This window comes from Streptomyces sp. NPDC057543, from assembly GCF_042801895.1.
Taxonomy (GTDB): Bacteria; Actinomycetota; Actinomycetes; order Streptomycetales; family Streptomycetaceae; genus Streptomyces.
Map to the genome: position 1 here is coordinate 1 of NZ_JBHVFF010000026.1, position 45,299 is coordinate 45,299.

At 69.4% G+C, this 45,299-nt stretch carries 36 protein-coding genes and 1 pseudogene; 13 read left to right on the forward strand and 24 right to left on the reverse strand.

Going from position 1 to position 45,299, the window contains the following annotated elements:
* From topA to ACFU8Q_RS07305, 7 genes are all read right to left on the reverse strand, one after another.
* Window positions 1–2,823, reverse strand: a 2,823-nt coding sequence (gene topA, locus ACFU8Q_RS07275) for a type I DNA topoisomerase (protein ID WP_384449056.1), incomplete at its 3' end; no start/stop codon positions are given.
* A gap of 340 nt (window positions 2,824–3,163) precedes the next feature.
* Window positions 3,164–3,361, reverse strand: a complete 198-nt coding sequence (locus ACFU8Q_RS07280; protein WP_266747018.1) for a hypothetical protein — start codon at window positions 3,359–3,361, stop codon at window positions 3,164–3,166.
* A 372-nt stretch (window positions 3,362–3,733) separates the two neighbouring features.
* The gene (locus ACFU8Q_RS07285; protein ID WP_384449059.1) at window positions 3,734–5,248 is read right to left on the reverse strand and encodes a methyltransferase; all 1,515 of its coding nucleotides are present in this window, start codon (window positions 5,246–5,248) and stop codon (window positions 3,734–3,736) included.
* A 155-nt stretch (window positions 5,249–5,403) separates the two neighbouring features.
* Window positions 5,404–6,027, reverse strand: a complete 624-nt coding sequence (locus ACFU8Q_RS07290; RefSeq protein WP_384449061.1) for a small secreted protein — start codon at window positions 6,025–6,027, stop codon at window positions 5,404–5,406.
* 369 nt (window positions 6,028–6,396) lie between these two features.
* Window positions 6,397–8,847: a sodium-translocating pyrophosphatase gene (locus ACFU8Q_RS07295; RefSeq protein ID WP_384449064.1), complete on the reverse strand. Its 2,451-nt coding sequence runs from the start codon at window positions 8,845–8,847 to the stop codon at window positions 6,397–6,399.
* A gap of 306 nt (window positions 8,848–9,153) precedes the next feature.
* Window positions 9,154–9,636 carry an ATP-binding protein gene (locus tag ACFU8Q_RS07300; RefSeq protein ID WP_384449067.1) on the reverse strand — a complete coding sequence of 161 codons (483 nt, stop codon included), beginning with the start codon at window positions 9,634–9,636 and terminating at the stop codon, window positions 9,154–9,156.
* A gap of 515 nt (window positions 9,637–10,151) precedes the next feature.
* Window positions 10,152–10,505 carry an STAS domain-containing protein gene (locus ACFU8Q_RS07305; RefSeq protein ID WP_003967428.1) on the reverse strand — a complete coding sequence of 118 codons (354 nt, stop codon included), beginning with the start codon at window positions 10,503–10,505 and terminating at the stop codon, window positions 10,152–10,154.
* Window positions 10,506–10,583: 78 nt separating this feature from the next.
* Between ACFU8Q_RS07305 and ACFU8Q_RS07310 the strand changes: the two genes are divergently transcribed.
* Window positions 10,584–13,121 carry a DEAD/DEAH box helicase gene (locus ACFU8Q_RS07310; protein ID WP_384449070.1) on the forward strand — a complete coding sequence of 846 codons (2,538 nt, stop codon included), beginning with the start codon at window positions 10,584–10,586 and terminating at the stop codon, window positions 13,119–13,121.
* Here the strand turns inward: ACFU8Q_RS07310 and ACFU8Q_RS07315 are convergent.
* Genes ACFU8Q_RS07315 through ssd form a run of 7 tightly spaced genes read right to left on the reverse strand, consistent with a single transcriptional unit; the run spans window position 13,003 to window position 18,073 of the window.
* On the reverse strand, window positions 13,003–13,542 hold the full coding sequence (locus tag ACFU8Q_RS07315) for an Rv3654c family TadE-like protein (protein WP_384449073.1): 540 nt from the start codon (window positions 13,540–13,542) through the stop codon (window positions 13,003–13,005). The genes ACFU8Q_RS07310 and ACFU8Q_RS07315 overlap by 119 nt on opposite strands.
* A complete protein-coding gene (locus ACFU8Q_RS07320; RefSeq protein ID WP_384449076.1) occupies window positions 13,539–13,949 on the reverse strand; it encodes a TadE family type IV pilus minor pilin in 411 nt (136 codons plus the stop codon). Before ACFU8Q_RS07320 ends, ACFU8Q_RS07315 begins: the two co-directional genes overlap by 4 nt.
* Entirely contained in the window at window positions 13,936–14,136 is a 201-nt protein-coding gene (locus ACFU8Q_RS07325; RefSeq protein WP_384449079.1) for a DUF4244 domain-containing protein, read from the reverse strand. Before ACFU8Q_RS07325 ends, ACFU8Q_RS07320 begins: the two co-directional genes overlap by 14 nt.
* 58 nt (window positions 14,137–14,194) lie before the next feature.
* On the reverse strand, window positions 14,195–14,992 hold the full coding sequence (locus tag ACFU8Q_RS07330; RefSeq protein ID WP_384449081.1) for a type II secretion system F family protein: 798 nt from the start codon (window positions 14,990–14,992) through the stop codon (window positions 14,195–14,197).
* Window positions 14,989–15,870, reverse strand: coding sequence for a type II secretion system F family protein (locus ACFU8Q_RS07335; RefSeq protein WP_384449084.1), 882 nt, complete (start codon window positions 15,868–15,870; stop codon window positions 14,989–14,991). The genes ACFU8Q_RS07330 and ACFU8Q_RS07335 overlap by 4 nt, the downstream gene beginning before the upstream one ends.
* Entirely contained in the window at window positions 15,867–17,015 is a 1,149-nt protein-coding gene (locus tag ACFU8Q_RS07340; protein WP_384449085.1) for a TadA family conjugal transfer-associated ATPase, read from the reverse strand. The genes ACFU8Q_RS07335 and ACFU8Q_RS07340 overlap by 4 nt, the downstream gene beginning before the upstream one ends.
* Window positions 17,012–18,073, reverse strand: coding sequence for a septum site-determining protein Ssd (gene ssd, locus ACFU8Q_RS07345; protein WP_384449088.1), 1,062 nt, complete (start codon window positions 18,071–18,073; stop codon window positions 17,012–17,014). Before ssd ends, ACFU8Q_RS07340 begins: the two co-directional genes overlap by 4 nt.
* Window positions 18,074–18,636: 563 nt before the next feature.
* Between ssd and ACFU8Q_RS07350 the strand changes: the two genes are divergently transcribed.
* Window positions 18,637–19,476 (forward strand): HAD family hydrolase, encoded by an 840-nt coding sequence (locus ACFU8Q_RS07350; RefSeq protein ID WP_384449091.1) that lies wholly within the window; start codon window positions 18,637–18,639, stop codon window positions 19,474–19,476.
* A 577-nt stretch (window positions 19,477–20,053) separates the two neighbouring features.
* On the opposite strand, the gene ACFU8Q_RS07355 is transcribed toward ACFU8Q_RS07350, so the two are convergent.
* Entirely contained in the window at window positions 20,054–20,878 is an 825-nt protein-coding gene (locus ACFU8Q_RS07355; RefSeq protein ID WP_384449093.1) for an oxidoreductase, read from the reverse strand.
* A 101-nt stretch (window positions 20,879–20,979) separates the two neighbouring features.
* Here ACFU8Q_RS07355 and ACFU8Q_RS07360 point away from each other — a divergent pair, with 101 nt between their 5' ends.
* Window positions 20,980–21,975: an ATP-binding protein gene (locus tag ACFU8Q_RS07360; protein WP_384449096.1), complete on the forward strand. Its 996-nt coding sequence runs from the start codon at window positions 20,980–20,982 to the stop codon at window positions 21,973–21,975.
* 206 nt (window positions 21,976–22,181) lie between these two features.
* On the opposite strand, the pseudogene ACFU8Q_RS07365 reads toward ACFU8Q_RS07360, so the two are convergent.
* Window positions 22,182–23,345 (reverse strand): annotated as a pseudogene (locus tag ACFU8Q_RS07365) (hypothetical protein).
* A gap of 464 nt (window positions 23,346–23,809) precedes the next feature.
* Here ACFU8Q_RS07365 and ACFU8Q_RS07370 point away from each other — a divergent pair.
* From ACFU8Q_RS07370 to ACFU8Q_RS07395, 6 genes are all read left to right on the forward strand, one after another.
* The gene (locus ACFU8Q_RS07370) at window positions 23,810–26,650 is read left to right on the forward strand and encodes a bifunctional SulP family inorganic anion transporter/carbonic anhydrase (protein WP_384449099.1); all 2,841 of its coding nucleotides are present in this window, start codon (window positions 23,810–23,812) and stop codon (window positions 26,648–26,650) included.
* Window positions 26,651–26,879: 229 nt separating this feature from the next.
* Window positions 26,880–28,874, forward strand: coding sequence for an acetate--CoA ligase (acs, locus tag ACFU8Q_RS07375; RefSeq protein WP_384449102.1), 1,995 nt, complete (start codon window positions 26,880–26,882; stop codon window positions 28,872–28,874).
* A 310-nt stretch (window positions 28,875–29,184) separates the two neighbouring features.
* Window positions 29,185–30,597: a Na+/H+ antiporter NhaA gene (gene nhaA / locus ACFU8Q_RS07380; RefSeq protein ID WP_384449104.1), complete on the forward strand. Its 1,413-nt coding sequence runs from the start codon at window positions 29,185–29,187 to the stop codon at window positions 30,595–30,597.
* A 47-nt stretch (window positions 30,598–30,644) separates the two neighbouring features.
* On the forward strand, window positions 30,645–31,178 hold the full coding sequence (locus tag ACFU8Q_RS07385) for a phage holin family protein (protein ID WP_384449107.1): 534 nt from the start codon (window positions 30,645–30,647) through the stop codon (window positions 31,176–31,178).
* Window positions 31,175–32,317 carry an alpha/beta fold hydrolase gene (locus ACFU8Q_RS07390; protein ID WP_384449110.1) on the forward strand — a complete coding sequence of 381 codons (1,143 nt, stop codon included), beginning with the start codon at window positions 31,175–31,177 and terminating at the stop codon, window positions 32,315–32,317. The genes ACFU8Q_RS07385 and ACFU8Q_RS07390 overlap by 4 nt, the downstream gene beginning before the upstream one ends.
* A gap of 105 nt (window positions 32,318–32,422) precedes the next feature.
* A complete protein-coding gene (locus ACFU8Q_RS07395; RefSeq protein WP_384449113.1) occupies window positions 32,423–32,626 on the forward strand; it encodes a hypothetical protein in 204 nt (67 codons plus the stop codon).
* A 193-nt stretch (window positions 32,627–32,819) separates the two neighbouring features.
* Here ACFU8Q_RS07395 and ACFU8Q_RS07400 read toward each other — a convergent pair whose 3' ends face one another.
* The 3 genes from ACFU8Q_RS07400 to nth form a co-directional block, all read right to left on the reverse strand.
* Window positions 32,820–34,025, reverse strand: coding sequence for a MarP family serine protease (locus ACFU8Q_RS07400; RefSeq protein WP_384449116.1), 1,206 nt, complete (start codon window positions 34,023–34,025; stop codon window positions 32,820–32,822).
* Window positions 34,026–34,114: 89 nt separating this feature from the next.
* Window positions 34,115–34,741, reverse strand: coding sequence for an NUDIX hydrolase (locus ACFU8Q_RS07405; RefSeq protein ID WP_384449138.1), 627 nt, complete (start codon window positions 34,739–34,741; stop codon window positions 34,115–34,117).
* Window positions 34,742–35,107: 366 nt separating this feature from the next.
* On the reverse strand, window positions 35,108–35,929 hold the full coding sequence (nth, locus tag ACFU8Q_RS07410) for an endonuclease III (protein ID WP_384449118.1): 822 nt from the start codon (window positions 35,927–35,929) through the stop codon (window positions 35,108–35,110).
* Window positions 35,930–36,293: 364 nt separating this feature from the next.
* On the opposite strand from nth, the gene ACFU8Q_RS07415 reads away from it, so the two are divergent.
* Complete coding sequence (locus tag ACFU8Q_RS07415) at window positions 36,294–36,968, forward strand: Crp/Fnr family transcriptional regulator (protein ID WP_123460131.1); 675 nt, start codon at window positions 36,294–36,296, stop codon at window positions 36,966–36,968.
* A 130-nt stretch (window positions 36,969–37,098) separates the two neighbouring features.
* On the opposite strand, the gene ACFU8Q_RS07420 is transcribed toward ACFU8Q_RS07415, so the two are convergent.
* From ACFU8Q_RS07420 to ACFU8Q_RS07435, 4 genes are all read right to left on the reverse strand, one after another.
* A complete protein-coding gene (locus tag ACFU8Q_RS07420; protein ID WP_384449121.1) occupies window positions 37,099–37,929 on the reverse strand; it encodes an MBL fold metallo-hydrolase in 831 nt (276 codons plus the stop codon).
* Window positions 37,926–38,870, reverse strand: coding sequence for an NUDIX hydrolase (locus ACFU8Q_RS07425; protein ID WP_384449124.1), 945 nt, complete (start codon window positions 38,868–38,870; stop codon window positions 37,926–37,928). The genes ACFU8Q_RS07420 and ACFU8Q_RS07425 overlap by 4 nt, the downstream gene beginning before the upstream one ends.
* A gap of 226 nt (window positions 38,871–39,096) precedes the next feature.
* Window positions 39,097–39,567: a RidA family protein gene (locus ACFU8Q_RS07430; protein ID WP_384449127.1), complete on the reverse strand. Its 471-nt coding sequence runs from the start codon at window positions 39,565–39,567 to the stop codon at window positions 39,097–39,099.
* The gene (locus tag ACFU8Q_RS07435) at window positions 39,567–39,725 is read right to left on the reverse strand and encodes a DUF4177 domain-containing protein (protein WP_003967454.1); all 159 of its coding nucleotides are present in this window, start codon (window positions 39,723–39,725) and stop codon (window positions 39,567–39,569) included. The genes ACFU8Q_RS07430 and ACFU8Q_RS07435 overlap by 1 nt, the downstream gene beginning before the upstream one ends.
* 71 nt (window positions 39,726–39,796) lie before the next feature.
* On the opposite strand from ACFU8Q_RS07435, the gene ACFU8Q_RS07440 reads away from it, so the two are divergent.
* Window positions 39,797–40,789 carry an ArsA family ATPase gene (locus tag ACFU8Q_RS07440; RefSeq protein ID WP_384449130.1) on the forward strand — a complete coding sequence of 331 codons (993 nt, stop codon included), beginning with the start codon at window positions 39,797–39,799 and terminating at the stop codon, window positions 40,787–40,789.
* Entirely contained in the window at window positions 40,786–42,255 is a 1,470-nt protein-coding gene (locus tag ACFU8Q_RS07445) for an ArsA family ATPase (RefSeq protein ID WP_384449132.1), read from the forward strand. Before ACFU8Q_RS07440 ends, ACFU8Q_RS07445 begins: the two co-directional genes overlap by 4 nt.
* 14 nt (window positions 42,256–42,269) lie before the next feature.
* Here the strand turns inward: ACFU8Q_RS07445 and ACFU8Q_RS07450 are convergent, their stop codons facing one another.
* Window positions 42,270–42,620, reverse strand: a complete 351-nt coding sequence (locus ACFU8Q_RS07450; protein WP_187438703.1) for a WhiB family transcriptional regulator — start codon at window positions 42,618–42,620, stop codon at window positions 42,270–42,272.
* A gap of 386 nt (window positions 42,621–43,006) precedes the next feature.
* On the opposite strand from ACFU8Q_RS07450, the gene ACFU8Q_RS07455 reads away from it, so the two are divergent.
* Complete coding sequence (locus ACFU8Q_RS07455) at window positions 43,007–45,247, forward strand: transglycosylase domain-containing protein (RefSeq protein WP_384449135.1); 2,241 nt, start codon at window positions 43,007–43,009, stop codon at window positions 45,245–45,247.
* Window positions 45,248–45,299 lie beyond the last annotated feature (52 nt).

Consider the following 45,299-nt stretch of genomic DNA (forward strand, 5'->3'; position numbering starts at 1 on the left):
CTTCTTGGCCGCCGTCGTCTTCTTCGCGGTGGTCGTCTTCTTCGCGGCGGTCTTCTTGGCCGCCGTCGTCTTCTTCGCCGCCGTCGTCTTCGTCGCCGTCTTCTTCGCGGTCGCCTTCTTGGCCGGGGCCTTCTTCGCCGTCTTCTTGGCGGGCCCCTTGGCGCGCTTCTCGGCGAGCAGCTCGTAGCCGCGCTCCGGCGTGATGGTCTCGACACTGTCGCCGGTCCGCAGCGTCGCGTTGGTCTCGCCGTCGGTCACGTACGCACCGAAACGCCCGTCCTTGACCACGACCGGCGCCCCGCTCACCGGGTCCGTGCCCAGTTCCTTCAGCGGCGGCTTCGCGGCGGCCCGGCCGCGCTGCTTGGGCTGGGCATAGATCGCGAGGGCTTCTTCAAGGGTGATGTCGAAAAGCTGATCCTCGGAAGTCAGCGAACGCGAGTCCGTGCCCTTCTTCAGGTAGGGACCGTAGCGGCCGTTCTGTGCGGTGATCTCGACGCCCTCGGCGTCCTCGCCGACGACCCGTGGCAGCGACATCAGCTTCAGCGCGTCGGCCAGCGTCACCGTGTCCAGCGACATCGACTTGAACAGCGAGGCCGTCCGCGGCTTCACCGCGTTCTTGCCGGTCTTCGGGGTGCCCTCGGGCAGCACCTCGGTGACGTACGGGCCGTACCGCCCGTCCTTGGCGATGATCTGGTGCCCGGTGATCGGGTCCGCACCGAGCTCGAAGTCGCCGCTCGGCTTGGCCAGCAGCTCCTCCGCGTACTCGACGGACAGCTCGTCGGGCGCCAGGTCCTCCGGCACGTCCGCGCGCTGGTGGCCCTCGGAGTCCTTCTCGCCGCGCTCGATGTACGGGCCGTAGCGACCGACGCGGAGCTTGATGTCGTTGCCGACGGGGAACGAGGAGATCTCCCGCGCGTCGATCGCGCCGAGGTCGGTGACGAGCTCCTTCAGCCCGCCGAGGTGGTCGCCGTCGCCGTTGCCCGCGTCGGAGGCCGCGCCTGCACCGGCCGTGTCGTCGTCGCGCGCGCCGAAGTAGAAGCGCTTCAGCCACGGCACGGCCTGGGCCTCGCCCCGCGCGATGCGGTCGAGATCGTCCTCCATCTTCGCGGTGAAGTCGTAGTCGACGAGCCGGCCGAAGTGCTTCTCCAGCAGGTTGACCACGGCGAAGGAGAGGAAGGACGGCACCAGGGCCGTGCCCTTCTTGAAGACGTAGCCACGGTCCAGGATCGTGCCGATGATCGAGGCGTACGTCGACGGGCGGCCGATCTCGCGCTCTTCGAGCTCCTTGACCAGCGAAGCCTCGGTGTAGCGGGCCGGCGGCTTGGTGGCGTGCCCGTCGGCCGAGATCTCCTCGGCGGACAGCGCGTCGCCCTCGGCGACCTGCGGGAGGCGTCGCTCGCGGTCGTCGAGCTCGGCGTTCGGGTCGTCGGCGCCCTCGACGTACGCCTTCATGAAGCCGTGGAAGGTGATCGTCTTGCCGGACGCGGAGAACTCGGCGTCCCGGCCGTCGCTCGCCCGGCCGCCGATCTTGACGGTGACGGAGTCACCGACCGCGTCCTTCATCTGAGAGGCGACGGTCCGCTTCCAGATCAGCTCGTAGAGCCTGAACTGGTCGCCGGTGAGGCCGGTCTCGGCAGGGGTGCGGAAGCGGTCGCCGGAGGGGCGGATCGCCTCGTGCGCCTCCTGCGCGTTCTTGACCTTCCCGGCGTACGTGCGCGGCTTGTCCGGCAGGTAGTCGGCGCCGTACAGCTGCGTGACCTGTGCCCGGGCCGCGGAGATCGCGGTGTCCGAGAGGGTCGTGGAGTCGGTACGCATATAGGTGATGAAGCCGTTCTCGTACAGCTTCTGCGCGACCTGCATGGTGGCCTTGGCCCCGAAGCCCAGCTTCCGGCTCGCCTCCTGCTGGAGGGTCGTCGTCCGGAACGGGGCGTACGGGGAGCGGCGGTACGGCTTCGACTCGACGGACCGTACGGCGAACGTGGCGTCGGCGAGAGCGGCGGCCAGGGCTCGGGCGTTCGTCTCGTCCAGGTGCAGCGTCTGGCCGGAGCCGGACTTCAGCTGCCCGTCCGGACCGAAGTCACGACCCTGGGCGATCCGGCGGCCGTCGACCGCGCTGAGACGGGCGGCGAGGGCCGACGGGTCGGAGGCGTCACCGGTGCGGCCGGTGGCGAAGGTGCCGGTCAGGTCCCAGTACTCGGCGGAACGGAAGGCGATGCGCTCGCGCTCCCGCTCGACGACGAGACGGGTCGCCACGGACTGGACCCGGCCGGCCGACAGGCGCGGCATGACCTTCTTCCACAGGACCGGCGAGACCTCGTAGCCGTAGAGGCGGTCGAGGATGCGGCGGGTCTCCTGGGCGTCGACCATGCGCTGGTTGAGTTCGCGCGGGTTGGCGACGGCGGCCCGGATCGCGTCCTTGGTGATCTCGTGGAAGACCATCCGGTGGACCGGGACCTTGGGCTTCAGAACTTCCTGCAGGTGCCACGCGATGGCTTCGCCCTCGCGGTCCTCATCGGTGGCGAGGAAGAGTTCATCGGACTCGGCCAGCAGCTGCTTGAGCTTCCTGACCTGTGCTTTCTTGTCCGCGTTGACGACATAGACGGGCTGGAAGTCATGCTCGACGTCGACGCCGAGCCGACGGACCTCGCCGGTGTACTCATCGGGGACCTCTGCGGCGCCGTTCGGCAGGTCGCGGATGTGCCCGACGCTCGCCTCGACGACGTATCCGGGGCCGAGGTAGCCCTTGATCGTCTTCGCCTTGGCAGGCGACTCGACGATGACGAGTCGGCGGCCGCCCTGTGCGGTCTCGCTGGTCGGGGACAACTTCGCTCTTCTCTCCGGTCGACACTCAGTGGGCATCCGGGCAGCGCGCTGACGCTGCCGACGGTGCTGTCGCTGCGGAGTGTGACGGTACAACCCGCCCCCGTGTCAAACGGCAAAAGCCCGCAACGGCCACTCGAACGGTAACCCGACTTCCGCCATTCCTGCCGCCCGGACCGCCCGCTCCCCTGTGGGCACGGTCGCCGCCTGCGGGTTTCCGAGTGCTGCGGCGGCACTGCGGAGCGGGGCTCCCGGCGCCGTGCAGCCGGGCGCCCCGGGCGTGTTCTCCGCCTCCCCACCCTGGCTGCCGAGACCCTGGGGGCCGGATCCGGCGGGAAGTGGATCAGATGCGGGTGAAGCACCACACACCGAGAACGAGAAAGAGTACGCCGAACACAGTGGCGAGAGCGGCGGAAGCGATGGGGCTCACTCCGTGCGCCACCGGCGCACGGTGCAGCACACGCGCCCCCGTCCACAGCAGCAGCGCGGCGCCGAACAGCGCGAACGCCGTTCCGGCGAAGACCGCAGGTCCGCTCTCCATGTCCGTACGCCTCCCTTTCCCGCCCGGCCGAGGCCCATGCCGGTCCGGTCCCGGGGAGGCTGCCACCCCAGGGCGTCGTGGATGCGAACCCCGGGTGAATGGCCGGATTCACGCACCCCGCAAGCTCGGAGCCCGGGCCGGTGGGCGACACCGGCCCGGTGGGCCAACCGGAATCCGCAGCGTCCGCGACGGACCGTCGACGGTGAACGCGAAGCCGCTGATGGCGAGCCCGTTCATTACGCACGGCGGTACGCGCCCGAACCGGAGCGGAGCCCGCTGACGGAGTCCGCCCAAGGCTGCGGCAGCAGGGAGGCAGCCGCCCGGCCCGGGATCACGGCAACGTGATCGGCTCGATCAACTCGAACGATGCGATCAACGCGTCGGCAGCACCGGCTCCAGGAAACCCTCCTCCACCAGGAGCCTGATCGCCTGCGGAGTGCGGTCGCGCAGCAGCACCGGGTCCTCGTTCATCAACTGGGCGATCGCGTCCAGGATCCGGCCCGCGGGCAGCGACCCGTCGCACACGCCCGCGAAGCCGGCGCCGACGGCGTCGACCTTCGTCGCACGCCGCATGCCACGGTTCTGACGGAGCACCACATGCTCGGGGTCCTCCGCGCCCGGGAGCCCGACCTGTTCCTGCACGACCTCGGCAGCGAGGGTGAAATGCCCGGCCAGGAGCGCCGCGTCATCCTGTTCGCGGAGGTAGTCCTGACGGACGAAGTGGGCCTGGACGGCGGGTCCGAGCGGCTGCTCCACCGCGTGCGGCCACTCCTCGATCACGACGGACGGATTACCGGCGGCAGCCGCGGCGGACTTCCGCAGGGTGATCCAGCCGAAGCCCACGCCCTTGGTCTTGCGGGCCTCGAACTCGTCCAGCCAGGCGTCGTAGCGCGCGGCGTAGTCGGCGGGGTCCGTGCGGTGGTCGCCGCTGTCGCGCAGCCACAGCTCCGCGTACTGGGTGACGTCCTGGACCTCACGCTGCACGATCCAGGCATCGCAGCCGTGCGGCACCCAGGAACTCAGCCGGGTCTGCCACTCCTCGCCCTCGATGTGCTGCCAGTTGGCGAGAAAGTGGGCGTATCCGCCTTCGTTCAACCGGTCACCCGCCTGCTGCACCAGGGTCCGGCACAGGTCGTCGCCGCCCATGCCGCCGTCGCGGTAGGTGAGGCGGGCACCGGGCGAGATGACGAACGGCGGGTTGGAGACGATCAGATCGTACGTCTCCGTGCCCACGGGCTCGTACAGGGAGCCCTGACGCAGATCGGCCGCGGCGACGCCGGAGAGGGCGAGCGTCAGACGGGTGAACTCCAGCGCTCGCGGGTTGAGGTCGGTGGCGGTGACCCGGGTGGCGTGCTGCGAGGCGTGCAACGCCTGGATGCCGGAGCCCGTACCGACATCGAGCGCGGAGGCGACAGGTGTACGGACGGTGATGCCCGCGAGCGTGGTGGACGCCCCGCCGACGCCGAGGACCACGCCCTCCTCGCGTGAACCGATGCCGCCCGCGCCGCCGACCGCGCATCCCAGGTCGGAGACGATGTACCAGTCCTGCCCTTCGGGCCCGCCGTACGGCCGCACGTCGACCGTGGCCCGTACTTCGCCGGCGGCGTGGGCCACCCAGCCGTCCTCGACGCACTCGGCCAGGGGGAGCGCGGCGCGGGCGCGCTCGTACGGGACCGGGTGCTGGAGCAGGAAGAGCCGCACCAGTGTGTCGAGCGGGGAGTCGCCCCGGGTGGCCCGCAGAGCCGGGACCGTCTCGCTGCGGGCGAGCGCGGCGTAGGCGGGGGCACCGAGCAGGTCGAGGAGCCCGTCGGCGGTGAAGGCGGCGGCAAGCAGGGCTTCACGGAGCCGGGGCGAACGGTCGGGCAGGGGGAGACTGGTCGTACTCACCCCCTCATTGTGGCCGCTCCCACTGACAACGGCAGCGGCCCGGCGCCCGCCGGGGCCGCCGGGCCGTACGCACAACGGCCGCAATCGCTACAACCGCGACACCTACTCCACCTGCCGCACCTACCGCACCTACTACGACTGCCGCGGCCGTTCGGTTACGACTTCTTGCTGGGCGAGGCGGACGGCGACGGGGCGCCCGGCTTCGGGGAGGCGGTGTTCGGCGCCACCGAGGCCGTCGGCTTCTGGCAGCCCTTCTGCTTCGCCATCGCGGTGCCGACCTCGCCGGACTGGAGCTTCCTCAGGGCCTCGTCACCACCGGTACTGATCTTGTTAAGCTCGTCCGCGATGCCCTTGAGGCCGTCGGCGAACTTCGCTTGGTCCTTCGTGTCGAGGGCGTCGACCTTCTTCTCCAGGTTCGCGTACGCCGCGGAGGAGGCGTTCAGCTCCTTCACGGCCTCCTTCTGCGTGGTCTCGCCACCGTCGACCGGCGGTGCGCCCGCCGAATCGACAGCCGCGCCCAGAGCCTTGTACGCCTGCGAGATCTGCTGGAAGGCGGCCGAGTCGGTCTTCTGGACGTCGGCGGGCTTGCTGTTGTCCGCGGTCTGCTGCTGGATGGCGGCGTTGGCGTTCGCGATCTTCTGGAGCTGGGGCTGGACCTTGTCGCAGACGTTCTTGGCCCAGGCGTTCACCTTGTCGCTGTTGTCGTCGCTGCTGCAGCCCGACAGCGTAAGTACCAGTACCGCACCGCCGGACAGCGCGGCCGCAAGCTTCTTGTTCACCGGATCGGTCCCTTCCAAGGCTCTCGGCCCCGGAACTTACACGCCGGGCGCCCTCCATCCGGGTGCCGGGCGTCCGATGAGAGACCTTTTGTAGCCATTTGCACCAAGGGAAATGAGGGAGATACCACTCACCCACGCGGCTCTCCACCCCCTCCGGACGGGTGAACACCTGCACGAGCGAGCGCCCCGGACGGGACCGTCGACGGGCCACCGACCGGCGTCCTCCGGCCTGCGTCCCTGCCGGGGTCCCGCCGCCGGGCAGCCGAAGGGACCGCGGGCGGACGACACATCAGAGTGCGTCGCCCGCCCAGTCATTGGCCGAGGGCGGCTACGCATCACCGCCCCCACCGCCCTCCTCCCGTCACCGCTTCACGAAACCGCCGCCTCTCCGGGCGACTCGGCGGGCCTGCCTCCGCCACCGGCCCCGTCACCGGGGCCCTCCTCGTCCCCTACGGCGACGCCGCGCCGTTTGGAGACGTAGACGGCGCCGATGATGACGACGATGGCCAGCACCGCGACCGCCGCCCGCACACCGGCGCTCGCGTCCTGCCCGTAACTGAACTGCACCACCGCCGGGGCAATGAGCAGCGCGACCAGGTTCATCACCTTGAGCAGGGGGTTGATCGCCGGTCCTGCCGTGTCCTTGAACGGGTCGCCGACCGTGTCACCGATGACGGTCGCGGCATGGGCCTCACTGCCCTTGCCGCCGTGATGGCCGTCCTCGACGAGCTTCTTGGCGTTGTCCCAGGCACCACCGGAGTTGGCGAGGAAGACCGCCATCAGCGTGCCGGTGCCGATGGCGCCCGCGAGATACGAACCGAGCGCCCCGACACCGAGCGTGAACCCGACGGCGATCGGCGCCAGGACCGCGAGCAGGCCGGGCGTGGCGAGCTCGCGCAGGGCGTCCTTGGTGCAGATGTCGACGACGCGTCCGTACTCCGGCTTCTCGCTGTAGTCCATGATCCCGGGGTGCTCGCTGAACTGCCGTCGCACCTCGTAGACGACGGATCCGGCGGACCGGGACACCGCGTTGATCGCCAGCCCGGAGAAGAGGAAGACGACCGCGGCGCCGAGGATCAGGCCCACCAGGTTGTTGGGCTGCGAGATGTCCAGGCTGAGGGTCATCTCCCCGGCCCTGGCCCCCACGTCGTCGACGGCGGTGGCGATCGCGTCGCGGTACGAGCCGAAGAGCGCCGAGGCCGCCAGTACGGCCGTGGCGATGGCGATGCCCTTGGTGATGGCCTTGGTGGTGTTGCCGACGGCGTCCAGGTCGGTGAGGACCTGCGCGCCGGCGCCGGTGACGTCGCCGGACATCTCCGCGATGCCCTGCGCGTTGTCGGAGACCGGGCCGAAGGTGTCCATGGCAACGATGACACCGACGGTGGTGAGCAGCCCGGTCCCTGCCAGGGCCACCGCGAAGAGCGCCAGCATGATCGACGTACCGCCGAGCAGGAATGCCCCGTAGACGCCCAGGCCGATCAGCAGCGCCGTGTAGACGGCGGACTCCAGACCGATGGAGATACCGGCGAGTACGACGGTGGCCGGACCGGTCAGCGACGACTTGCCGATGTCCTTGACGGGGCGCCGGCCGGTCTCGGTGAAGTAACCGGTCAACTGCTGGATCAGGGCGGCCAGCACGATGCCGATGGCGACGGCGACCAGGGCGAATACCCGCGGGTCACCACCGTGCGAGGTGATGGCGCTGTCGGTGACACCGTGCAGATCCGCGTACGAGGACGGCAGATAGACGAAGACGCCCACGCCGACCAGGACGAGCGAGATCACCGCGGAGATGAAGAATCCGCGGTTGATGGCGGTCATTCCGCTGCGGTCGGCGCGCCGCGGGGCGACCGCGAAGATCCCGATCATCGCGGTGACCACGCCGATCGCCGGAACGATCAGCGGAAAGGCCAGTCCGGCATCGCCGAAGGCGGCCTTGCCGAGGATGAGCGCGGCAACGAGCGTCACGGCGTACGACTCGAAGAGGTCGGCGGCCATACCCGCGCAGTCGCCGACGTTGTCGCCCACGTTGTCGGCGATGGTGGCGGCGTTGCGCGGGTCGTCCTCCGGGATGCCCTGCTCCACCTTTCCGACGAGGTCGGCGCCGACATCCGCCGCCTTGGTGAAGATGCCGCCGCCGACCCTCATGAACATGGCGATCAGCGCGGCACCGAGACCGAAGCCCTCCAGCACCTTCGGAGCGTCGGCGGCATAGGCGAGGACGACACAGGAAGCCCCGAGCAGACCGAGGCCCACGGTGATCATGCCGACCACGCCACCCGTGCGAAAAGCGATCTTCATCGCCTTGTGCGAAACGGCGGTGAGATCTTTCTCGGGTTCACCCTCCGCAGGAGTCGCCTCCCGCGCGGCAGCGGCCACACGGACATTGCTGCGTACGGCGAGCCGCATCCCGATGTATCCGGTGGTCGCCGAGAAAAGCGCACCCACCAGGAAGAACAACGAACGGCCCGCGCGCTGCGACCAGTTGTCGGCCGGAAGCAGTAGAAGCAGGAAGAAGACCACGACGGCAAAGATGCCGACGGTGCGCAGCTGCCGGGCCAGATAGGCATTCGCGCCTTCCTGGACGGCTGCCGCGATCTCCTTCATACGAGGGGTGCCCTCACCGGCCGCCAGCACCTGACGCACCAGCAGCCGGGCGACGAACAGTGCGGCTACGGCAACGACCGCGACGGCGACCACGATGACGCGATTGTCATCGGTGAGCACCGCGGCCGCGAGAGATGCGGGTCGGCCGGAAGGGGTGGAAAGTGCGGAATCTTGCGTCAGTCCTGCCAGTGGGGTGTTGAAGAACTCCGCCATACGTCCTCCTTGACGCTCAGCGCTCAAGACGTGGACGGATTGTAAGGAGCGGAAGCCGATCAAAACAGTGCGCGGTAAATGTAATTGACCTTCACGGGCGGTTCGGTAAATGATCGCGCCCACGAATCGACCCGAATGCAGTAATGGGGCAGGCGCATTTTCCGTAGATCAATGATCACACAGAAATGAAAAAAGGCCCTGCTCAGCAGGGCCTCAAAAGTCGGATCAAGAAATGTGTCGGGGGCGGCTCGGGGGAGGATCCGACGGGATCGGGACCGGCGGACCGCCCGTGGTGGCTGCGGAGCCTCAGGGAAGCACCGTCACCGGCGTCTTCGGCCAGCTCATGCGGATCACTCCGCCGTTGGCCCCCGATCTGACCTCCACATCGTCGACGAGACCGCTGATGACCGCGAGACCCATCTCGTCCTCGCCGTCGGCGTCGGAATCCGGCCCATCGAGCCCCACGCCGGGCGTGGCGCCGCGTGTCGCGGGGGCCTCGGCGGATCCGCCGGGCTCGGGTTCGGGTTCGGCGCCTGGTCCGGGCACCTCGTCGCCGACCTCGATCGAGAAGGACTTCTCCTCCTCGATCAGGACGACCGAGACGGGAGCGGCGATGCCATGACTGCGGTGCAGCCCGACTGCGCGGCTGCAGGCTTCACCGACGGCGAGTCTGACCTCGTCGAGCACGGCTTCATCGACCCCCGCCCGGCGCGCCACGGCGGCTGCCACGAGGCGGGCCGTCCTGACGTGTTCGGGCTGAGCACTGAAGCGGAGTTCAACGGTGGCCATGGGATCCCCTCAGACGTACGGGCGTGCATCCCGGCGGCCCGGGCACGCTGCCCGGATACCCCGGCTCTTCTTCGGGTCTTCTTCCGGTCTTCTTTCCGCGTTCATTCGGACCGCTTCCGGCTTTCTTCCGAAATCCTTCCGGAACCGACGAATCCGACGGCCGGCCGACCTGATCGGCGGACCCGCCGGACAGCCAGCAGACTGACGTCCGGCGGACGGGCCACTCCCGAGCGACCGAACAGCCGACGGCCGACCGACAAGCAGCTGCCCGTCAGAGGTCCGGTCGGCAGGCAACCGACGACCCACCGGTCGGCCGACAACCGACCGTACGCCGACCGGCTGCCCGTCAACCGGAGCACCGTCTGCCAGATCTCCCGGCCACCGGCACCCACTGCCCGGCCGACTGCCTGACCGCGACACCGGCCGTTCAGGCCACCTGCGGGGCACCGGCCGCCGGTCACGGCTGCCGGTGTACCGACCACTGGTCGGACCGCGGACCGCCCGCGGACCGACCGTCAGTCGGTGGCCGCAACGGCCTCGTCGACCGTGGTGTGAATCGGGAACACCTTGGTCAGACCAGTGATCCGGAAGATCTTGAGAATGCGCTCCTGGTTGCAGACCAGGCGCAACGAGCCCTCATGAGCCCGGACACGCTTCAGGCCGCCCACGAGCACGCCGAGACCGGTGGAGTCGAGGAAGTCGACGCCTTCCATGTCGACAACCAGGTGGTAGCTGCCGTCATTCACCAACTCGACCAACTGCTCGCGCAGCTTGGGCGCGGTATACACATCAATCTCGCCACCGACCTCGACGACCGTACGGTCGCCACCAGGGCCGGACACATTGCGAGTCGACAAGGACAGGTCCACGGATCCTCCAGCACCTTGCTATCGAGCGGTCGCCCCTCGGTCTCCCCGGCGGAGCCAGGGGACGGATCGCCAGCCGCGATGGCATTCAATCACTTACCAGCAGCCATGCACGACGCCTTGGGACCATTGTCCGTCACGCCAGTGACACACTCGGTGCCGATGGCCAAGAATCACCGCCCCAGTCGACCAGCCGAGAACAGGGACTCGCGCCCCTCTCCCGCCATGGTCCTCGACCGGCTCGCCGCAGTGGCGGGCCGGTCCGCGCGCATCACTCATACGGAGCACTTGCCCCCGCGCACGGGAACCCATGCCATCTGGCCCGATCGCATCCGGCCAGAAGTGATCGCCGCGATCCAGAAGGCCGGAATCGGCCATCCGTGGGCGCACCAGGCGGCCGCCGCCGAGCACGCCCTGGCCGGCGAGTCCGTGATCATCGCCACGGGCACGGCGTCCGGCAAGTCGCTCGCGTACCTCGCCCCGGTACTCACCACCCTGCTCGACGGCTCCGAGGCCCCGAACGGCCGTGGCGCGACCGCTCTGTATATCGCCCCCACCAAGGCCCTGGCCGCCGACCAGAGGCGTGCGGTGAAGGAACTCGCGGCACCGCTCGGCAACGCCATCAGGCCTGCGGTCTACGACGGCGACACCCCGGTCGAGGAACGCGAATGGGTACGCCAGTACGCCAACTACGTCCTGACCAATCCCGACATGCTGCACCGCGGGATACTCCCGTCCCACCCCCGCTGGTCCTCCTTCCTGCGCGCCCTGCGCTTTGTCGTCATCGACGAGTGCCACACCTACCGCGGTGTCTTCGGCTCCCACGTCGCCCAGGTGGTACGCAGGCTGCGCCGCCTGTGCGCCCGCTACGGAGCGAATCCGGTCTTCCTCCTCGCCTCGGCCACCGCGGCGGAGCCCTCCGTCGCGGCGGGCCGCCTCACCGGTCTCCCGGTCAAGGAGGTCGCCGACGATGCCTCGCCGCGCGGCGAGCTGGTCTTCGCGCTGTGGGAGCCGCCCCTGACCGAGCTGCACGGTGAGAAGGGCGCGCCCGTCCGCCGTACCGCCACAGCCGAGACCGCCGACCTCCTCACCGATCTGACCGTCCAGGGCATCCGCTCGGTCGCTTTCGTACGCTCTCGGCGCGGCGCCGAGCTGATCTCCGTCATCGCCAAGGAACGCCTCGCCGAGGTGGACCGCTCCCTGCCCGCCAGGGTCGCCGCCTACCGCGGGGGCTATCTCCCCGAGGAACGCCGCGCCCTGGAGCGCGCCCTGCACTCCGGCCGGCTGCTCGGCCTTGCCGCCACCACTGCCCTCGAACTCGGCGTCGACGTGTCCGGCCTGGACGCCGTCGTCATCGCCGGCTATCCGGGCACCAGGGCGTCGCTGTGGCAGCAGGCGGGCCGCGCCGGACGCTCCGGCCAGGGTGCCCTGGCCGTCCTGGTCGCCCGCGACGACCCGCTGGACACCTTCCTCGTCCACCATCCCGAGGCGCTGTTCCAGCAGCCCGTGGAGTCGACCGTCCTCGACCCGGACAACCCGTACGTCCTTGCCCCGCACCTGTGCGCCGCCGCTGCGGAGCTCCCGCTCACCGAAGCCGATCTGGAGCTCTTCGGCCCGGCCGTGGTCGAACTGCTGCCGCAACTGGAAGCCGCGAAGCTGCTGCGCAGACGGGCATCGGGCTGGCACTGGACCCGCCGCGAGCGCGCCGCCGATCTCACCGACATCCGGGGTGAGGGCGGTCGCCCCGTCCAGATCGTCGAGGAGGGCACGGGCCGGCTGCTGGGCACCGTCGACGAGGCTGCCTCGCACACCGCCGTCCATGAAGGCGCCGTCCATCTCCACCAGGGCCGCACCTATCTGGTCCGGAAGCTGGATCTGGAGGATTCTGTGGCCCTGGTCGAAGAGGCCGACCCGCCGTACTCGACGACCGCCCGCGACACCACCGCCATCGCCGTCCTGGAGACCGACACCGAGATCCCATGGGGTGACGGACGGCTCTGCTACGGCTCCGTGGAGGTCACCAACCAGGTCGTCTCTTTCCTGCGTCGCAAACTGATCACCGGCGAGGTCCTCGGCGAGACCAAGCTGGATCTGCCTCCCCGCACTCTGCGCACGCGCGCCGTGTGGTGGACCGTCACGCAGGATCAGCTCGACGCCGCCCGCATCAACCCGGAGATCCTCGGCGGCGCCCTGCACGCCGCGGAGCACGCTTCGATCGGCATGCTGCCGCTCTTCGCCACCTGCGACCGATGGGACGTCGGTGGCGTCTCCGTACCGTTGCACCCGGACACCCTCCTGCCCACGGTCTTCGTGTACGACGGGCACCCGGGCGGTGCCGGATTCGCCGAGCGGGCCTTCCACACCGCCCGCGCATGGCTGACCGCGACCCGCCAGGCCATCGCGTCCTGCGAATGCGAGGCCGGCTGCCCGTCCTGCATCCAGTCCCCCAAGTGCGGCAACGGCAACGATCCATTGCACAAACGAGGCGCCGTGCGTCTCCTCAGCGAACTCCTCCGGTGGGCTCCGCCGGAGCCCGGGGTGCCAAGCCCTCCGGAATCATCGGCGGCGACGGCTCCGGGTGATCGGGAGCAGCCGCCGGAGGGCCTGCCCGGGACCTGACCGCCGGTTCGTACGGCCCGAAGCGCACCCGGGCCGTCACATCGGCGATCTCTCCTCGCACCGCGCACCGGACCACCACGGCGCCCTGTGCCGCGGCCACCTTGTCGGCCGCCCCGCATGCCTCCTCGTGCCCTTGCAGGGCCCGGTCGGCCGCGGCCAGAGCCGCCAGGTCCGCCGCGCCGCCGGCCCGGTGCCGAGCGGCCACCACCTGCCCGAGCGCCAGCACGACAGCGAACACCGCACACAAGGTAGCCGTGGTCATCGCCACCCAAACCGTCGCCAGCCCCCTGTCCCGGTCCGCCAGGCCCTGGTCCGGCTCGCGGCCCTGGCTCCGGCTCCGTCCGCGACCGGGGCCACAGGCTCCACGTACGTGGAGCCACCCGGTCACAGCCCTCGCGGCACCCCGTCCCACCCCGATCATGGCTCCACCCCCACGGTGTCCTCGGCCAGTGCCGTCGCCTCCGCATGAAGCGTCAGGGCCAGCGGGCCGAGTCCGGGCGTGGGCGCCGCCACCCGCACCCGCCACAACTCCCCGGCCCGCTCCATCGCGATTTCGGCCCCGCCGGGTGCCGCCGAACGGGCGGTTTCCAGCACCTGTGGCTCCGGTTCCGAACGGGCCGCCGCCCTCGCCCCCGCCCTGGCCGCGTCCACGCACCGGATCTGGGCGGAGGCGGCCATCAGCGCCCAGACCAGGGCCAGGGCGAAGACCACCAGTACCGGAACCACCATGGCCGCTTCCGCCGTCACCGCACCCCGGTCCCCGCCCGCGCCCGCAGTCCCCGAACGGCCCCCGGCGCACAGCCCGGAACCATTCCTAGAACTTCGCATCGAGTGCGTCCTTCAGCAGTGACTGCAGCGCGGACATGACCGGCTGGCTGGTCACCACCTTGTAGAGCACCGCCGCGAACGCACAGGCCGCGATCGTCCCCACCGCGTATTCGGACGTCGTCATTCCGTTGTCCGACCGGACTCGGCGCGCCATGCTCCGCACCCAATCCCTGATTCGCTGCACCATTTCAACCCCCGCGAAATGTGTAATTAAAACTGGATAGATACTTATCAGTGCTATTCATTCAGCCGGAGTGAAGCAGGCCGGTCGCCAGCCCGATCACCACCGGCGCCACCCCGACCGCCAGGAACGCGGGCAGAAAACAGAGTCCGACCGGTGCGGTGATCAGCACGCCTGCCCGCTGGGCGCACGCCACGGCCGCGCTCGCCCGCTCCGCCCGCATCGCCTCGGCCAGCCGCGCCACCGGCTCCGCCGCCGGAGCTCCGGTCGATCCCGCCCGGTCCAGACAGCGGGACAGCGCGCCGGCGCCCGGTGTCTCCCCGAACCGCCCCCAGGCCACTGCTGGTTCACCACCGAGCCGGATCTCCGCCGCCGTCCGTGCCAGACGCACGCCGACCGGTCCGCCCAGCGAATCCCCCACCGCCTCCGCCGCTTCCCGGGGCCCGGCTCCGGCCGAAACGCAGGCCGCCAAGAGATCTGCTGCCAGCGGGAGTTGACGTACGACCTCAGTCGCCTCCGTAGCACCAGCACCCTGTTCGCCGCTGCGCCGGGCCCGCTGCCACCGCCGGGCGCCATACGCCGCGGCAAGCCCGGCCACGCACCCCAACAGGCCGCCGACCAGGACCACACCCGTCGCCACAGCCCCCAGCGGCGCGATCCACTCCTTGGCTGCTTGGGCGCCGGAAACCGCACGCCCGGGCCGACGCTTCTCCGCGCCGATCGCCATCAGCACCGCACCCCGGCGGCGTACCAGCCGCCTCCGCCGCCGCCCGGACAGGGCGAGAGCCAGGTACAGGACCACGCCCAGAACCGCCCACACTGCCGCCACCAGGTAGGCGACATCGCCGGTGATCCCGTTCATGCCGCCTCCCCCGCCCGTACGATCCGTCCGGCCCAGCAGAGCCCGGCAGCCTCCAGCAACCCACCCGCCACCAGACAGACCAGCCCGGCCGGCGTGTGCAGCAGCACCTCCAGCGGATCCGCTCCGAGCGCCGCCCCCAGTCCCAGCCCGAGCACCGGCAGCAGCGCGAGCACGGCCACCGTCGACCAGGCACCAGCCAGTTGGGCCCGTAACTCCTCGCGTCTGCGTCGCTCGGACCGCAGTGCACCTTCCAGGCGGTCCAGCCCCGCCGCGAGCCCGGCCCCGCCGTCCGCCGCCACCCGCCAGCAGGCCGCAACCCCGGCAAGCCCGTCCAGACCTGGCTCCCGCGCCGCCTGCCCGAGCGCCCCCGGTACATCGCCACCGAACCGTGCCGCGGCGGACACACCGGCCTCCGCCGCTCCCATCGCCCCGGTTCCGCGGACAGCGAAGAGCAGCGCCTGCCCCGGTTCATGTCCGGCCCGCAACTCACCCACGACTGCGCCGCACAGCGCCACCACCCCATCGGCCCGACGTTCCCGCTCCCGCGTCAGGGCCTGTCTCCGCAGCCACCGCCGTACCAGCGGCACCGCGACCGCACCGGCCAGCATCGGAAGCACGGACTCCCCCAGCACAGCGATGGCCAGCGCCACCGGCAGACAGAGCCATTCCCGCCGCTCCCGCAACCGCGCCTGGAACCATGCCCGAATCCGCTCCCAGCGCGCACGCAGGGGCGGCTCCACCCCGCCGTCGACGAACAGCACCCGGGCTCTCCGTCGCCCCTGGTCCTGCGCCACCACCAACCAGGCCGCCACCGCGACGCACAAGACCGCCGCGCCGCCCGCACCCGCCGACAGCCCCGGCGCCGCACCGTCGCTCACAGCGCACCCCCGATCAGCGACCGCAGCCGCTCCCAGCCCCGCTCCCGCACGAATCCGCCGGGGCCCCAGCACAGCGCCGGCACAGTCACCACCAGCCCGGCCGCGTCCCGCTCCAGCACCTGCACCTCGGCGATCCGCCGCTGCCCGGCCCGGTCCCGTACGAGATGGACCACCACCGACAACGCCGCCGCCAACTGGCTGTGAAGCGCCGTCCGGTCCAGCCCCGCCGCCGTCCCCAGCGCCTCAAGACGGGCTGGGACGTGCTCGGCGGCATTGGCGTGAACCGTCCCGCAGCCGCCCTCGTGCCCGGTATTCAGCGCGGCCAGCAGTTCGGTGACCTCGGCACCCCGCACCTCCCCGACGACCAGCCGGTCGGGCCGCATCCGCAGCGCCTGCCGCACCAGGTCCCGAAGGGTCACCCGGCCCGCCCCCTCTTGATTGGCGGGGCGCGACTCCAGACGCACCACGTGCGGATGGTCCGGCCGCAGCTCCGCCGAATCCTCGGCAAGCACGATTCGCTCACGCTTCCCGACCGCACCCAGCAAACTCGACAGGAGAGTCGTCTTTCCGGCTCCCGTCCCCCCGCTGATCAGATACGAGACCCTGGCGTCCACCAGGGCCCGCAGGACCCGGTCGCCGTCCGGTGGCACCGTCCCGGCCGCGACCAGTTCCGTCAGCGAGAAGGCCCTCGGGCGTACCACCCGCAGCGACAGACACGTCGAGCCGACGGACACCGGCGGCAGCACGGCGTGCATACGGGTGCCGTCCGGCAGCCGCGCGTCCACCCAGGGCCGGGCGTCGTCGAGCCGCCGTCCCGCCACAGCCGCCAGCCGCTGCGCCAGCCTGCGCACCGCGGCAGCGTCCGGGAACGTCACCGCGGTGAGTTCGAGCCCACCGCCCCGGTCCACCCACACCCGGTCCGGCGCACAGACCAGCACATCCGTCACCGCCGGGTCGGCGAGCAGCGGTTCCAGCACCCCGGTCCCGACCAGCTCGCCGCGCAATTCGTCGGCCGCACCGAGCACTTCCGCATCACCGAGCAGCCGCCCCTGGGCACGCAGCGCGGCCGCGACTCCGGCCGGGGTCGGCGCCGCGCCGCTCTGCGCCAGCCGCTGCCGTACGGCGTCGAGCAGCGTCTCGGTCATGACGCACCCCCAGCGGTGCGGCTCGCCACGCCCTCCGGGGCGAGCGCCCGCTCCCAGAAGGCTGTGCAGAATCTGGCCAGCGGACCGCGCGCACTACCGCCGGGAGGTGCCCCGCCGTCCTGGGCCGCCAGCAACCCGGCCTCGAGCGGGAGTTCACCAACAAGCGGCAGCCCAAGCGCTTGCGCCACCCACCGTTCGTCGAGGCCCGCCGCGTACGGACCGCGCGCCACCACCCGCAGGTCGTCGAGGACCATTCCGGCCATCGACGCCACCCGCTTCGCCGCCGCGACCGCCCGAAGCTCCCCGGGGACCACCAACAGCCCGAGGTCCAGTTGCGCGAGCGCCTCGGCGACCGCCTCGTCGACCCGGCGTGGCAGATCGACGACGACCACCCCGCCGAGCCTGCGCGCGGCGGCCAGCACAGCCTGTATGGCCGACGGCGGGATCACCACCCAGTCGTCGCGGCCCCAGCTGAGCACCCGCAAGCCGTGCAGTGCGGGCAGCGACTCCTCCAGCGCGCCTCCGCCGACCCGCCCTTTGGAATGGGCAAAATCCGGCCACCTCATTCCCTCGGTGCGCTCGCCGCCGAGCAGCACATCGATGCCCCCGCCGAGCGGGTCACCGTCGATCAGCATGGTCCGCCGCCCGGCCCTGGCCGCCGTCACCGCGAGGGCGCAGGCCAGTGTGGACGCGCCGGAGCCACCCCGCCCGCCGATCACCCCGACGGTGAGTGCCGGCCGGCCCACACCTTCCGCCGCATTGGCGATCTGGTCGACGAGCCAACCCTCGGAGTCGGGCAGCCTCAGTACATATTCGGCCCCGATCTCCACGGCGCGGCGCCAGACGTCCGGGACATCCTGGTCCCGGCCGACGAGCATCACACCGCGCCTGCGCGCCGCCCCGCGGCACCGCCGGGCGGCGTCGTCCCCCACGAGAACCATCGGGGCCTGCTCCCAGCTGCCTCTGCGCTCGGGCAGCGAGTGATGAACTTCCGGTTCCGCTCCGGCGGCAGCACACAGCCGCAGCAGATCGTCGAGGAGTTCCACATCCTCGGTCACGATCAACGGTCCGCCCCGCCGCACTTCGGCACTCTGCAGACGATCCCGTGTGTTGGATTCAGCCACGATCTCCGCCCCTTCTCACTGCACCTTCATCGCAGTTCGCGCTGATCTCGGAGTGTTCCGGGATCAGCGATTCCACAACCCGCGGACTTCGCGGCTGGAATCACCGTGCAGCGCTTCGGGAAATCGTGTGGATCTTGCTCAAAAACTGTGGACAACTCCACCGTTGTGAATAACTCGGTCACTCATACCGGCGACTTCCGGAGAGCAGCGCTTCCACTACGCACCGTGACGGGGCACGATGGTGAGAGACGGGCAAGAAGTGAGCCGTCGCGGCCGAAACGGAGGCGGAATGCTTGATTCCGAACCCTAGAAATGGGTCTGGACATGCGACGACCCCCGCCGGGGGGGAGAGCGGGGGTCGTCCCCACGGCCGACTCGGGGGGGAGGAGCCGGACCGGGTTAGCACGGTCGCGAACGATCCGTGACTTCCATGGTGTACCCGAGAGCCTTCTCAGGCAAACCCACGCGCCGGAGTTTACGCCGAATGGTGGGCCCCTATGCTCTGCCTTGTGGAAAACCGCTTCTTGCCGCGCACAGCAGCCTTCTTTGACCTGGACAAGACGGTCATTGCGAAGTCTTCGACACTGACCTTCAGCAAGTCCTTCTACCAAGGCGGACTGATCAACCGCCGCGCCGTACTGCGCACTGCGTACGCACAGTTCGTGTTCCTCGCCGGAGGGGCAGATCACGACCAGATGGAGCGGATGCGGGAATATCTCTCCGCGCTCTGCAAGGGTTGGAACGTACGGCAAGTGAAGGAAATCGTTGCCGAGACCCTGCACGATCTGATCGACCCGATCATCTACGACGAAGCGGCGACGCTCATCGAGGAGCACCACACCGCCGGACGCGATGTGGTGATCGTCTCGACCTCGGGCGCCGAGGTCGTCGAACCGATCGGCGAGTTGCTCGGCGCCGACCGCGTGGTCGCCACCCGGATGGTCGTCGGCGACGACGGCTGCTTCACCGGCGAAGTGGAGTACTACGCGTACGGACCAACGAAGGCCGAGGCGATCAAGGCGCTCGCGGTGTCGGAGGGGTACGACCTCTCGCGTTGCTACGCCTACAGCGATTCGGCGACCGATGTACCGATGCTGGAATCGGTCGGACACCCACATGCAGTGAATCCGGACCGCGCTCTGCGGCGGGAGGCGACCCTCCGCGAGTGGCCGGTTCTCGTCTTCGATCGACCGGTCAGACTCAAGCAGCGGCTGCCCGCCTTCACGATGCCGGCGCGTCCCGCGCTGGTCGCGGCGGCAGCGGTGGGGGCGGCCGCGGTCACGGCGGGGCTGGTCTGGTACACCTCCCGCCGCCGCTCCAGCACCTCCTCCGCCTGACCACGCGAGCCGGGCGGCACCCCGATACCTTGAACTCGCCACCCGACGCCGCCAATGGAGCTGGCCGAGACGACCGTCTCAGCCCATTTCGCGGACTGAACCGGGTTGTCCAACTCGCCCGTAATTGAACCTAAAAGTAAAGAAGTACGGCCAGCACTACCGCTCACACCGGCCCTGGAGTACAAAGGACTCAACGGCCCGCGAGACCAAGGACGTCCGAGAGGATTACCTGTAACGCAGAGAAGGCCCCACGGACCGAGCATGAAAACCGAGCACCCACGCGACGTCGACCCGTCGATTACGGGCCAGCCGCACCAGGAACGGGCAAAGCCCCCGACCTGATGGGCACATATCGAGGACGCATGGTAACTGGGTAGACATGCCAGCGGCGGTACCGAGGACGGTACCGCCGCAACCCTTGTATCGGGCCGTGAAGTTGCCCCGGTGAAGTCACCGCGAAGTCGCCCTTGGCCCGGTGAAATCACCGCACTGGAGTTACGGCCCTGACGTTATGCGGTGAAGTTTCACGGCTGACAATTCAGCCCGTCGCACCCGGCGCCACGAAGCCGCCGCCTCGTTACGCGGCGCCGCGCTGCAGCGCCTCGCACACCGCCGTCGATTCCCTGACTCCCAGTTCCACAGCGCGCCCGCAGTGCGCGATCCAGGTCGCCATCCCGTCCGGCGTCCCCGAGAGATAGTCATCGAACGCCGCGATGTACGCCGCCCGGCCCTGCTCGGCGTGCCCCACCTCGGCGGGACAGATCGATTTCGGGTCGAGCCCGCTCCCGATCAACACGATCCGCTCGGCGGTCCGCGCGACAAGGCCGTTGTACGAACCGAAGGGGCGCAGGGCCAGCAGTTCACCGTGCACAACCGCCGCCGTCACCAACGCGGGAGCCGAAGTGCCCGAAAGGATCAGCCCGGAGAGCCCCTCCAGCCGTCCGGCCACCTCGTCGGCGTCCGGCAGCGGCGCTTCGATCAGCGGTTCGTCCACGGGTTCGCCCGTCAGCCGCGGCCGGCCGACAGCGTCCTCGGGTTCGGCACCGCCGGCCGCAACCAGATGCAGCCGCGCCAGGACACGCAAGGGCGACTGCCGCCAGATGGAGAGCAGTTGGCCCGCTTCGGCGGTCAGCCTCAGGGCCGCTCCGATCACATGCGCCTCACCGTCTCCACTGAAGTCGGTGCGTCGGCGCACCTCCTCCAGGTTCCAGTCGGCCCCGGCCAGCGCTGCCGAGCCACGGGCGCCGCGCAGCGCCGCTTCGGCGGTGACCTCGTTGCTGCGGCGCCGCATGACTCGGTGACCATAGACACGGTCGACGGCCTTGCGTACGGAGTCCACCGCATCGGCGACTCCCGGCAGGGCGCCCAGGGCGGCGAGCGGATCAGAGGCAGGCGTACTCATAGGTAGCGAGGCTACGCGCCCCCCACTCCATTACCACCCAGGAGTGGCCTTCTTCACGAAGGTGGCAACAGTCCGCGATCGCCCCGCTACCCTAGGTGAACATGAAGATCGCTTTCGTAGGGAAGGGCGGCAGCGGCAAGACCACGCTGTCCTCGCTCTTCATCCGCCACCTTGCCGCCAATGAAGCCCATGTCGTCGCGGTGGACGCGGACATCAACCAGCACCTAGGGGTCGCACTCGGCCTCGATGACCAGGAAGCCGCGGCACTCCCCGCCATGGGAGCCCAGTTGCCTCTGATCAAGGAGTATCTGCGCGGCAGCAATCCCCGTATCGCCTCCATCGAGACGATGATCAAGACGACTCCGCCCGGCGAGGGCTCGCGACTGCTGCGGGTCCGCGAGGACAACCCGATCTACGAAGCGTGCGCCCGTACGGTCCGGCTCGACGACGGGGAGATCCGGCTGATGGCCACCGGACCGTTCACCGAGTCCGATCTGGGCGTGGCGTGCTACCACTCCAAGGTCGGTGCGGTTGAGCTCTGCCTCAACCATCTCGTCGACGGCCCCGACGACTATGTCGTCGTCGACATGACAGCGGGATCGGACTCCTTCGCTTCCGGGATGTTCACCCGTTTCGACATGACGTTCCTGGTCGCCGAGCCCACCCGCAAGGGGGTCTCCGTATACCGCCAGTACAAGGAGTACGCGCGGAACTTCGGGGTCGCGCTGAAGGTCGTCGGCAACAAGGTGCAGGGCGAGGACGATCTGGAATTCCTGCGCGCCGAGGTGGGCGACGACCTGTTGGTCACCGTAGGGCACTCCGACTGGGTACGGGCTATGGAGAAGGGCCGACCCGCCCGCTTCGAGCTACTGGAGGCGGACAACCGGATGGCTCTGCAGGCGCTGCAGAACGCCGCGGAGGATTCGTACGAGCAGCGGGACTGGGAGCGATACACGCGGCAGATGGTGCACTTCCATCTGAGGAACGCGGAGAGCTGGGGCAATGAGAAGACGGGCGCCGACCTGGCCGCCCAGGTCGACCCCGCATTCGTGCTCGACGAGCGGTACGTGCAGGACGGCGCCACCCAACCGGCCTGACGGTCGGCTCAGCCAACCCGGTCGGTCGGCCCAGCCGATCTGGCCGGTCGGCGCCCCTGCCGGGAGGATGCGTTCTTTCCGCCGGGGTGCCGTCGACGTTCTTTCCCCCGGGGCGTCGTTGCTCCCTCAGGCGCCGGTTCACAGCAGCACCGGTCCTCAGCCGGAGGAAGCTCAGCTCGGTGGCCGTGCGCGGCCACCGAGCACCGTCACCGGGAGCTGTCGCTGAGCCGACGACCGCGCTGATCTGAGCCGGATCCGGCATGAGCCTTGCCGGTCCCCAATGTCCGGCTCGCTTCCGCCGCCGTGTCTCCGGCTCCGCCGAGGAACTCCGCCCAGCACTTCACCAGGGCCTGGCCGACGTCGAGCGTGCCGAGCTTCGCCAGCGTTGCCGGGTCCTGCACGTCGAGCCAATCGGCCAGTTGCCGGAAGGACACGCAGCGCGCGCCCTTCTTGGTGCAGAACGTCGCGATCGTCTCCTCGACGGCGCGCAGGTACGTGCTGCCGTTCCAGGACTCGACGTGGTTTCCGGTGATCAGCCGGGCGCTGTTCCCGCCGTACGTACGGTCGAAGGCCTGGATCAGGCCGTCGCGCATCTGGTTGCCCCAGTACTCGTGCCGGCTCGGTCGCGCTGTGTCGTACCGGACTGGCCGAACATGAAGTTGCAGTCCATCGAGAAGGTCTCGAACTTCCGCCCCGGGACCGGAACGCGCTGCATCGAGAGGTGCCAGAGACCGTCCTTATTCTTCGGCCGGACCTGGTTGTGGCCCCGCTGGAGTCGTAACGGAAGTCCATAGTCCGCGCTGCGGCGACCATATTCTTCTGCCCCACGGCCGTCGATGAGCTCCTTGTGACAGTCAAACGGAAGCGACTTCTCGCCCTTGAGGCCGAGGTCGTTGCTCTTCCAGCTCTTCACAATGGACTTGGCCTGGTCGATCTCGCTCTTCCACTGGTCGACGGACCAGGTGCCGATGCCGCCCTCGGGGCCGCAGAAGTGGCCATTGAAGTGGGTGCCGATCTCGTCGCCGTCCTCCCAGGCGCCGCGCACCTTGGGTGATGGTGTTCCGGATTCCCTCGGTGCCGTTGAAGCCGATGCCGGAGCTGCCGGCGTTGCACTTCGGCGGGTCGTAGAGTTCCCGCTTGGCTTTCGGTGGCATGTACGCGCCACTGAGGAAGTTCGTCATGTTCGCGTGGTACCTCCTCCCGACCTCACGGAAGTGCAAGAACAGCTTCTGACTGTCCTCCCCTGGGCCGTCCCACGAGAACACCACGAACTGCGAGGGCTTTTGCCCAGGCACCAAACGCTGTGCCATGGGTTGCTTCGACCGGCTGCCCGTGAAGACGGTGGAGCCGTCACCGATGAGCCGGAACACGCTCTTGGGCGCGGCTCGATGAGCGCGCTTCTTCGCTCCGGCGTCCCGGTTCGCGACGCCTGGACCGGCGGCTCCGATCCTGGATTCCGAACCGGACGAGCAGCCGGCCACCGCGACCAGCGCAACAGCCACGACACCCCAGGGCGACCCGTCCGGCAGCGGTCCTCTTCGCGGCAGCCAGCATCCGCCCACCCTTTGCAGCGAATGCGCGTCGAGGCGCCGACACGGCGCGGCCAAAGTCGCATGCGGCTTTACCGGAATCAGCGCAATAGTCCGTATGAAAAGCTCTCTATTCGCTTGAATGGGTGATCGACCGGGTCATTTGACCTCAAGTATGGACGCAAATCTTTACCCTCCATTACGATCTGTTTACTGAGCGTTGAGAAATCTCGCCACTGCAGGCCGTGACCCACGGCCGCGTCCCTCACGTTCCGCGACCACGCTGCCCCGGAGGAGACGGGAACATGCTTGCCTGCGTACCTACTCGTCATGACCGCCCACCCCGCAATTCGCGCCCACCCCGCGCCTGGGGGATCAAACGACCACACAGTCCGCCACCGCCGCGTCGCGGCGGACGATTCCGCATCACGGGCGCCGACCTTTCCGCCTCGATCACGGTCTTCCTGCTCGCCGTCCCCATGTCGCTCGGCCTCGCCGTCGCCATGGACGCCCCGCTGGAGGCCGGCCTCATCTCCGCCGCCATCGGCGGCATCGTCGCCGGCCTGCTCGGCGGCACACCCCTCCAGGTCAGCGGCCCGTCCGCCGGACTGACCGTGGTCACAGCCGAGTTGATCCAGATCTACGGCTGGCGTACCACCTGCGCGATCACCATCGGCGCCGGACTGCTGCAGATTCTGTTGGGCTCACTGCGGGCAGCGCGCAGCGCCCTCGCCGTCAGCCCCGCCATCGTGCACGGCACCCTAGCCGGAATCGGCGTGGCCATCGCGCTCGCCCAGCTGCACATCGTGCTCGGTGGCTCGCCCCAGAGTTCCGCAGTCGCCAACACTCTGGCCCTTCCCGACCAGTTGGGGCGGGTGAGCCCGGCCGCACCCCTGATCGGTCTGCTGACCATCGCCGTTCTGGTCCTGTGGCCGCGGATTCCTGGGCATATCGGCCGGGTGGTACGGCGGATCCCGGCCGCCCTCGTCGCAGTGGTGACCGCGACGGCGGTGGCCGCGTCGGTCGCGCCCGGGATCGCCCGCGTCGACCTGCCGTCCTGGCGCTCCCACGCACTGCCGGAGATGCCGCAAGGCCCCGTACTCGCCCTGGCCACCGCTGTGTTCACTGTGATGCTGGTAGCCAGTCTGGAGTCGCTGCTCGCCGCGGTGGCCGTGGACAAGCTGTCGGCCGACCGTGCCGGCGGGCGAACGGCCGCCCGCTCACAGGCCGGCCCTCCTTCGGCGTCCGCGTCGGTATCGGTACCGGCGTCGGCGCCACCCCTCACGGCCCCACCGGCCCCGCCATTCCCGCCTGTCAGACGTTCCGATCTCGACCGTGAGCTGCGCGCCCAGGGCATCGCCAACACCCTGTCCGGGCTGGTGGGCGGGCTCGCGGTGTCCGGCGGTGCGGTGCGCAGCTCGGCGAATGTGCGGGCAGGGGCGACGGGCCGCGCCTCCACCGTGCTGCACGGTGTCTGGATGGTTCTCGCCACCGGGCTGCTGGTCACCGTCCTGGAATGGATCCCGCTGGCCGCCCTCGCCGCGCTGGTCATGATGGTCGGCATCAAAATGGTGAGCTTCGCCCACATCCGCAACGTCCATAAGCATAGGGAATTCCTGGTGTACGGGGCGACGATCAGCGGCGTGATCCTCTTCGGTGTGCTCAAGGGTGTGGTGATCGGCATCGCGGCGGCGGTGGCCGTGGCACTGCACCGGCTGGCCCGGACCAGGATCACCGTGACCGATCAGGGTGAACATCATCTGATCGTGGTACGGGGCCAGTTGACGTTTCTCGCGGTGCCTCGGCTCAGTCGGACGCTCGGACAGTTACCGCAGGGCGGGGATGTCGTCGTCGAGCTGGACGGCTTCTTCATGGACCACGCGGCGTACGAGACGATCCAGGACTGGAGCCTTGCCCAGAAGGCCCACGGCGGCAGGGTCGTCTTCACCGGCAGGTCAGGCGGCCGGATCGCCGAGCCCGCCTCGTCGGCGCACTCCTGTTGCCGCCCCTGGACGCCGTGGCGGAACCATCACTGCCACGACCGGCCTGCGCAGACGCCCGAGACCCACCATGGCCCCGGCACCCCCTTCAGCGGCACCTGCACCGGCCTGGACCCCACCGCGGGCGCGGACAGGAGCTCCTCTCCCAGCACCATCGGTGCCCACGGCTCCGCCCCTGGTGTCGGTCCCGCTTCCGACACTGGAGCCCACACCACTCACACCCCGGCCACGCCGCCCGCCGCCCCACGCCGGCCCGGCGGCAACCGACTGGCCAGTGGCCTGAGTTCGTTCCAGCGCCACACCGCTCCGCTGGTGCGCGAGGAGTTGGCCCGGCTGGCTCGCGAGGGCCAGCGCCCCTCCCAGCTCTTCATCACCTGCGCGGACTCCCGCCTGGTCACCAGCATGATCACGGCAAGTGGCCCGGGCGACTTGTTCACCGTGCGGAACATCGGCAATCTGGTGCCCCCGCCGGATGCCGATTCGGGTGACGACTCGGTGGGTGCCGCGATCGAGTATGCGCTGGATGTGCTGAAGGTGGAGTCCATCACCGTGTGCGGGCACTCCGGCTGCGGTGCGATGCAGGCGCTGCTCGACGCCGAGCCCGCCCCGGACACTCCGCAGACGTCCCTGTGGCGCTGGCTGAGACACGGGCTGCCGAGCCTGGAACGGATGGCGTCCCGGCATCACGCCTGGGCACGGATCTCCGGTCGGCTGCCGACCGATGCGGTGGAGCAGCTCTGCCTCACCAACGTGGTCCAGCAGTTGGACCATCTGCGGGCCCATGAATCGGTGGCCCGGCGACTCTCCGAGGGCACGCTCCAACTGCTCGGGATGTACTTCCATGTGGGCGAAGCGCAGGCCTATCTGCTGACCGAGGGCGCGAGCGCCGGACTTGCGCTCGACGAGGTCTTCGACCGCGTGGACCCGGGCGACGCACCCGGCAACGCTTCGGCCCGGGCGACGGCCGAAGTCGAGGCCCCGGTCGAACCGCACGCCCTTGCCGACGTCCACGCCCACACCCGCACCTCGGCCGCCTCACACGGCACCGGCGACGCCGACACCCCCGAACCCACCACCACCCCGGGAGGTCCCTCCGCACCGGGCGATCCTTCGGGTCCGAGCCAGTTGGAACGTACTGGCGTCTGAACCGCATTCGCCCTCGGTCCGTGAGACCTTGTGGTCCCGACTGCGCAACACACCGTGCCACTCCGCAACGCACCGTGTCGCTCGGCCCCCGCGCCGACCGGCACGATGTCGCATCGCGTCAGCCGTACGGGGAGGCGGGACTGTGTCTCCATGCACGCCCATACACGAGACACAGGTCTAAACCAATTTCGGGCAGACACTTGTCACCCGGCCTTTGGCCTGATGAGCTATGCCCCGGGACACAACGGACACCCTGGGAATGGGAGATGTCGTGAGCAACGAAAGCTTGGCCAATCTGCTTCGTGAGGAGCGGCGGTTCGCACCGCCTGCCGATCTGGCCGCGAACGCCAACGTCAAAGCGGAGGCGTACGAGCAGGCCGAGGCGGACCGGCTGGGCTTCTGGGCCGAGCAGGCCCGTCGCCTGACCTGGGCCACGGAGCCGACCGAAACGCTCGACTGGAGCAACCCGCCCTTCGCGAAGTGGTTCGCGGACGGCAAGCTGAACGTCGCGTACAACTGCGTGGACCGCCATGTCGAGGCCGGCCATGGCGACCGGGTCGCCATCCACTTCGAGGGCGAGCCCGGCGACAGCCGCGCGATCACTTACGCCGACCTCAAGAACGAGGTCTCCCGGGCCGCGAACGCGCTCATCGAGCTCGGCGTCGGCAAGGGCGACCGGGTCGCCGTCTATCTGCCGATGATCCCCGAGGCCGCCATCGCGATGCTGGCCTGCGCCCGCATCGGCGCCGCGCACTCGGTGGTCTTCGGCGGCTTCTCCGCCGACGCCATCGCCGCCCGTATCCAGGACGCGGACGCCAAGGTCGTGATCACCAGCGACGGTGGTTACCGCCGGGGCAAGCCGTCCGCGCTCAAGCCCGCCGTGGACGAGGCCGTCTCCCGTATCGACAGCGTCGAGCATGTCCTGGTGGTGCGACGCACCGGCCAGGACACCGCCTGGACCGAGGGCCGCGACGTCTGGTGGCACGAGATCACCGGCCGGCAGTCCGCCGAGCACACCCCCGAGGCGTTCGACGCGGAGCAGCCGCTCTTCGTCCTGTACACCTCCGGCACCACGGGAAAGCCGAAGGGCATCCTGCACACCTCCGGTGGCTACCTCACGCAGGTCGCGTACACCCACCACGCGGTCTTCGACCTCAAGCCGGAGACCGACGTCTTCTGGTGCACCGCCGACATCGGCTGGGTGACCGGCCACTCGTACATCGTCTACGGCCCGCTGGCCAACGGCGCGACGCAGGTCATGTACGAGGGCACGCCCGACACCCCGCACCAGGGACGCTTCTGGGAGATCGTGCAGAAGTACGGCGTCACGATCCTCTACACCGCGCCGACCGCGATCCGTACGTTCATGAAGTGGGGTGACGACATCCCCGCCAAGTTCGACCTGAGCAGCCTTCGCGTCCTTGGTTCGGTCGGTGAGCCGATCAACCCCGAGGCGTGGATGTGGTATCGCAAGCACATCGGCGCCGACAAGTGCCCGATCGTGGACACCTGGTGGCAGACCGAGACCGGCGCGATGATGATCGCGCCGCTGCCGGGCGTGACGGAGACCAAGCCGGGAAGCGCCCAGCGCGCCCTGCCCGGCATCTCCGCCACGGTTGTCGACGACGAGGCCAACGAGGTTCCGAACGGCGGGGGCGGCTACCTCGTCCTCACCGAGCCGTGGCCGTCGATGCTCCGCACCATCTGGGGCGACGACCAGCGTTTCATCGACACCTACTGGTCCCGCTTCGAAGGCAAGTACTTCGCGGGCGACGGCGCCAAGAAGGACGAGGACGGCGACATCTGGCTGCTCGGCCGGGTCGACGACGTGATGCTCGTGTCCGGGCACAACATCTCGACCACCGAGGTCGAGTCGGCGCTCGTGTCGCATCCGTCGGTCGCCGAGGCCGCCGTGGTCGGTGCCGCCGACGAGACGACCGGCCAGGCCATCGTGGCGTTCGTGATACTGCGCGGTACGGCTGCGGCCTCCGACGAGCTCGTCGTGGAGCTGCGCAACCACGTCGGTGCGACGCTCGGCCCGATCGCCAAGCCGAAGCGGATCCTGCCCGTTGCCGAGCTGCCGAAGACCCGCTCGGGCAAGATCATGCGTCGTCTGCTGCGTGACGTCGCCGAGAACCGCGAGCTGGGCGACGTCACGACGCTCACCGACTCCTCGGTGATGGAGCTCATCCAGACGCAGCTGCCCTCCTCCTCCGAGGACTGAGCCCAGGTTCCGCTCCTCGGAGGACTGGACCAGGCTCGCTCCTCCGAGGCCGGGCGCAGGTTCCGCCTCCGGCGCGCCTGCAAGGGACCGACTTGCAGTGAGTACGTCCCCGAGGGGCATCCGGCATCGCGCCGGGTGCCCCTCGGACATTTAAGGTGAAGATCACCGGATACAGGCCCGCACAGCCCAGGTACAGTGGCAGGCGCATCAACAAATCAATAAGAAATCTCCACAGGGTGTGCCGGGAAGTCTGGTCGGCAAGTGCATCAGCCATGCCATCGCTGCCGTACCGACCCGGAGGTCCCCCCTCGTGGCCGCGCCCACCCCCGCACCCCCTTCCTCCTCGTCCCGCCGTACCTTTCTCGGGCGTCTGTCCCTCCCTGAGCGGAACTACCTCGCGGATGCCCTGCGCACCGAGACCGTCGGCGGCGTCATCCTGCTGGTCGCCGCGGTAGCGGCCCTCGTGTGGGCGAACACCTTCGGTTCCGGTTACGCGGCCGTCAGCGACTTCCACTTCGGTCCCGGTTCGCTGGGCCTCAACCTCTCCGTGGAGCACTGGGCGGCGGACGGGCTGCTCGCGGTCTTCTTCTTCGTCGCGGGCGTCGAACTGAAGCGGGAACTGGTCGCGGGTGAATTGCGCGACCCCAAGGCGGCCGCCCTCCCCGTCGTCGCCGCGCTGTGCGGAATGGTGGCTCCGGCCGTCGTCTACACCCTCGTGGCCCTGACCGGCGGCGGTTCCACGGGCGGCTGGGCCGTCCCCACCGCCACCGACATCGCCTTTGCCCTCGCCGTCCTCGCGGTCATCGGGACGTCGCTGCCGAACGCGCTGCGCGCCTTCCTGCTGACCCTCGCCGTCGTCGACGACCTCTTCGCGATCCTGATCATCGCGGTCTTCTTCACCGAGAAGATCAACTTCATGGCGCTCGTCGGCGCCTTCATCGGCCTCGCCGTCTTCTATCTGCTGCTGCGCAGGAACGTGCACGGCTGGTACATCTACGTACCGCTCGCCCTGGTCATCTGGGGTCTGATGTACAACAGCGGCATCCACGCCACGATCGCAGGTGTCGCCATGGGCCTGATGCTCCGCTGCACGCGGCGGGACGGCGAGACCCACTCCCCCGGCGAGCACATCGAGCACCTGCTCCGTCCGCTGTCGGCCGGTGTCGCCGTACCGCTGTTCGCCCTCTTCTCCGCCGGGGTCTCCCTCTCCGGCGGCGCGCTGGCGGGCGTCTTCACCCGGCCCGAGACGCTCGGTGTCGCACTGGGGCTCGTCGTCGGCAAGACGATAGGCATCTTCGGCGGTACGTGGCTGGCCACCCGCTTCACCAAGGCGGAGCTGAACAAGGACCTGGCCTGGGCGGATGTCTTCGCGGTCGCCTCGCTCGCCGGGATCGGCTTCACCGTCTCCCTGCTCATCGGCGAGCTGGCCTTCGTCGGTGACGAGGCCATGATCAATGAGATCAAGGCCGCCGTGCTGCTCGGCTCCCTGACGGCCGCCGTGCTCTCCGGCGTACTACTCAAACTCCGGGTACGCAAATACCGGACGCTGCACGAGGAAGAGGAGCGCGACGAGGACGAGGACGGCGTGCCCGACGTCTACGAGCAGGAGGACCCGCAGTACCACCTGCGGATGGCCGCGATCTACGAGAAGAAAGCGGCCGAGCACCGTCGCCTTGCCCAACTGGCGGGGGCAGCGAGCGTCAAGCCGGACAGTCCGGCATGATCTGACACCAGATGTGTTGAGCTGGAGAGCAGAAGAGGGAGTCAGGGATGAGCGACCCCGGCAGCAACGCGGGCAGCACCGACCGCAGTCTCGGACAGCTGGTCGCCGCGGCGACGGCCGAGATGTCCGCACTGGTGCACGACGAGATCGCCCTGGCCAAGGCCGAAATGCGACAGGACGTCAAGCGCGGCGCCACCGGGAGTGCGGCGTTCGTCATCGCGGGCGTGCTGGTTCTGTTCGCGATCCCGGTGCTGAGCTTCGCGGCGGCGTACGGAATCCACAACCTGGGACTCGGCCTCGCGTGGTCGTTCCTGATCGTGGGCGCAGCCTTCATCGTGCTGGGCGTGCTGCTCGCGCTGTTCGCCAAAGCCAAGTTCAAGAAGGTGAAGCCACCGGAGAAGTCCATCGCTTCGGCCAAGCAGACGGCGGCCGTGCTGCAGGGCGTCAAGCCGCACCCGCGGCCCGCCGTCACGGCGGGGCCGAGCCATCCGGCGGTCGTGGGCAGCACGCTGGCGGACAAGGCTCTGGAGAAGTCTCCGGTCCAGGACAAGGCGCCCGCTGTGGCACGCTCGTCCACATGACGGTCCCCGATTCCAGCGCATCCGACCCAGAAGGCCCGGAAGGCTCAGTTGGCCCGGAAGATCAGGCAAGCCGAGTAAGTCAGGTGGATCAGGCAAGCCAGGTGAGCCAGGTAGGCCCGGACGGCTTCAGCGTGCCCCGGTCACATGGTTCACCCGACCCGGCAGGCGTGGCGGGCCAGAAGGGCGCGGCCGGTCCGCCGGGCCCGACGGGCGTGGCCGGTGCCGGGGGGGCCGTGCGGATCGACGGGCCGTGGACCCACCGGGACGTGGCGGCCAACGGCGCCCGCTTCCACATCGCCGAGCTCGGCGAGGGGCCGCTGGTGCTGCTGCTGCACGGCTTTCCGCAGTTCTGGTGGACCTGGCGTCATCAGCTCACCGCACTCGCAGACGCCGGTTTCCGTGCCGTGGCGATGGATCTGCGCGGCGTCGGCGGCAGCGACCGTACGCCCCGGGGTTACGACCCCGCCAACCTGGCACTCGACATCACCGGCGTCGTCCGCTCGCTCGGCGAACCGGACGCAGCACTGGTCGGCCATGACATGGGCGGCTACCTGGCCTGGACGGCCGCGGTGATGCGGCCGAAGCTGGTGCGCCGCCTCGTGGTCTCCTCGATGCCGCATCCACGCCGCTGGCGCTCGTCGATGCTCTCCGACTTCGCGCAGTCCCGGGCAGGCTCGTACGTCTGGGGTTTCCAGCGCCCGTGGGTGCCGGAGCGTCAGCTCGTCGCGGACGACGCGTCGTTGGTGGGCCGGCTGATCCACGACTGGTCGGGCCCCCGGACCCCGGAGTTCCCCGACGCCGCGGCGATCGACGTCTACCGCCGCGCGATGTGCATTCCGTCGACGGCGCACTGCTCGATCGAGCCGTACCGCTGGATGGTCCGCTCCCTGGCCCGTCCGGACGGAATCCAGTTCAACCGGCGGATGAAGCGGCCGGTGCGGGTGCCCACACTGCACCTGCACGGTTCACTCGATCCGGCGATCCGTACGCGGAGCGCGGCCGGGTCCGGCGAGTACGTCGAAGCGCCGTACCGTTGGCGACTTTTCGACGGCCTGGGACACTTCCCGCACGAGGAGGATCCGGCCGGTTTCTCGGCCGAACTCATCAACTGGCTCAAGGATCCTGAGCCCGACCGGTAGCCGTGCGGCACAGTTGTCCGACGAACAGCCAATTGCCCGGCGCATAAGCCAATTGGCTGGCGGATGGGCGGTTACCGACCATGAGGCACGGGCAGACGTCGAGGTATGGGCTGGACGCACGACTTCGGTGACGCAGCACGCAACCGTCGCTCGACCGCCACTGCGGGTCCGAGCATTCATGAGGGGGGCGGCCCCCAGGGCCGGGTGCAAGATATGCATGTTCTGCATGATCCCCGGCTCGGTATCCCACGCATTCTGCGCCGTCGGGCCCGCTGGGTCTCGGCGCGATTGCGCCATCCACGCGGATGAGATCCGCCCCGGCCGACCGGTGAGCGTTCACCGGCCGGGCGGGACTTCCACCGCTCTTCCCCGGCTGCCACCGGTCAGCACACGTGGATCGTCGGCGCACGCTCCGTATACCTGAAACGACCCCACCGAGCAGGTGGGGTCGCTCGGTGCGACCCGCGTGCCAGGTGGGGTCGCTCGGTGCGACCGCGCGCGCCTAGAGCGCGCACGCCTGGCTGTCGACCTGCTGGTTGGCGGCGCGGCCGTGCGCGATGTCCTGGCGGATCTCGTCGGCCGTCAGCGCGTAACCGGTGTCCGGGTCATCGCGCGACTTAGCGAAGACGACCCCGTACACCTTGCCGTCGGGGGTCAGCAGCGGTCCGCCCGAGTTGCCCTGACGTACCGTCGCGAAGAGCGAGTACACATCGCGGCGGACGGTGCCCCGGTGGTAGATGTCCGGGCCGTCGGCGTCGATACGGCCCCGGACGCGCGCGGCACGTACGTCGTACGAGCCGTTCTCCGGGAAGCCCGCGACGATGGCGCTGTTCCCGGTCCGGGCGTCGTGATCGGTGTCGGTGAACTTCAGCGGCTTCGCGTCGAGGTCCGGGACGTCGAGTACGGCGATGTCGCGCTGCCAGTCGTAGAGGACGACCTTCGCGTCGTACAGCCGTCCCTGGCCGCCGATCTGAACGGTCGGCTCGTCGACGCCGCCGACGACATGGGCGTTGGTCATCACCCGGCGGTCGGAGAAGACGAAGCCGGTGCCTTCGAGGACCTTGCCGCAGCTCGGGGCCGTACCGACGACCTTGACGATGGACTCCTTGGCGCGGGCCGCGACAGGGCTGCCGACCAGCGCCGGGTCCGGGGCCCTGACCTCGGTGATCGGCTCGTCGGCGAAGGGGCTGAAGACCTGCGGGAAGCCGTTCTGCGCGAGGACCGAGGAGAAGTCCGTGAACCAGGTGGAGGCCTGGGTGGGCATCACGCGGGAGATGCCGAGCAGGACCGAGGAGCTACGGACCTCCTTGCCCAGCGTCGGCAGTGAGGTACCGGCCAGTGCCGAGCCGATCAGCCAGGCGACCAGCAGCATCGCGACCACGTTGACCAGGGCGCCGCCGGTGGCGTCGAGGGCTCGCGCGGGCGACCACGTGATGTATCTGCGGAGCTTGTTTCCCAGATGGGTGGTGAAAGCCTGCCCCACCGAGGCACAGACGATCACGATGATGACGGCGACGACGGCTGCCGTCGACGAGACCTCGGAACCGTTCGTCAGCTGGTCCCACAGGACCGGCAGCAGATAGACGGCGACGAGACCGCCGCCCAGGAACCCGATCACCGACAGGATGCCGACGACGAACCCCTGGCGATAACCGATGACCGCGAACCACACAGCGCCGGCCAGCAGCAGGATGTCCAGCACGTTCACCGTCTATAGCCTCGCAGATTCGTCACCGGGCCCGGGCCTTCGGCTGGGTCCGGGCACGGCCCGGACAGCACAGCACGGGGGTCAGCCTGTCATGCACGCCAGTCGAGCGGCACCTGCTTGGCGGTGTCCCACGGGCGCTCCCACCCCGCGAAGTGCAGGATCCGGTCGATCACTCCGGCCGTGAAACCCCAGACCAAAGCGGATTCGACCAGAAATGCCGGGCCTCGGTGGCCGCTCGGATGGACCGTGGTCGCGCGGTTGGCCGGATCCGTGAGATCCGCCACGGGAACGGTGAAGACCCGGGCGGTCTCACCCGGATCGACGACGCCGACCGGGCTCGGCGACCGCCACCAGCCGAGAACCGGTGTCACGACGAAGCCGCTCACGGGGATGTAGAGCCGGGGCAGCACGGCGAAGAGCTGAACCCCGCGCGGATCGAGGCCGGTCTCCTCCTGGGCTTCCCGCAGAGCGGCCCTGAGCGGCCCTGTGGTCGCCTGGTCGCCGTCCTCCGGGTCCAGGGCGCCGCCGGGGAAGGACGGCTGCCCAGCGTGGGAACGCAGGCTTCCGGATCGCTCCATGAGGAGCAGTTCGGGGCCGCGCTCGCCCTCCCCGAACAGTACGAGTACGGCGGACTGCCGCCCGGCGCCGCTCTCGGGCGGCAGAAAGCGGCTGAGCTGGTCCGGCTTGATGGTCTGCGCGGCGCGGGCCACGGGCATGAGCCAGTCGGGCAGGCCCTCGGTCGTGACGGTGATGGCACCGCCGTGACCGTCGCCTGCCGGAGCAGCGGCCGCTGCTGCTGCGACCGCAGCCGCGGGGCTGAAGGACGCGGGGCCTACCGTCGCGCGGTGGACCGCCACGGGATGCACCACCATGGGTGCGACTGCCGCTTCCGCGATCTGCTCGTCCGCGATCTGCTCGTCCGCAACCTGCTCGTGCGCGTCTTGCTCGTGCGCGTCTTGCTCGTGCGCGTTCTGTTGGTGTGTGTGCTGTTCGTGCGTGCTCTGTTCGTGCGTCTTCATAGGCACCCCTCGTCTCACAACGCCTGTCGTCACGCATTTCGTTCCGGAGCGAACGCCCGTGGGTCAGTCGGCTCCCAAGGCCGGCGCGGGCTTGCCCGGGTAGTCCGGCGGCGGACTCAGCCGCTGACCGGGCTGGCCGCCCATCTCGTACTTCAGCAGCTTCCTGGCCTTCTCCGGGTCCGTCTCGCCCTCCCCGTACGCGGGGCAGAGCGGGGCGATCGGGCAGGCCCCGCAAGCGGGCTTGCGGGCGTGGCAGATGCGGCGGCCGTGGAAGATCACGCGGTGGGAGAGCATCGTCCACTCGCTCTTGGGGAAGATCGCGCCGATCTCGGCCTCGATCTTTTCCGGGGCCTCCTGTTCCGTCCACTTCCAGCGGCGGACCAGACGCGCGAAATGGGTGTCGACGGTGATACCCGGTACGCCGAAGGCATTCCCGAGCACAACGTTGGCGGTCTTGCGGCCGACCCCCGGCAGCGTGACGAGATCGGCGAGACGTCCCGGTACCTCGCCACCGAAATTGTCCCTGATCGCCACGGAGAGGCCTATCAGCGACTTCGCCTTGGCCCGGAAGAAGCCGGTCGGGCGGATGAGCTCTTCCAATTCCTCGGGAACGGCCGCCGCCATGTCCTCGGGGGTGGGACAGGCGGCGAAAAGAGCGGGAGTGGTCTGATTGACCCTCAGGTCGGTGGTCTGGGCGGAGAGGACCGTGGCGACGAGGAGCTCGAAGGGGTTCCTGAAGTCCAGCTCGGGGTGGGCGTACGGGTAGAGCTCGGCGAGCTCACGGTTGATCCTGCGGGCGCGGCGGACCATCGCCAGATGCGATTCCGGTTTCGCACCGGCTTTCACCCCGGGCTTCGCGGACCCAGCCGACTTAGCGGGCTTCACGGACGCCACGGGCTTCACGGACGTCGCGGACTTCGCTCCGCCCTTCGGAGCCTGCCCGACCGAAGGGCGTTTTGTCGCTTTTTTCGGGCGACTCGCACTCTGTTCGCCCACAGCGGAATCATGACCTCCCGACACCCCATCAGCCCCCTTGGCCTGCACTCTCACCGGCGATTTGGACACCCAGCCAGCCTAGAGCCACGCACTGACATCCGCCCCGGTCACCACGTATCCGCCCCCGATCGGCCCCCTGCCGCACGGTTCGGCACGCCCGTGCGTCAAACTGGTTTGTGATTGATCGCACTGTTTTACCGTCCGGCATGATGGGGACCACGGTTCCCTGAACAGGCCGACAAGGAGAGAACTCGTGGACGACGTTCTGCGGCGCGCCCCGCTTTTCGCGGCGCTCGATGATGAGCAGGCCGCGGAGCTCCGCGCCTCGATGAGTGAGGTGACCCTCGCACGCGGCGACGCACTCTTCCACGAGGGCGACCCGGGCGACCGCCTCTATGTGGTCACCGAGGGCAAGGTGAAGCTCCACCGCACCTCGCCGGACGGGCGCGAGAACATGCTGGCGGTCCTCGGCCCCGGCGAGCTGATCGGCGAGCTGTCGCTCTTCGACCCGGGACCGCGCACCGCGACCGCGACCGCGCTGACCGAGGTCAAGCTCCTCGGTCTCGGTCACGGCGACCTCCAGCCCTGGCTGAATGTCCGCCCCGAGGTGGCCACGGCCCTGCTGCGCGCCGTCGCCCGTCGGCTGCGCAAGACCAACGATCAGATGTCCGACCTGGTCTTCTCGGACGTACCGGGTCGTGTCGCCCGCGCCCTCCTCGACCTGTCGCGCCGCTTCGGCGTCCAGTCGGAGGAAGGCATCCATGTCGTCCACGACCTGACCCAGGAAGAGCTGGCCCAGCTGGTCGGCGCATCCCGCGAGACGGTCAACAAGGCGCTCGCCGACTTCGCCGGACGCGGCTGGCTGCGCCTGGAGGCGCGCGCCGTGATCCTGCTGGACGTGGAGCGCCTGGCGAAGCGGTCCCGCTAGCCGGCCGACCGTCCCGTCGGCCGACCGATCTGCCGGCGGGACGGAGCGCCCGACTGGACGCCGTCTCCGTACGCAAGGCCCTGCTACGCGGCCCCGCCGCGCGGCAGGGCCTTGCGCGTATCCGTCCTGGCTAGATCAGGCCGTGCTCCCCCAGGTACTCCAGCTGCGCCAGCACTGAAAGTTCCGCCGCGGGCCACAGGGACCGGTCCACGTCCGCGTACACCTGCGCCACCACCTCCGGCGCCGTCCGGTACCCCGCCTCGACCGCCGTCTCCACCTGCGCCAGCCGGTGCGCGCGGTGTGCGAGGTAGAACTCGACCGCGCCCTGCGCGTCATCCAGCACCGGGCCGTGTCCCGGCAGCACCGTGTGCACGCCGTCGTCGACCGTCAGCGACCGCAGCCTCCGCAGCGAGTCCAGGTAATCGCCGAGCCGCCCGTCCGGATGCGCGACGACCGTCGTGCCGCGCCCGAGGATCGTGTCCCCTGTCAGCACCGCCCGGTCGGCCGGCAGGTGGAAGGAGAGCGAGTCCGCGGTGTGCCCCGGGGTCGGCACGACGCGCAGCTCCAGCCCCCCGGTGGTGATCACATCGCCCGCGGTCAGCCCCTCGTCGCCGAGGCGCAGCGCCGGGTCCAGGGCGCGCACCTTCGTTCGGGTCAGCTCGCCGAAGCGTGCCGCGCCCTCCGCGTGGTCGGGGTGCCCATGGGTGAGCAGGGTGAGCGCGATCCGGCGGCCCGCCCGCTCGGCGGTGTCGATGACGGCCCGCAGATGTATGTCGTCCAGCGGCCCCGGATCGATGACGACCGCGAGGTCGGAATCGGGCTCGGCGACGATCCAGGTGTTGGTGCCGTCCAGCGTCATCGGCGAGGCGTTGGGGGCCAGCACGTTGACGGTACGGGTGGTGGCCTGCCCGGACAGGACTCCGCCGCGTGGCTGTCCGGGCAGCGCGTGCGCGTCGCTCATCCCGCTTCACCTCCCGCACCACCCGCACCACCGGCACCACTGGCACCACCGGCACCACCGGCACCAGCAGGGCCGCTCGAGATGTGCTTGGTGAACTCGTCGTGTCCCGGCCAGCTCAGCACCAACTCGTCACCCTCCAGCCGCGCCTGTGCGAGTACCGGGGTGAGGTCCTGGGAATCCGCCGCCTTCAGGGCCTCGGCGGCTGTCCCGTACGGTCTGAGCGCCCGCAGCGTCGACACGGTCGGCGGCATCATCAGCAGCTCGCCCCGGTCGTAGCCGTCGGCCGCCTCGCCGGGCCCGATCCACACCGTGCGGTCGGCCTCCGTGGAGGCGTTGCGGGTGCGCTGGCCCTCGGGGAGCGCGGCGACGAAGAACCACGTGTCGTAGCGGCGCGGCTCGAATTCGGGGGTGATCCAGCGCGCCCAGGCGCCCAGCAGATCGGATCGCAGCACCAGGCCCCGCCGGTCCAGGAACTCCGCGAAGGAGAGCTCGCGCGCGACCAGTGCCTCGCGATCGGCATCCCAGTCGGCGCCGGTGGTGTCGCTGACGACCGTGTCGGCGGTCGGGCCGGCGAGGAGGACGCCCGCCTCCTCGTACGTCTCGCGGACCGCCGCGCAGACGATGGCCTGAGCCTCGGCCGGCGTATCGACGCCGAGCCGCACGGCCCAGCTCTCCAGCGCGGGTCCGGCCCAGCCGACGAGCCGGTCGTCGTCACGCGGGTCGACTCCGCCACCCGGGTAGGCGTACGCGCCGCCGGCAAAGGCCATGGAGGCGCGGCGGCGCAGCATGTGGACCGCTGGGCCGCCCTCGGTGCTCGTGGCAGGGTCCCGGAGCAGCATCACGGTGGCGGCCCGCCTCGGGGTCGCGGCCGTCAGCTCGCCCGCGGCGAGTGCCCGGATCCGGTCGGGCCATTCCGGTGGGTACCACTGACCATTGGACATGGCCGGAGGCTATCCGGAACCGCGCCGATGTTCGAGAGGCATGTTGATCCGTACATGCCCGGTACACACATGATCCCGTCCGGTCGCCGCGACCGGACGGGATCAGAGAATCGGGCGGCGGACGTACGGTTCGAGCCTCACCGCACCGCGGCGGACGTGCAGCTCGAGCCGCACCGCCCCGGCCAGCACCTCAAGCCCCCGCCGCCCCCACCAGAGGACCTACCGCTCAGGCGTCAACCAGCTCGACCTGGACCTCGACCTCCACCGGCGCGTCCAGCGGCAGCACCGCGACGCCCACCGCGCTGCGCGCGTGCACGCCCTTGTCGCCGAGGACCGCGCCCAGCAGCTCGCTGGCGCCATTGATCACGGCGGGCTGCCCGGTGAAGTCGGATGCCGAGGCGACGAAGCCCACGACCTTCACGACCCGTGCGATCCGGTCCAGATCGCCCGCGACGGACTTCACCGCGGCCAGCGCGTTGAGCGCGCAGGTCTTCGCCAGTTCCTTGGCCTCCTCGGCCGTGACCTCTCCACCGACCTTGCCGGTGACCGCGAGCTTGCCGTCCACCATCGGCAGCTGACCGGAGGTGTACACGTACACCCCCGACCGCACGGCCGGCTGGTACGAGGCCAGCGGTGGTACGACGTCCGGCAGCGTCAGCCCGAGCTCGGCGAGCTTCGCCTCGACGGCGCCCGCCACTACGCCTTCTCCCGCTTCAGGTAGGCCACGAGCTGCTCGGGGTTGTTCGGGCCGGGAACGACCTGGACCAGCTCCCAGCCGTCCTCGCCCCAGGTGTCCAGAATCTGCTTGGTCGCGTGCACGAGAAGGGGCACGGTCGCGTATTCCCACTTGGTCATGGCCCGACTGTAATGCCTGGCACGCACAGCCTCGTGCGTAGCCCGCGGCCCGACTGGTTAGGCTCGAATACGTGAGCAGGTTCCAGGTCGTCAGCGGCAAGGGTGGTACCGGTAAGACCACGGTCGCCGCCGCCCTCGCGCTCGCCCTCGCGACCGAGGGCAGGCGCACCCTCCTCGTGGAGGTCGAGGGCAGGCAGGGCATCGCCCAGCTCTTCGAGACGGAGTCCCTTCCGTACGAGGAACGCCAGATCGCCGTCGCACCGGGTGGCGGCGAGGTGTACGCCCTCGCGATCGACGCCGAACGCGCCCTTCTCGACTACCTCCAGATGTTCTACAAGCTCGGCAGCGCGGGCCGCGCCCTCAAGAAGCTCGGCGCGATCGACTTCGCCACCACCATCGCGCCCGGCGTACGGGACGTGCTGCTGACCGGCAAGGCCTGCGAAGCCGTACGCCGCAAGGACAAGCAGAACCGGTACGTCTACGACTACGTGATCATGGACGCCCCGCCCACCGGACGCATCACCCGCTTCCTCAATGTGAACGACGAGGTGGCGGGGCTGGCCCGGATCGGCCCGATACACAATCAGGCGCAGGCCGTGATGCGGGTGCTGAAGTCCCCGGAGACCGCGGTCCATCTGGTGACGCTGCTGGAGGAGATGCCGGTCCAGGAGACCGCGGACGGCATCGCGGAACTGCGGGCGGCCGAACTGCCGGTCGGCCGGGTCATCGTGAACATGGTGCGCCCGCATCTACTGGACGAGGATGCGCTGCGCACCGCCGCCGGCGGCCGCCGCAAGGAGATCGCCAAGGCGCTGACGCGGGCGGGCGTGACCGGCTCCGCGGGGCTCGTGCGTCCCCTGGTCGAGCAGGCCGCCGAGCATGCCCAGCGGGTCGAGCTGGAGCGCGAACAGCGTGCGGTGCTCGCGGACCTGGAGCTGCCGGGATACGAACTCCCGCTGATCGGCGAGGGCATGGACCCGGCAGGTCTGTACGACCTGGCGACCGAACTCCGCAAGCAGGGCGTGGGCGACGGGGAGGGACAGGGACAAGGGGTGGGCACATGAGACAGGACGCGGACACGGCCGGAGCCACCGCCACGGACCCGCGCACGGCCGCTACCGCAACCACCGCCGCGACCACAGCAGCCGACCCCGACCCCGCACCCGCGCTGGACACCGACGCGCTGCTCGACGACCCCGGCATCCGGATCGTCGTGTGCTGCGGTTCGGGCGGAGTCGGCAAGACCACGACCGCCGCGGCGCTGGGCGTACGGGCGGCCGAGCGCGGTCGTAAGGTCGTTGTCCTGACCATCGACCCGGCCCGCAGGCTCGCCCAGTCCATGGGCATCGACTCGCTGGACAACGTCCCGCGCCAGGTGCCGGGCATCACGGGCGAGGGCGCCGGGGAACTGCACGCGATGATGCTCGACATGAAGCGGACCTTCGACGAGATCGTCGAGGCACACGCGGACGGCGAGCGGGCCCGCGCGATCTTGGAGAACCCCTTCTACCAGTCCCTGTCGGCCGGTTTCGCAGGCACGCAGGAGTACATGGCGATGGAGAAGCTCGGCCAGCTGCGCGCGCGCAACGAGTGGGACCTGATCATCGTGGACACCCCGCCGTCGCGCTCCGCGCTGGACTTCCTGGACGCGCCGAAGCGGCTCGGTTCGTTCCTGGACGGAAAGTTCATCAAACTGCTGATGGCCCCGGCAAAGATGGGCGGCCGGGCGGGGATGAAGTTCCTCAACGTGGGCATGTCGATGATGACCGGCACCCTCGGCAAGCTGCTCGGCGGTCAATTCCTGCGCGACGTACAGACTTTCGTGGCGGCGATGGACACCATGTTCGGCGGCTTCCGCACCCGGGCCGATGCCACGTACAAACTGCTGCAGGCACCCGGCACGGCGTTCCTCGTCGTCGCGACGCCTGAACGGGACGCGCTGCGCGAGGCGGCGTATTTCGTGGAACGACTGGCCGCTGAGGAGATGCCGCTGGCCGGTCTGGTGCTCAACCGCGTCCATGACAGCGGCGCCGCCCGGCTCTCCGCCGAGCGCGCCCTGGCAGCCGCAGAAAATCTTGACGGGGTCTGCATTGTGGATCAGCCGTCAGGGAAGGCTGGACTTGGTGACCCGACCGACTGCTCGGTCGCGCCTCCCGAAACCGTTGGCACCTCGAATACCTCCCCCGCAGCCCTTCCTGACCGTTCCGAGCACGAGACCGAGCACGAGGACACCGAAGACCGCGAACCAGACCCGGATACAGATCCGGATACAGATCCAGCAGAAGACCAGGAAACAGATCCTGAGGCCGCTTCCGTCGAGCAGCTGACCGCAGGCCTGTTGCGGCTGCACGCGGAACGAATGCAGGTAGTCGCGCGCGAACAGCACACACGCGACCGCTTCACCGCGCTGCATCCCGAGGTAGCCGTGACCGAAGTGGCCGCGCTGCCCGGTGACGTACATGACCTCGCGGGGCTCCGGGCCATCGGAGACCGGCTCGCGACCGGTTCCGCCCCGGCCGGAGCTGCGTAGCCGCCCGTCCGCCTCTATCCCACCGCGGCGTACCTCTCGTGCAGTTCGTCGTCGTCCAGCCCGATCGCCACGGGCAGGATGCCCGCGGACTGCTCGTACTCGCTGCGCGCGGTCTCCAACAGCCGGCGCCACGACGTGACGGTGGGCCGCCTGCGCAGCAGTGCGCGGCGCTCCCGCTCCGTCATTCCGCCCCACACGCCGAATTCGACGCGATTGTCCAGCGCGTCGGCCAGGCACTCGGTCCGCACCGGGCATCCGGTGCACACCGCCTTGGCTCTGTTCTGCGCTGCCCCTTGTACGAACAGTTCATCCGGATCGGTAGTGCGGCAGGCTGCCTGCGCACTCCAGTCGGTTACCCAGCCCATCACGGCGCCGTCCTCTCCCGAATCGAGGCTCCCCCACGGCGGTAGCGGCATATTCACCGCTGCCAGTTGAGGACGTTACGGAAGGCGGCGACAGCACAACACCCCCTTCGGGCCCAATCTTGGATGGCCCGAACGGACTATGCGTATGCGGCAGATCACCCAGGGGAGTGAGGTGAGGACATACGGGAATATCCCCGCAAAATCGGGACAGTTCTCCCGGATCACAACGGACTTTCACTGACACAGGAGGCGAATTCGGGAGCGCCTGAACACATGGCCGGATCGCGCGCGGGGGTTGATACGGAACGGGACTGCTGTGACAGTTGAGAGCAGCTTAGGCCAAGGCATATACGTGTGTCCGGCGAATGAGAACGTAGGCTGCCCCCATGCCAAAGAAGCGCTCGGGCGGGGGTCTCACGACGACCCAGCAGGCCGCCAAGTTCCTCGGTGTCGCCGCACTTTCCGGAGTTGTGCTCGCGGGCATCGCACTGCCGGCCGCCGGAGCACTGGGTCTTGCCACCAAGGGGACGGTCGAGGGGTTCGACGAGATCCCGGCCAATCTCCAGACTCCGCCGCTGAGCCAGCGCACCACGATCCTGGACAGCAAAGGCGGAATGATCGCCTCGGTGTATTCGCGCGACCGCACAGTGGTCGAGCTGAAGGACATCTCGCCGTACATGCAGAAGGCGATAGTCGCGATCGAGGACGCCCGCTTCTACAAGCACGGGGCCGTCGACCTCAAGGGCATCCTGCGGGCGCTGAACCGCAATGTGCAGTCGGGCGGGACCGCGCAGGGTGCGTCGACGCTCACGCAGCAGTACGTGAAGAACGTCTTCGTCGAGGAGGCCGGTGACGACCCGGACAAGGTCGCCCAGGCCACCCAGCAGACCCTGGGCCGCAAGATCCAGGAGCTGAAGTACGCGATCCAGGTCGAGGAGAAGCTCGGCAAGAAGCGGATCCTGACGAATTACCTGAACATCACCTTCTTCGGGCAGCAGGCGTACGGCGTCGAGGCCGCCTCCCAGCGCTACTTCTCCAAGTCGGCGAAGGACCTGACGCTGGAGGAGGCCGCGCTGCTGGCCGGCATCGTTCAGTCGCCGAGCCGCTACGACCCGGTCAACGACCCGGCGGAGGCGACCAAGCGCCGTAACACCGTGCTCCAGCGGATGGCCGACGTCGGTGACGTCACACAGGCCGAGGCCGACAAGGCGATGGCGACCCCCATCAAGCTGAAGGTGAAGAAGCCGAAGAACGGCTGTATCACCGCCGTCAGTGGCGCGGGCTTCTTCTGTGACTACGTACGCAACGTCTTCCTCACCGATCCGGCCTTCGGCAAGACCAAGGAGGACCGGGCCAAGATCTGGAACCGGGGCGGTCTGACGATACGGACGACGCTCGACCCGCAGTCCCAGCAGTCGGTGCAGGCCTCGATCAAGAGCCATGTCTACAAGTCGGACAAGGTCGCGACGGCCGTGACACTGGTCCAGCCGGGTACCGGCAAGATCATGGGCATGGGCCAGTCCAAGCCGTACGGCTTCGGGCCCAACGAGACCCAGTACAACTACTCGGTCAACAAGGACATGGGCGGCTCGAACTTCGGCTTCCCGACCGGATCCACGTTCAAGCCGTTCGTGGCGGCCGCCGCCATAGCGCAGGGGAAGCCCGCCACCCAGGTCTACTCGTCACCGTACGAGATGCCCTATCCGTCGATGCAGACCTGCGACAAGCCGTACGTGAACCTGGACGGCGCGCGGGTACCGAACGAGAACGAGTCGGAGCGCGGTCCGTACGCGCTGAAGGAGGCGATGGCCAAGTCAGTCAACACCTACTTCATCCAGATGGTGGAGGACATCGGCCTCTGCCCCGTGACACAGATGACCGACAAGCTCGGCGTGGTCCAGGGCAACGGTGAAAAGCTCCCCCAGTCCCCCGCCATCGCACTCGGCTCGAAGGGGCTCTCTCCACTGACGATGGCCGGTGCGTACGCCGCTTTCGCCAACCGCGGCACGTACTGCACGCCGGTCGCCATCGAGTCGGTCAGGACCGCGGACGGCACCTCGCTCCCCGTACCGAAGACCAGCTGCTCGCGGGCGATGACGGAGACGACGGCCGACACCATCAACACCCTGCTGCGCGGCGTGGTCGACTCCGGTACCGGTCAGCAGGCGGGCCTCACCAGCCGCGACAACGCGGGCAAGACCGGTACGACCGACTTCCGTAAGAACGCCTGGTTCGTCGGCTACACGCCGAACATGTCCGGCGCTGTCTGGGTCGGCAGTCCGACCCAGACAGTCGAAATGGTGAACATCACCATCGGCGGCGTCTACCAGGCCAAGGTCTACGGCGGACAGGTCCCCGGACCGATCTGGCGGGACGCGATGACAGGCGCCCTCGATGGCGTGGTCGCCCCCTCCTTCAATACCGTCGACATCCCCGATCCGCAGCCGGAAAAGGACGACGAGGGGGACAGGGGCAGGCCGGGCCCCGGCGGCGCCAAGCCCGGCAAGCCCGGCAAGAAGCCCGGCGACAAGAACCCGTTCCCCGGCGCCAGCTTCCCGCCGAACATGATCGGCGGGAACACGGGTGGCCACCGCGGCCAGACCAACGGTGGCACTCAGGGTCCCTGACCCGTACGGCTCACGCACACGAAGGTGGGGCGCCCGGGCCGAGATGCTTCCC

What these genes read in the sequence shown, in the direction of transcription:
- ACFU8Q_RS07280 (WP_266747018.1), bottom strand. Translation starts at nt 3,361, where the DNA reads ATGGAGAGCGGACCTGCGGTCTTCGCCGGAACGGCGTTCGCGCTGTTC.
- ACFU8Q_RS07295 (WP_384449064.1), bottom strand. Translation starts at nt 8,847, where the DNA reads ATGGCGGAGTTCTTCAACACCCCACTGGCAGGACTGACGCAAGATTCC.
- ACFU8Q_RS07300 (WP_384449067.1), bottom strand. Translation starts at nt 9,636, where the DNA reads ATGGCCACCGTTGAACTCCGCTTCAGTGCTCAGCCCGAACACGTCAGG.
- ACFU8Q_RS07310 (WP_384449070.1), top strand. Translation starts at nt 10,584, where the DNA reads ATGGCATTCAATCACTTACCAGCAGCCATGCACGACGCCTTGGGACCA.
- ACFU8Q_RS07315 (WP_384449073.1), bottom strand. Translation starts at nt 13,542, where the DNA reads ATGATCGGGGTGGGACGGGGTGCCGCGAGGGCTGTGACCGGGTGGCTC.
- ACFU8Q_RS07320 (WP_384449076.1), bottom strand. Translation starts at nt 13,949, where the DNA reads ATGCGAAGTTCTAGGAATGGTTCCGGGCTGTGCGCCGGGGGCCGTTCG.
- ACFU8Q_RS07325 (WP_384449079.1), bottom strand. Translation starts at nt 14,136, where the DNA reads ATGGTGCAGCGAATCAGGGATTGGGTGCGGAGCATGGCGCGCCGAGTC.
- ACFU8Q_RS07330 (WP_384449081.1), bottom strand. Translation starts at nt 14,992, where the DNA reads ATGAACGGGATCACCGGCGATGTCGCCTACCTGGTGGCGGCAGTGTGG.
- ACFU8Q_RS07340 (WP_384449085.1), bottom strand. Translation starts at nt 17,015, where the DNA reads ATGACCGAGACGCTGCTCGACGCCGTACGGCAGCGGCTGGCGCAGAGC.
- ACFU8Q_RS07350 (WP_384449091.1), top strand. Translation starts at nt 18,637, where the DNA reads ATGCTCTGCCTTGTGGAAAACCGCTTCTTGCCGCGCACAGCAGCCTTC.
- ACFU8Q_RS07355 (WP_384449093.1), bottom strand. Translation starts at nt 20,878, where the DNA reads ATGAGTACGCCTGCCTCTGATCCGCTCGCCGCCCTGGGCGCCCTGCCG.
- ACFU8Q_RS07360 (WP_384449096.1), top strand. Translation starts at nt 20,980, where the DNA reads ATGAAGATCGCTTTCGTAGGGAAGGGCGGCAGCGGCAAGACCACGCTG.
- ACFU8Q_RS07370 (WP_384449099.1), top strand. Translation starts at nt 23,810, where the DNA reads ATGCTTGCCTGCGTACCTACTCGTCATGACCGCCCACCCCGCAATTCG.
- acs (WP_384449102.1), top strand. Translation starts at nt 26,880, where the DNA reads ATGCCCCGGGACACAACGGACACCCTGGGAATGGGAGATGTCGTGAGC.
- ACFU8Q_RS07385 (WP_384449107.1), top strand. Translation starts at nt 30,645, where the DNA reads ATGAGCGACCCCGGCAGCAACGCGGGCAGCACCGACCGCAGTCTCGGA.
- ACFU8Q_RS07390 (WP_384449110.1), top strand. Translation starts at nt 31,175, where the DNA reads ATGACGGTCCCCGATTCCAGCGCATCCGACCCAGAAGGCCCGGAAGGC.
- ACFU8Q_RS07395 (WP_384449113.1), top strand. Translation starts at nt 32,423, where the DNA reads ATGGGCTGGACGCACGACTTCGGTGACGCAGCACGCAACCGTCGCTCG.
- ACFU8Q_RS07405 (WP_384449138.1), bottom strand. Translation starts at nt 34,741, where the DNA reads ATGCCCGTGGCCCGCGCCGCGCAGACCATCAAGCCGGACCAGCTCAGC.
- ACFU8Q_RS07420 (WP_384449121.1), bottom strand. Translation starts at nt 37,929, where the DNA reads ATGAGCGACGCGCACGCGCTGCCCGGACAGCCACGCGGCGGAGTCCTG.
- ACFU8Q_RS07425 (WP_384449124.1), bottom strand. Translation starts at nt 38,870, where the DNA reads ATGTCCAATGGTCAGTGGTACCCACCGGAATGGCCCGACCGGATCCGG.
- ACFU8Q_RS07435 (WP_003967454.1), bottom strand. Translation starts at nt 39,725, where the DNA reads ATGACCAAGTGGGAATACGCGACCGTGCCCCTTCTCGTGCACGCGACC.
- ACFU8Q_RS07445 (WP_384449132.1), top strand. Translation starts at nt 40,786, where the DNA reads ATGAGACAGGACGCGGACACGGCCGGAGCCACCGCCACGGACCCGCGC.
- ACFU8Q_RS07450 (WP_187438703.1), bottom strand. Translation starts at nt 42,620, where the DNA reads ATGGGCTGGGTAACCGACTGGAGTGCGCAGGCAGCCTGCCGCACTACC.
- ACFU8Q_RS07455 (WP_384449135.1), top strand. Translation starts at nt 43,007, where the DNA reads ATGCCAAAGAAGCGCTCGGGCGGGGGTCTCACGACGACCCAGCAGGCC.